This window comes from Exilibacterium tricleocarpae (assembly GCF_007004655.1).
Lineage (GTDB): Bacteria > Pseudomonadota > Gammaproteobacteria > Pseudomonadales > Cellvibrionaceae > Exilibacterium > Exilibacterium tricleocarpae.
The window spans coordinates 230,687-288,357 of record NZ_ML660089.1 but is presented as its reverse complement, the minus strand read 5'-3'; the positions used below and the strand labels follow the sequence as shown (position 1 = coordinate 288,357).

The 57,671-nt window shown below is 58.8% G+C and carries 49 protein-coding genes (2 of these 49 running past the window's edge); 8 read left to right on the top strand and 41 right to left on the bottom strand.

Features of this window, described 5'->3' with window-relative positions; translation table 11 throughout:
- On the bottom strand, nt 1-2,183 hold the 5' portion of the coding sequence (locus tag FKG94_RS05770; protein ID WP_142903249.1) for an EAL domain-containing protein. The gene continues 625 nt to the left of window position 1, outside the view; 2,183 of the gene's 2,808 nt are visible here — the first part of the coding sequence; its start codon is at nt 2,181-2,183; its stop codon lies off the left edge, out of view.
- Between the two features lie 340 nt (nt 2,184-2,523).
- Here FKG94_RS05770 and FKG94_RS05765 point away from each other — a divergent pair, with 340 nt between their 5' ends.
- On the top strand, nt 2,524-3,657 hold the full coding sequence (locus FKG94_RS05765) for a response regulator (RefSeq protein ID WP_142903248.1): 1,134 nt from the start codon (nt 2,524-2,526) through the stop codon (nt 3,655-3,657).
- An 86-nt stretch (nt 3,658-3,743) separates the two neighbouring features.
- Here FKG94_RS05765 and fliJ read toward each other — a convergent pair whose 3' ends face one another.
- The 13 genes from fliJ to fliS (FKG94_RS05700) all read right to left on the bottom strand — a co-directional run bounded on the left by fliJ (nt 3,744) and on the right by fliS (FKG94_RS05700) (nt 16,703).
- Nucleotides 3,744-4,184: a flagellar export protein FliJ gene (fliJ, locus tag FKG94_RS05760; RefSeq protein WP_142903247.1), complete on the bottom strand. Its 441-nt coding sequence runs from the start codon at nt 4,182-4,184 to the stop codon at nt 3,744-3,746.
- A 3-nt stretch (nt 4,185-4,187) separates the two neighbouring features.
- Nucleotides 4,188-5,570 (bottom strand): flagellar protein export ATPase FliI, encoded by a 1,383-nt coding sequence (gene fliI / locus FKG94_RS05755; protein ID WP_142903246.1) that lies wholly within the window; start codon nt 5,568-5,570, stop codon nt 4,188-4,190.
- Nucleotides 5,567-6,355 (bottom strand): flagellar assembly protein FliH, encoded by a 789-nt coding sequence (locus FKG94_RS05750; RefSeq protein WP_142903245.1) that lies wholly within the window; start codon nt 6,353-6,355, stop codon nt 5,567-5,569. The genes fliI and FKG94_RS05750 overlap by 4 nt, the downstream gene beginning before the upstream one ends.
- The gene (gene fliG, locus FKG94_RS05745; protein WP_142903244.1) at nt 6,356-7,387 is read right to left on the bottom strand and encodes a flagellar motor switch protein FliG; all 1,032 of its coding nucleotides are present in this window, start codon (nt 7,385-7,387) and stop codon (nt 6,356-6,358) included. It abuts the gene before it with no gap.
- Nucleotides 7,380-9,101 (bottom strand): flagellar basal-body MS-ring/collar protein FliF, encoded by a 1,722-nt coding sequence (fliF, locus tag FKG94_RS05740; RefSeq protein WP_142903243.1) that lies wholly within the window; start codon nt 9,099-9,101, stop codon nt 7,380-7,382. Before fliF ends, fliG begins: the two co-directional genes overlap by 8 nt.
- 35 nt (nt 9,102-9,136) lie before the next feature.
- Nucleotides 9,137-9,514: a flagellar hook-basal body complex protein FliE gene (gene fliE, locus FKG94_RS05735; RefSeq protein ID WP_142903242.1), complete on the bottom strand. Its 378-nt coding sequence runs from the start codon at nt 9,512-9,514 to the stop codon at nt 9,137-9,139.
- 439 nt (nt 9,515-9,953) lie between these two features.
- Complete coding sequence (locus FKG94_RS05730; RefSeq protein ID WP_142903241.1) at nt 9,954-10,133, bottom strand: PA3496 family putative envelope integrity protein; 180 nt, start codon at nt 10,131-10,133, stop codon at nt 9,954-9,956.
- A 187-nt stretch (nt 10,134-10,320) separates the two neighbouring features.
- Nucleotides 10,321-11,757 (bottom strand): sigma-54-dependent transcriptional regulator, encoded by a 1,437-nt coding sequence (locus tag FKG94_RS05725; RefSeq protein ID WP_142903240.1) that lies wholly within the window; start codon nt 11,755-11,757, stop codon nt 10,321-10,323.
- A gap of 34 nt (nt 11,758-11,791) precedes the next feature.
- Nucleotides 11,792-12,985 carry a sensor histidine kinase gene (locus FKG94_RS05720; protein ID WP_142903239.1) on the bottom strand — a complete coding sequence of 398 codons (1,194 nt, stop codon included), beginning with the start codon at nt 12,983-12,985 and terminating at the stop codon, nt 11,792-11,794.
- Nucleotides 12,986-13,237: 252 nt separating this feature from the next.
- Nucleotides 13,238-14,683: a sigma-54-dependent transcriptional regulator gene (locus tag FKG94_RS05715; RefSeq protein WP_142903238.1), complete on the bottom strand. Its 1,446-nt coding sequence runs from the start codon at nt 14,681-14,683 to the stop codon at nt 13,238-13,240.
- Between the two features lie 710 nt (nt 14,684-15,393).
- On the bottom strand, nt 15,394-15,657 hold the full coding sequence (locus tag FKG94_RS05710) for a hypothetical protein (RefSeq protein ID WP_142903237.1): 264 nt from the start codon (nt 15,655-15,657) through the stop codon (nt 15,394-15,396).
- Nucleotides 15,658-15,833: 176 nt separating this feature from the next.
- A complete protein-coding gene (gene fliS, locus FKG94_RS05705; protein WP_142903236.1) occupies nt 15,834-16,229 on the bottom strand; it encodes a flagellar export chaperone FliS in 396 nt (131 codons plus the stop codon).
- A gap of 96 nt (nt 16,230-16,325) precedes the next feature.
- Nucleotides 16,326-16,703: a flagellar export chaperone FliS gene (gene fliS / locus FKG94_RS05700; protein WP_142903235.1), complete on the bottom strand. Its 378-nt coding sequence runs from the start codon at nt 16,701-16,703 to the stop codon at nt 16,326-16,328.
- Nucleotides 16,704-17,198: 495 nt separating this feature from the next.
- Between fliS (FKG94_RS05700) and FKG94_RS05695 the strand changes: the two genes are divergently transcribed.
- Nucleotides 17,199-19,268, top strand: coding sequence for a motility associated factor glycosyltransferase family protein (locus tag FKG94_RS05695; protein WP_142903234.1), 2,070 nt, complete (start codon nt 17,199-17,201; stop codon nt 19,266-19,268).
- A gap of 21 nt (nt 19,269-19,289) precedes the next feature.
- On the opposite strand, the gene FKG94_RS05690 is transcribed toward FKG94_RS05695, so the two are convergent.
- From FKG94_RS05690 to FKG94_RS05625, 14 genes are all read right to left on the bottom strand, one after another.
- The gene (locus FKG94_RS05690; protein ID WP_142903233.1) at nt 19,290-20,279 is read right to left on the bottom strand and encodes a hypothetical protein; all 990 of its coding nucleotides are present in this window, start codon (nt 20,277-20,279) and stop codon (nt 19,290-19,292) included.
- The gene (locus FKG94_RS05685; RefSeq protein ID WP_142903232.1) at nt 20,260-20,808 is read right to left on the bottom strand and encodes a GNAT family N-acetyltransferase; all 549 of its coding nucleotides are present in this window, start codon (nt 20,806-20,808) and stop codon (nt 20,260-20,262) included. The genes FKG94_RS05690 and FKG94_RS05685 overlap by 20 nt, the downstream gene beginning before the upstream one ends.
- The gene (locus FKG94_RS05680) at nt 20,808-22,082 is read right to left on the bottom strand and encodes a DegT/DnrJ/EryC1/StrS family aminotransferase (RefSeq protein ID WP_142903231.1); all 1,275 of its coding nucleotides are present in this window, start codon (nt 22,080-22,082) and stop codon (nt 20,808-20,810) included. Before FKG94_RS05680 ends, FKG94_RS05685 begins: the two co-directional genes overlap by 1 nt.
- A complete protein-coding gene (locus FKG94_RS05675; RefSeq protein ID WP_179957501.1) occupies nt 22,083-23,072 on the bottom strand; it encodes a Gfo/Idh/MocA family protein in 990 nt (329 codons plus the stop codon). It lies immediately after the preceding gene.
- 10 nt (nt 23,073-23,082) lie between these two features.
- On the bottom strand, nt 23,083-24,138 hold the full coding sequence (pseI, locus tag FKG94_RS05670) for a pseudaminic acid synthase (RefSeq protein ID WP_142903229.1): 1,056 nt from the start codon (nt 24,136-24,138) through the stop codon (nt 23,083-23,085).
- 33 nt (nt 24,139-24,171) lie between these two features.
- A complete protein-coding gene (locus tag FKG94_RS05665; RefSeq protein ID WP_142903228.1) occupies nt 24,172-24,975 on the bottom strand; it encodes a class I SAM-dependent methyltransferase in 804 nt (267 codons plus the stop codon).
- 364 nt (nt 24,976-25,339) lie between these two features.
- Complete coding sequence (pseG, locus tag FKG94_RS05660) at nt 25,340-26,449, bottom strand: UDP-2,4-diacetamido-2,4,6-trideoxy-beta-L-altropyranose hydrolase (protein ID WP_142903227.1); 1,110 nt, start codon at nt 26,447-26,449, stop codon at nt 25,340-25,342.
- 9 nt (nt 26,450-26,458) lie between these two features.
- Complete coding sequence (gene pseF, locus FKG94_RS05655) at nt 26,459-27,193, bottom strand: pseudaminic acid cytidylyltransferase (protein ID WP_142903226.1); 735 nt, start codon at nt 27,191-27,193, stop codon at nt 26,459-26,461.
- Nucleotides 27,190-28,338, bottom strand: a complete 1,149-nt coding sequence (pseC, locus tag FKG94_RS05650; protein WP_142903225.1) for a UDP-4-amino-4,6-dideoxy-N-acetyl-beta-L-altrosamine transaminase — start codon at nt 28,336-28,338, stop codon at nt 27,190-27,192. The genes pseF and pseC overlap by 4 nt, the downstream gene beginning before the upstream one ends.
- Complete coding sequence (gene pseB / locus FKG94_RS05645; protein WP_142903224.1) at nt 28,335-29,333, bottom strand: UDP-N-acetylglucosamine 4,6-dehydratase (inverting); 999 nt, start codon at nt 29,331-29,333, stop codon at nt 28,335-28,337. Before pseB ends, pseC begins: the two co-directional genes overlap by 4 nt.
- A gap of 598 nt (nt 29,334-29,931) precedes the next feature.
- The gene (gene fliD / locus FKG94_RS05640) at nt 29,932-31,953 is read right to left on the bottom strand and encodes a flagellar filament capping protein FliD (protein WP_246124968.1); all 2,022 of its coding nucleotides are present in this window, start codon (nt 31,951-31,953) and stop codon (nt 29,932-29,934) included.
- A 108-nt stretch (nt 31,954-32,061) separates the two neighbouring features.
- On the bottom strand, nt 32,062-32,439 hold the full coding sequence (locus tag FKG94_RS05635) for a flagellar protein FlaG (RefSeq protein WP_142903222.1): 378 nt from the start codon (nt 32,437-32,439) through the stop codon (nt 32,062-32,064).
- Between the two features lie 68 nt (nt 32,440-32,507).
- A complete protein-coding gene (locus tag FKG94_RS05630; RefSeq protein WP_142903221.1) occupies nt 32,508-34,583 on the bottom strand; it encodes a flagellin N-terminal helical domain-containing protein in 2,076 nt (691 codons plus the stop codon).
- An 844-nt stretch (nt 34,584-35,427) separates the two neighbouring features.
- A complete protein-coding gene (locus FKG94_RS05625; RefSeq protein WP_142903220.1) occupies nt 35,428-37,578 on the bottom strand; it encodes a flagellin N-terminal helical domain-containing protein in 2,151 nt (716 codons plus the stop codon).
- Between the two features lie 418 nt (nt 37,579-37,996).
- On the opposite strand from FKG94_RS05625, the gene FKG94_RS05620 reads away from it, so the two are divergent.
- Nucleotides 37,997-38,308 (top strand): flagellar protein FliT, encoded by a 312-nt coding sequence (locus FKG94_RS05620; RefSeq protein ID WP_142903219.1) that lies wholly within the window; start codon nt 37,997-37,999, stop codon nt 38,306-38,308.
- 249 nt (nt 38,309-38,557) lie between these two features.
- Here FKG94_RS05620 and flgL read toward each other — a convergent pair whose 3' ends face one another.
- The 13 genes from flgL to FKG94_RS05555 form a co-directional block, all read right to left on the bottom strand.
- On the bottom strand, nt 38,558-40,156 hold the full coding sequence (gene flgL, locus FKG94_RS05615) for a flagellar hook-associated protein FlgL (RefSeq protein ID WP_142903218.1): 1,599 nt from the start codon (nt 40,154-40,156) through the stop codon (nt 38,558-38,560).
- A 23-nt stretch (nt 40,157-40,179) separates the two neighbouring features.
- On the bottom strand, nt 40,180-43,365 hold the full coding sequence (gene flgK, locus FKG94_RS05610; RefSeq protein ID WP_142903217.1) for a flagellar hook-associated protein FlgK: 3,186 nt from the start codon (nt 43,363-43,365) through the stop codon (nt 40,180-40,182).
- Nucleotides 43,355-44,620 (bottom strand): flagellar assembly peptidoglycan hydrolase FlgJ, encoded by a 1,266-nt coding sequence (flgJ, locus tag FKG94_RS05605; protein ID WP_142903216.1) that lies wholly within the window; start codon nt 44,618-44,620, stop codon nt 43,355-43,357. The genes flgK and flgJ overlap by 11 nt, the downstream gene beginning before the upstream one ends.
- Before the next feature lie 18 nt (nt 44,621-44,638).
- On the bottom strand, nt 44,639-45,748 hold the full coding sequence (locus FKG94_RS05600; RefSeq protein WP_246124979.1) for a flagellar basal body P-ring protein FlgI: 1,110 nt from the start codon (nt 45,746-45,748) through the stop codon (nt 44,639-44,641).
- Nucleotides 45,749-45,785: 37 nt separating this feature from the next.
- Nucleotides 45,786-46,502 carry a flagellar basal body L-ring protein FlgH gene (gene flgH, locus FKG94_RS05595; protein WP_281284213.1) on the bottom strand — a complete coding sequence of 239 codons (717 nt, stop codon included), beginning with the start codon at nt 46,500-46,502 and terminating at the stop codon, nt 45,786-45,788.
- 23 nt (nt 46,503-46,525) lie between these two features.
- Complete coding sequence (flgG, locus tag FKG94_RS05590; RefSeq protein WP_142903215.1) at nt 46,526-47,311, bottom strand: flagellar basal-body rod protein FlgG; 786 nt, start codon at nt 47,309-47,311, stop codon at nt 46,526-46,528.
- 173 nt (nt 47,312-47,484) lie between these two features.
- A complete protein-coding gene (gene flgF / locus FKG94_RS05585; protein ID WP_142903214.1) occupies nt 47,485-48,228 on the bottom strand; it encodes a flagellar basal-body rod protein FlgF in 744 nt (247 codons plus the stop codon).
- Between the two features lie 276 nt (nt 48,229-48,504).
- On the bottom strand, nt 48,505-50,982 hold the full coding sequence (locus FKG94_RS05580; protein WP_142903213.1) for a flagellar hook-basal body complex protein: 2,478 nt from the start codon (nt 50,980-50,982) through the stop codon (nt 48,505-48,507).
- 44 nt (nt 50,983-51,026) lie between these two features.
- Nucleotides 51,027-51,752 (bottom strand): flagellar hook assembly protein FlgD, encoded by a 726-nt coding sequence (locus FKG94_RS05575; RefSeq protein ID WP_142903212.1) that lies wholly within the window; start codon nt 51,750-51,752, stop codon nt 51,027-51,029.
- Between the two features lie 21 nt (nt 51,753-51,773).
- Complete coding sequence (gene flgC, locus FKG94_RS05570) at nt 51,774-52,217, bottom strand: flagellar basal body rod protein FlgC (protein WP_142903211.1); 444 nt, start codon at nt 52,215-52,217, stop codon at nt 51,774-51,776.
- A 23-nt stretch (nt 52,218-52,240) separates the two neighbouring features.
- Nucleotides 52,241-52,645 carry a flagellar basal body rod protein FlgB gene (gene flgB, locus FKG94_RS05565; RefSeq protein ID WP_142903210.1) on the bottom strand — a complete coding sequence of 135 codons (405 nt, stop codon included), beginning with the start codon at nt 52,643-52,645 and terminating at the stop codon, nt 52,241-52,243.
- Between the two features lie 385 nt (nt 52,646-53,030).
- Nucleotides 53,031-53,888, bottom strand: a complete 858-nt coding sequence (locus FKG94_RS05560; protein ID WP_142903209.1) for a CheR family methyltransferase — start codon at nt 53,886-53,888, stop codon at nt 53,031-53,033.
- Nucleotides 53,889-53,934: 46 nt separating this feature from the next.
- Entirely contained in the window at nt 53,935-54,885 is a 951-nt protein-coding gene (locus FKG94_RS05555; protein WP_142903208.1) for a chemotaxis protein CheV, read from the bottom strand.
- Between the two features lie 220 nt (nt 54,886-55,105).
- Here FKG94_RS05555 and flgA point away from each other — a divergent pair, with 220 nt between their 5' ends.
- The 5 genes from flgA to FKG94_RS05535 all read left to right on the top strand — a co-directional run.
- Nucleotides 55,106-55,813 carry a flagellar basal body P-ring formation chaperone FlgA gene (flgA, locus tag FKG94_RS05550; protein WP_142903207.1) on the top strand — a complete coding sequence of 236 codons (708 nt, stop codon included), beginning with the start codon at nt 55,106-55,108 and terminating at the stop codon, nt 55,811-55,813.
- Nucleotides 55,810-55,962 (top strand): hypothetical protein, encoded by a 153-nt coding sequence (locus FKG94_RS28680; RefSeq protein WP_179957500.1) that lies wholly within the window; start codon nt 55,810-55,812, stop codon nt 55,960-55,962. The genes flgA and FKG94_RS28680 overlap by 4 nt, the downstream gene beginning before the upstream one ends.
- Nucleotides 55,962-56,276, top strand: a complete 315-nt coding sequence (gene flgM / locus FKG94_RS05545; protein ID WP_142903206.1) for a flagellar biosynthesis anti-sigma factor FlgM — start codon at nt 55,962-55,964, stop codon at nt 56,274-56,276. Before FKG94_RS28680 ends, flgM begins: the two co-directional genes overlap by 1 nt.
- Before the next feature lie 114 nt (nt 56,277-56,390).
- A complete protein-coding gene (locus FKG94_RS05540) occupies nt 56,391-56,894 on the top strand; it encodes a flagella synthesis protein FlgN (RefSeq protein ID WP_142903205.1) in 504 nt (167 codons plus the stop codon).
- A gap of 43 nt (nt 56,895-56,937) precedes the next feature.
- Nucleotides 56,938-57,671: the 5' portion of a flagellar brake protein gene (locus FKG94_RS05535; RefSeq protein ID WP_142903204.1), read on the top strand. 16 nt of this gene lie beyond the right edge of the window; only the first 734 of its 750 coding nucleotides appear in the window; its start codon is at nt 56,938-56,940; its stop codon lies beyond the right edge, outside the window.

Sequence of the window (57,671 nt, the reverse complement as noted above, 5' to 3'; positions counted from 1 at the left end):
TCCGCCACTGGAATGAAAACATCAGGACCGATTTTCAAATCGTCATCTTGCGGCCAGCGGATAAGGGCCTCTGCACCTATCACACCACTACTGCGGCAATCGACCAGCGGTTGAAAATGCAATTGGAATCTACCGGCGCTCAAAAACTCCCGAATCCGGTGTTCTATCTGCAGCTTTCGCAATTTGCTTTTCTGCAGCTTTGCCGTGTAAAAACAGTGGCAATTACCACCGTCGGACTTTGCCTTCTTCAACGCCAGTCCGGCGGCTTTCAGTAACTCATCCGTGGCAACTTCAGCACTTTTTCGAGCGTCCCCGGCGCCCGTGTCGTTTTGCGTGTCGGTGCCTTCAGCGTTGTTTGCAGTACCAGGGCCTTTAGCTTCACTTTGAGCGGCAGAGCCCTTAACGATGTTTGGTATATCAGAGCCTTCAGCGACGTTTCGTGTATCAGAGCCTTCAGCGACGTTTCGTGTATCAGAGCCTTCAGCGACGTTTCGTGTATCAGAGCCCTCAGCGACGTTTCGTGCATCAGAGCCTTCAGCGACGTTTCGTGTATCAGAGCCTTCAGCGACGTTTCGTGTATCAGAGCCCTCAGCGACGTTTCGTGTATCAGAGCCCTCAGCGACGTTTCGTGTATCAGAGCCCTCAGCGACGTTTCGTGCATCAGAGCCTTCAGCGACGTTTCGTGTATCAGAGCCTTCAGCGACGTTTCGTGTATCAGAGCCTTCAGCGACGTTTCGTGTATCAGAGCCTTCAGCGACGTTTCGGGTATCAGAGCCTTCAGCGGCGTTTCGGGTATCAAAGCCCTCGGTCCCGAGGTTGATATCACCTTCTGCAGCGCTATCAAATATCGCCCCGGTGTCATCAAAGGTATTGTTCAAGGTGGCGATCCCGATGCTGCAGGTCGTATGGATTTCCTGCCCGTCAATAGTGATCGCCGCGGCCAGGGCGACGGCGATTCGCCCCGCCAGTAAGGCGATGTCGCCAACCGCATCCACGCAGGGCAACACCAGCGCGAACTCATCGCCGTTGATGCGCGCCAGCAGATCCTCCGGCCCGACCAGATCATCGATACGCCGCGCAATTTCCAGCAGCAAAGCGTCACCGGCACGCGGGCCTAGCGTGCCATTGACATCTTTGAAGTTATCCAAGTCGATCAACAGAAGAGCCAGGGCGGCACCGCCCGTGCTGGCACCTTCGACGGTGGTGACAAAGAAATCATGGAACATCCTGCGATTGGCCAGGCCTGTCAACTTGTCGTAGTTAGCCGAGCGCAGCAGCGGCTCCTCGGCCGCCGGCCGGTAGCGCCGATCCCTGAATACCACCACGGCACCGACCGCAATGCCATCGATGGCCCCAACGCCGGCACAGGTATAGGTCACGGGGATTTTCTCACCGTCCATGCACCAAAAGTCTGCCGCGAGGTCGCGGCTGAGGCCGCCCGCCGGACAACACAGTTCGGCTACGGCATGCTCCACGTCGTCTTCCAAACCGAAAAAGTCACTGATATGACGGCCGACCAACGGCACCTCGAAGGCACCCAGCAATTGCACAGCCCCGGCGTTGGCATAGCTGATCACGCCCGCCGGGTCGATACCAAGCACACCTTCATCGACGGCGCCCAGCAATAACTGTTGTTGCACATGGTGTTTATAGGCGAGGGAATAAGCGGCTTCCAATTCGCGATTACGGGCTTCCAGCGCCAAAAACACCTTGACCTTCGCCGCCAGCAGCGTTGGGTCCAACGGCTTGAACAAGCAATCCACCAGCCCTGAGTCCCCGGCGTCGATCAGATGATTGACGCCGGCGGTATCGGCAGTGATAACGATTACCGGGCTGTGACCGCCGGTGCAGGCATCGAGTACCGGCAGCGCCGCCGCCAAACCTTCACCGCCGGCCCGCTCCAGATCCAATACCGCCAGCGCCACACCGCCCCTGCGCATTCGTTCGCCGGCATCGGCGATCGACGTGCCGGTCAGGACGTCGACACCGAGGGTTTCCAGAACCTCAACTATGGCTGCGGCACACTCAGCATCATCGCTAACGACCAGCGCCGCACGGTTTTCCGCATCGGATCGCGCCGGTCGAAATTGGCGCAAGCTGCCGGCTTTAACTTGGAGGTGTGCCCGTTCCGGTGATGCGGCGGTAAAACCCGGGTAAAGCTTCCCTGTTTCCCCAACCGTCATAAACAACCTCTAATACATTGGTGCCTTATAACCACGGCGGCTATCAATTCACAGTACACGAACAGAGCCCCACTTATGGCCAAAAAAACCTCAGCCCTCCTTTGATACTAGTCCGCCACCCGCCACTATTCAAAACCCGCCCCAAGTATTTTCCTCCGCCGGCGCTGTCCTTCGACCGTTCACCCCCGCCGGCTGGCGGCGCCGGCATGATACTGATAAGTCTCATGACCAGCCTCGGCCCCGGCGGGCGAAAACCAGGGTTAGCAGCTACACTGTCCGTAGCCAATAAAGACAGCCGCAAGCACCGACCGGTAGGTATAAACGGGAGCCCTGAATCGCGATGAATGACGGTGAAGATCGAGGTTATTCGGTACTCGTTGTCGAGGACGACCGCAGCACCCGGATCATGTTGCAGGCGGAACTGGAAAAGTCCTTTGAAGTCATCTGCGCTGAGTCGGGTGAGACCTGTATCTCGATGTGCGAATCGGTGCGGCCCGACCTGGTATTACTGGATGTATCGATGCCCGGTATCGACGGCTACGAGACCTGCCGTAAACTGCGCGAAAACCACGCCCTTAATCATGTACCGATCGTTTTCCTATCGGCAAAGACAGACGTCGACGACAAACTCAAAGGTTACGATGCCGGCGGCGATCACTACATCGCCAAGCCCTGTGACTTCGACGAACTCAACATCATTATCGACAAGGCCATCCGCCAGCGAAAATCCTGGCAGGAGGAACTGTCCAACACCTTCAGCCTCGCCCGCACCGCCATGTCCAACAGTGGTGAGCTGGGCACCGTCGTACAATTTTACGAGGAGAGTTTCCAGTGCTGCGACCTGCATTCGCTGGCCTGCGCCCTGCTGTCGGCCTGTGAGGTTTACGGACTTGACTGCTGCACCCAGATTCGCGGCAGTCGGGAGATAGTCAGCCTCGCCACCGGTGGGCAGGCTTGCAAATCCATCGAAGAGGAACTGATGTGCGAATTGATCGGGAAAAAGCGCATTCTGGCATTCGGGCACCGAACCACATTCAATTTCGATAAGGTTTCGTTGTTGGTAAAGAATATGCCACTGGACGACAGCGACAAGGTCGGCCGTCTGAACGACCACGTCGCCTCACTACTGAACGGAGTGGAGGTGAGAACCCAGGTATTCGATTTTGAGATAGAAAAAGAGCAGCAAATATTGAGCAAAGTGCGCGAGGCGCTCGATGATATCGACGGCGCGCTGAAAAAAGTCGAGCGGGTATTCAGTACCCGAGACGCCAAAACGGCAGACATCATCGATCAACTCCTGACCCAGATGAACAGCGGGTTTTCCGACCTGGCCCTGACCGAGGAGCAGGAGGAGTTTTTTATCGGTCTGGTCAACAACAGCATGGATGAGATCACCGCCCTGTATGCCGCCAGCGGCGAAGTGGGCAGCTACTTCCAGCGTATATCCGAGCGCCTGTCGGCTATTACCCGCTAGTTACTCAATCCACATTGCAAGCGCCAAACGTTAGATTTAGCGCGTACCGGCTGGTCGGATACCTCGGCACTATCCGGGCTCGCCTGTTATGTTTCCCGCCCCAATGTGCGCGTCACGAGATCATCCAGGAGACGCTGTTCGCGCTGGTCCAGCTCGCGCGTCTCGGCGCGGCGCAGCCGCTCGAGCCACTGCGCCACAGCTTTTGTATAGTGGTGTTTCTGTTGCCAGATCTGTTGCAGCCCCTCGACATGGCGGCGCCGGCGCTGCACGGTGCTGAGCTGCGCGCTCTCGATATGGCAAAGTCGGTGGAGGAAATCCCGATCGGCAATTAACGCCTCCGCCCGCAGGCCCTGGCGACGGTCGTCGATACGCGCGGTGTAGTCGCGCCGGTACCGGTGTAGCTGCTCGAGCTGTTGCTCTTCTGTGCATAATTGGCGGCGCGCCTGCTCGAGATCGGACCCGGCAGTGCGCTCCTCCCGCTCGGCGAGTGTCAACACGATTTGCAAACGCTGCCAGGACCGCGCCACGGTTTATGCCTCCTCGGAACCCGGCGGTGGCCGGACCTGTGTCGCCGGCCCCGGCATGATGACGGTTTCGAGTTGGCGCAAGCCATCGGCAAAGGACACCGGGTGATCGAGGCCCTGGCGGATAAACGCCTTCAAATGGCTGATCCGCTCGAGCGCGGCGTCGGTGTCCGGATCGGCACCAGGGGTGTAGGCACCGATATTGATCAAGTCCCGGTTCTGTTCATAACGGGCCAGCAGCTGCTTGAAGCGCTGGGCATGGCCGAGGTGCGACTCGGCGACGACGTTGGGCATGGCCCGGCTGATGGACGCCTCAATATCGACGGCCGGGTAGATTCCCTCCTCCGCCAGCCGCCGCGACAACACCACATGTCCATCGAGAATGGCCCGCGCCGCATCGGCGATAGGGTCCTGCAAATCGTCCCCCTCGGTCAACACTGTGTAAAACGCGGTGATCGAGCCCTCTCCCGCGGCGGCATTGCCGGCCCGCTCCACCAACTGGGGAATTTTCGCGAACACCGACGGCGGGTAACCCTTGGTGGCCGGTGGTTCGCCGATTGCCAGCGAGACTTCCCGTTGCGCCTGGGCGTAGCGGGTCAGGGAATCCATCAACAGCAACACGTTTTTACCCGCGTCGCGAAAGTGTTCGGCAATGCGGGTCGCCAGTTGGGAGGCACGCAGGCGCATCAGCGGCGCGTCATCGGCGGGGGCGGCCACCACCACGGACCGACTCAGCCCCTGCGGCCCGAGAATGTGATCGATAAATTCTTTCACCTCGCGTCCGCGCTCGCCGACCAGCCCCACAATCACGATATCGGCGGTGGTAAAACGGGTCATCATGCCCATCAGCACACTCTTGCCCACACCGCTGCCTGCAAACAGCCCCAGGCGTTGACCGCGGCCGACCGTCAACAAGGTGTTAATTGCACGGATGCCGACATCCAGCGGCTCGCTGATGGGATGGCGGTGCAACGGGTTGATGCGCTCGGGGGCAAACTCCAGAAAGTTCTCGCCGGTAATCGGACCGCGCCCGTCCAGCGGTTCCCCAAGACCATCGATGACCCGCCCGAGCAGTCCGGCGCCGATTCGCATACCCCGCTGCCGGGCCACCGGCATCACCCGGGCCCCCGGCGACACGCCGTCAATGCGCTGAATCGGCATCAGAAAAACCTTCTCGCCGGCAAAACCCACCACCTCGGCCTCGATGCGGCGTTGGTCGGTGCTGATCACCTCGCACTGATGGCCGACGGATACATTGAGACCAACCGCCTCCAGGGTCATGCCTACCAACCGAGTCAGCCGCCCCTGCGCTTCGGACTCGACCGCGGCGATATGATCGGGTTGATAGCGCCGCAGGCGCTCCAGCAGGGTATGGCGAGGTTGGCTCATAACGGTTCTGCGCCTTTGTCGCCAGCCGCAGCCGACGGCACTGAGCCGCTATCGGCACTGAGCTGTTGGTCGAGAAACTGTGCCAGCAATAATGCCATTCTGGTTTCCACGGTGTCGTCCACCAGGCTGTCGCCGGTTTCCAGCCGGCACCCGCCCGGCAACAATTCAGTGTCACCGACAAAGCGCCAATCGCACTGCTGCTGCTCGGCAAACGCCTCTACCAGAGCCAGATCGTCGGGGTTCAAATGCACGGCAATATTGCGGGCGCCCACCGGCAGTGCGGCCAGGGCCTGCTTTACGGTAGCGAGAATATGGCTGGAGTCAGTCTGCAGTTCGCGCCTGACAACGGCCTCGGTCAATTGACATACCATCGAGGTCAACAGGTGTTCCAGGGCATCATCCTGGCTCTGCAAGGGGTCGAACAGAGCCTCGCACACGGCCTGCAACCGCTGCTGGCTGGCCAGCACTTCGGCCCGCGTCTGTTCGAGTCCTTGCTTGCGCCCCTGCTCGAGCCCCTGTGCCAAACCGTCTTTATAGCCTTGCTCGCGACCGTCGGACTCGGCCGCTGCGGTAATCTCCTGGAGCCGCTCGGCGGTGATCGGCGGCAACGGCTCGCCGGTCGCGTCTTCCACCACCTCCCCGGCCCGGGCCCGGCGTTCGCGGTCTTCCTTCTCGGCGCTGGCGAGAATATTGCCGCTGCCATCGATGTCCGGCAAGCGCCAGGGGCGGACATCTTCCAGCGCCTCGGCGGGAATACGATTGGCGTGGGGGTCGGCTGCGGTCATTTACAGCATTTGCTCGCCACCGCCACCCAGCATGATTTCGCCGGAGTCGGCCATGCGCCGGGCAATGGTGAGAATTTCTTTCTGCGCACCTTCCACTTCCGAAACCCGTACCGGGCCCTTGGCTTCGAGGTCGTCACGCAACAATTCGGCAGCGCGCTTGGACATGTTTTTGAAGACTTTTTCCTGCAGCTCCTCGTCGGCGCCCTTGAGTGCCACAATCAGCACCTCGGAGGAGACCTCGCGCAACAGGGCCTGAATGCCGCGGTCTTCCACTTCTTTGAGATTGTCGAAAACAAACATTAAATCCTGAATCTGGGTGCCCACGTCCTCGTCCACTTCCTTGATGGCATCCATCAGTTCCGCTTCCATTGAGCTGTCCAGGTTGTTCATGATTTCCGCAGCCACTTTATAGCCGCCCATAGACTTCGTTTGCGAGGCGGCGTTACCGGCGAACTGCTTCTCTAAAATATCATTGAGCTCCTGCAGCGCACTGGGCTGCACCGTATCGAGTGAGGCCACCCGCATCATAATATCGAGGCGCACTTTCTCGGGGAAATAGCTCATGATCTCGGCGGCTTGATCGGAATCGAGATAGGCGATGACGATGGCCTGTATCTGCGGGTGTTCATTGCGAATGACATCGGCCACCGAGCGGGCTTCCATCCATTTCAGGGTATCGAGGCCGGTGGTGTTGCCCCCGAGCAGAATACGGTCGATCAGACCGTTGGCCTTGTCCGACCCCAGCGCCGTTACCAGCATGTTGCGGATATAGTTGTCCGATCCCATACCCAGGCCGGTCAAGGTGCGCACTTCATCGAGGAAGTTTGACAGCACCACCTGCACTTGTTGCTGCTCGACGTTGTTGAGCTGCGACATGGCGGTGCCGATACGCTGGACCTCCTTCGGCCCCATGTGCTTGAGAACTTCAGCGGCATCGCCTTCGCCGAGCGACATCAGCAGGATCGCCGCCTGGTCGACCAGGGTCAGGTTCAGCTTGGGCTTGGGCTTGTCCTCGGCTGCTGCCTCACTCATCAGTGTTTATCCACCGTTTTATCACCTGCGCGACACGCCCCGGATCATCGGCAATCAAACCTTTGACCGCATTTAAATGCTGTTCGTAGCTCTCTTCGGGGCCCGGCAGCGCCAGGGCATCGCCGCCGGTCAGTGTCACGGTGTCATCGGAGAGAGAATCCAGGCCATCGACACCGGCCCCGGATGCCTCCAGTGCCGCCAGTTCGCGGGCCTCCTCCTCTGCCCGCGTCTTGACACCCGACGCGGCCAGGCTTTTTAATACCGGGCGGAACAGGCCCAGAAATAGTATCAGCACGATCAGTACGCCACCGATCGGTTTGATCGAGCGCAGCACCCACTCCTGTTGCCACAGCGGCAGTTCTTCGAACGCGACCTCGTCGTCGCGGCCGACAAACGGCGAGTTCAAAACATTGACACTGTCGCCGCGGATCGCGGAAAAACCTACCGCATCTCTTACCAGTATAGCCAAGCGCTCCAACTCGTCGTCGGTCCAGGCAGTGCGCACGGCTTCGCCCTCGGCACCCACATCGAGTTTATCGTCCACCACAACAGCCACCGTCAGCCGGCGCACCTTACCCATCTGGTGTTTGGTGTAACTGACCGTGCGATCGAGCTCAAAATTGCGCGTCGACTGCCGGCGGGTATTGCCGGCTGGATTCTGGGCCGGCTGGCCGTTGGCGGGATCGATTTGCTCCGGCGCCTGGCCATTGCCGCCCGGCTGGTTGGTCAGCGCTCCCGGAATGCCGGCCGCCTGTCCAGCGCCAAGTCGTTGTTCGTCGAGGGTCTGTTCGCTGCGCACGGCGGGCAGGTCGGGGTTGAAAATTTCCTCGGCCTGCTCGACCGCCGTGAAATCCACATCGGCGCTGACCTCCGCCCGGTAACGGCCGTCGCCCACCACCGGCGCCAAGATACTGTTGATACGCAGAATGATATCGTCCTCGAGTTTGCGTGTGTACTCGCGCTGTCTGGCCGCCATTAATAACTCTTGACTCTCATCGCCGGTGGACAGCAGATTGCCCTTTTGATCGACGACGGTGACGTTGTCGAGTTTCAGCTCCGGAATACTGGAGGCGACGAGGTTCGCCACCGCCCTGACCTGCGCCGGCTTGACACCGCGACCCGGGTAGAGTTCGAGAAAAACGCTGGCGGAGGGTTCGCGGGCGTCGCGCACAAACACCGAGCGCTTGGGTATGGCCAGGTGCACGCGGGCACTGCGCACGCTGTGAATGCTGGTAATGGTGCGGGCCAGTTCGCCTTCAAGACCGCGGCGAAAACGCGCCGTCTCCATAAACTGGCTGGTACCCAAAGGCTGCTCCCGATCCAACAGCTCAAAGCCCTGGGAGCGGTCGCCGGGAATGCCCACTTCGGCAAGCTTTAAGCGGGCGCTGTGAATATCGCCGGTGGCCACCAGCAATGCACCGGTGTTGGCATCGACCTTAAACTTGATACCGGCCTGCTCCAGGACGCTGACCACCTCACCGGAATCCAGGCGGTCGAGACTCCCGTAGAGGGGTCGATAATCCTCCCCGGTCACCAGCAGCGCCGACCAGACGCCAACGGCGATACTGACCGCCAGGCCAACCATCATCAAAAGCTGGCGCAACAGATTCAGACTGCTGAAACCTGTAAAGAGATCGGTGGCGGGATTTTCCTTCACACCTTCGCCACCGGTGCTGGCGGGAAAGGCACCCGCATCGGTCTCTGCCGTAGCCATGTTATTCGTTACGCCTTATCAGTTATGGGTTGCGTTTACACCGGCATGTTCATCACATCCCGATATGCCTCGAGCAGTTTGTTGCGCACCTGCACCATCGCTTGAAAAGACACGCCGGCTTTTTGCGAGGCGATCATGACTTCGGTGATATCCACCGTCGGGTCGCCCTGGGTGTAGGCCTTCGACAGTGCCCCGGACGCTTTCTGCACATCGTTGACTTTATCGATGGCCTGCTCCAGCAGGGCGCCGAAACTCTGCGTCTCGCGCGGCTGCTGCACGGCGACACCGGGCCGCACGCCGCTGTCAGCAACATCCTTGGGCGCGAGGTGCGCCGCCGGGGCAAACGCCTGGGTTTGCGATTTTAAACTGCGCATCTCCACCAGCAATCGATTGATATCTACCCGGTCTGTCATAACGAACCTCAAGCTCTCTTGCGCACAGGCAGGCTGTTGCCCGCAGTGGTGAAAAATCTGTCGGCGAACGACAGCGCCAGTGACAATAAATTGGCAAACGGCGACATTGTGTCGCGTGGTGATGAGGGCTGCATAAAATGGGCCAATAGTTGCCGCAGGGCAATGGCTTGCCGGCTGGGGAGCGGCACGGTGCGGGGAGGACCACGCAACTCTTAACTGGCACCGCTACCCGTCTGCAGCGATGCTGGAAAGGGAATAAAGGAGATCGCAGCGACGGCTCGTGGTGCCACTAACAGAGCAAGTGGCACCATTCTAAGGGGACAGGTAAAACCTGTCCCCGCACCGTGCTACCGGAGGATCAGACCTGGACAATACCGCACCACCTCGGGCGATTTGGAGGTCACGATTTAGAGTCAGAGTATAAATTACTTTTTAACTTTTACTCTGACTCTAAATCGAAATCGAATTCCCGGGTTTCTTTTCGCAATCGATATTCCTCCAGTTTATCCTCCAAACGGCGGCGGGAATCCAGGGGTTTAACAGTCGGTGATAAAATGATTTCGGCTTCTGCGAGGTCGTCGAGGTCAACCATCGGCTCCAGCGTGTCGGTGTTATTCATACCGAGACTCCTTAGCGATCGATAATCAAAGCGTTAGACCAGTCATTGACATGTCACTGAGTGTATAAATTAGGCCTTCTGAACCCGTCTCATTCGGGCCTGAAGGGGAAATATACCCGATCCCCGGGCCCGGTCAAGCCCTATAATCCGGTGTAGTGATGACAAAATAATGACAGCGGGCAGCCCTTTATACAGACAGCCCCAGGTCGCGCAGGCGGGCGATCTTGTAGCGCAGCGTGCGCGGGCTGATACCGAGCCGTTTGGCGGTGTTTTTCTTACTGCCGCGCTCCTGCCTCAGGGCGTCGACAATGATCTCGTATTCGCGCTGCTTGAGATCGCCACCGAGGCCGCTGCCGTCATCCGGGCAGTCGCCGGGATCGGCCATCCCGTGCCCCTCGACGGCAGCCGGTGCCGCAACCCGCGGTTGCAAGTCCAGCAAGCTCGGCTTGTCACTGTAGCTGATCTGTCCCTCGAGACCGAGATCGCCGGCGCCGATTTGGACGCCGGCCTGCAGGATCAGCGACCGCTGTATCACATTGTCCAGTTCGCGCACATTGCCGGGCCAGGGGTGCGCCAACAACGCCTGCACGGCATCGGGTCCGAGCGTTACGCCACTGCGGTGCTGCTTGTGTGCATGGCGCACCAGCAGGCGTTGGGCCAGCGGTAAAATATCGTCAACCCGATCCCGCAGCGGTGCCCACTGCAACGGCAGTACACTCAACCGGTAGTAAAGGTCTTCCCGGAAACTGCCCGCCGCTACGGCGTGACGCATTTCCCGGTTGGAGGTGGCGATGACCCGGACATCCAGTTGAATCGTCTTGCGCCCGCCCAGGCGCTCCACCTCGCGCTCCTGCAACACACGCAGCAGTTTGGCCTGTAAACCGATATCCATTTCTGAAATTTCATCCAGCAGCAGCGTACCGCCGTTGGCCTGCTCGAACTTTCCGGGCGCACTGCTGTAAGCGCCGGTATAGGCGCCCTTCTCATGGCCAAACAACATCGCCTCCAGCATATTTTCCGGTATCGCAGCGCAGTTGACGGCGACAAACGGTTTGTGGCTGCGGGCCGAACGGTTGTGCACGTAACGGGCCAAGACCTCTTTACCGGTACCGGACTCACCGATAATCAACACCGTTGAATCGGCTTGCGCAACGCGGTCCGCCAACTGCAGCAGTTGGCGACTGGACGCCGCCCTGGCGACCGGTTCGTCCTCGGCCAGACCGCGGCCATCGCCGGCGTAGCGCTTGACCGCATCGACCAGTACCAGGGGCTCAAACGGCTTGACCAGGTAATCCACGGCGCCCTCGCGCATCGCCTTTACCGACTGGCTGATACTGGCGTAGGCAGTTATCAGCAACACCGGCAGATGCGGGTATTTCACCTTGGCTTCGCGCAACAGGTCGTGCCCACTGATAGCCCCCATATTCACATCGGAGACAACCATCGCGATATCCGGATGCGACGCCAACTGCTTGAGGGCCTCCTCACCGCTGCCGGCATCGACGACCTGGTAACCGGCCAACTGTAAAGTGTCGCAGAGCGCTTCGCGCAAATTTAAATCGTCTTCGACCACCAGCACTTTGCTAAGGGGGGCTTCCTGTATCTTGAGGGCGGCAACGGCCATGAATAAAGTCTCCTATCGGCAAACGTCAAATACATCACTCCGCCAGGGGTAATGTCAGCATGGCACGGGTGCCCCGCTGCAACTGTGAGCGCAGTTCGAAACTGCCGCCGTGGGCGCGGGCGACAGTTTGCACGATGGCAAGCCCCAACCCTGTGCCCTGGGCCTTGGTGGTCACAAACAGGTCCTGCGCGGTTTTCAACAACTGCGGATCGATACCGGGGCCGCGATCTGTCACGCAGATAACAACCCGCTCGCCTTGCAGGGCGAACTGTATCGTCAATCGCGCGTCACTGCCCACGGCCTGGATCGCATTGTTGACCAGATTGAGCAAGGCGCCGATCAGGGCTTCGCGGTGACAGCGGATCGATCGGTCGGCGCCGTCGACACGCCACCGGCACACCGACCGGGAGGCGGCCATGGGTACTTCCATGGCTTCAGCCAAACCGCGCTGTAACGCGGCCAGGGTCAGCACATCGTTCAAAGGCAGCTCCCCTTTGACAAACAACAACATGTCCTGCACCTGACGCTCCATATGGTTGAGCCGCTGCACCAGCTTTTTGGCAAACACCCGCCGCTGGCGGCTGGCGATCTGGCCGCCGCTCAGGTGTCCGGCATACAACATGGCCGCCGACAACGGAGTGCGAATCTGGTGTGCCAGCGCCGATACCATTTTGCCCAGCGCCGACAGGCGTTCATGCCGGCTCAGCTCGGCCTGGAGCTGGCGGGTTTCGGTTTGGTCGGTCAGTAAAATGATCTGTCCGTCCCGGTGCAGCGAACGGGTGGCGATGCTGATGCGGCGGCCCGCGCGGGTGGAGACCTCGTGCCCGTCATCACTGCGCGGGGCAAAACACCGACTGATGACATCGCGCCACAGCAAGCCCTCCAGGGGTTCACCCAGCATTTCGTAAGCGGCGGGGTTGGCTTCGGTGATGTAGCCTTTGGCATCGATCACGATCACCCCGCCGGGCAGCACGTTGAGCAGGCTTTCCAAGCGGTGGGCGAGGCGTTCCTTTTCCGCCAGTTCATCGAGTCGCTGCTCGGCAACGGTGTTGAGTTCCTGGGTCAATTCGGCAACGCGGTCTTCAAGCAGATGATAGGACGCCGCCAATTGCTGCGACATTTCGTTAAACAATTGAAACGCTGAGCTGAGCTGTTTGCTGTCGGGGTGAGGCACTGGCGCGCCGCTGTCCTGTTCAAACTCCGCTTGTTGCCGGGCAACCTGGGGCATAGGCCTCCACTCCTCGGGTTTGGTAAGCTTCGCTGTCAGGGGACCGACAGCAAACATGTCTTAACCAAAGCAGTGCAAGGGTAATGCCAAATAAAATAGTCGTTTTAAATCAAGAAGATGGCGAGGCTAACAGATGGCAGGGAGGGCGTGGAGTCAAAGAGTTGGCGCGGGAAAAACCTACCTTTCCCCGTTTACGGCGACACCTTATCGTACACGATCAGCGCTGGAGACTGCGGCTTGCGAACGGTGAACTCACCCTCTCTGCAAACCGTACTTACGCATTTTTTCCACCAGCGTGGTGCGGCGGATCGTCAGGCGGTCGGCGGCCCTGGCGACAATCCCGCCGCAGTCGTCCAGCGCCTGCTGAATCAGGTTGCGCTCCAAATGTGTAAGGTACTCCTTCAAGTCGATACCGTGCTCCGGCAGCAGCGTTTTATCGTTCATATTCGCCACCGATGTCTGGCTCACCGACGGCTGACCGTTGTCTTCAAATTCTTCTTCCTTGATCTCCACATGCCGGTATTTTTCCGGCAGGTCCTGCACGCCGATAACACCGAAGGGATGCATAATCGCCATGCGCTCCACCAGGTTTGCCAGCTCTCTGACATTACCCGACCACTCGTGTTGGCACAGCGACATAATGGCAGTGGAGTTAAACCGGATCGATCCGCGATTTTCACTTTCCATGCGCGCCACCAGTTCATGCAGCAGCACCGGGATGTCCTCAGAGCGCTCGCGCAGCGAAGGCATTTCAATGGGAAAAACATTGAGTCGGTAGTACAGGTCTTCGCGAAATTGATTGCCGACAATCATGGTTTCCAGGTCGCGGTGGGTGGCGGCAATAATACGCACATCGACCGCACAGGTTCTGTTGCCGCCGACTCGCTCGAAACAACGTTCCTGCAGGACCCGCAAAATCTTCACCTGCATATTCAGCGGCATATCGCCGATCTCGTCGAGAAACAGCGTACCGCCCTCGGCCAGCTCGAAGCGTCCGGCGCGGGAACTGATGGCGCCGGTAAACGCACCTTTTTCATGGCCGAACAATTCGCTCTCCAGCAACTCGGCCGGTATCGCCCCGCAGTTGACCGGCACGAAGGGCCCGTCGCGCCGATCCGAATTGTAGTGCAGGTTGCGCGCCACCACCTCTTTCCCGGTACCGGACTCGCCGCTGATCAGCACGGTGACGTCCTTATCGGCCACCTGCGCCATCATTTCACGCACCACCTGAATCTGCCGGCTGGTGCCGACCAGGCTGCGGAACAAGTGTACGGGGCGCTTTGATTGCTGGCGCTGGCGGGCCGCCTGGGCTTCGCGATAGCGCTGTGCCCGGTGCAGGGTGTCGAGCAAGTGGTTGTAGGTCGGCGGCGAATGCAGGCGGGCGATCACCATACGCCGCAAAATTATCTCGCAGTCGTCGGGCAGGTCCTCGTGCTCGCCGACCAGGATCACCGGCACGCCCTCATCCCAGCGATGGATATCCTGTAAGCGCTCGCGTAGCGGGCGCGCCTTGTGGCACATACCCAGCACCACCGCGACATAGGCTTCGGAGTTGTCCGCCAGGTCTCCGACCACGGCCGGCCAGCTGTCGCAAACCGCTGTCACTGCGGGTTCGCCGAGAAAGGCTAGAATAACGCGCAAATCGTGCCGGCGCTGCTGATCGTCGTCGACTACTAACACTTTAAGTTCACGCCACATGCGATAAATGACCTTGCTTACTTCGAGTTTGTATTTTTACTAACTTCTAATAACTTCACCCACAACCCGGTCATTAGCGACAACCTTTTTAATTCGTTTTTTCATTCGCTTTGCATCCGGCTCATAATCGCGAACAAGCACTCTTTTACTTTTTACAGTGCTTCGAATCAGGTTTTTTGCGCTGCTTATTGGCTGGTCTATCGACAAGTTTGGTCGACGGTTTTTTGACGACGGTTTCCAACGACCAGCCGAGTCAAATAGATGACAACCGCAACTTCAGTAATAGTCGAGACCAAACCACCGGTCAAATAAATGGCATAACGATAGTATATGAAATGGCGCGGTAATCCAATGTTAAATTAGACGAAATCGGCATAGAAATAACGTTATCAATCACTCACTTACCTGGCATTGATCATTAATCGACCAGACAGTCAAACCAGTGAAATCTTATGAGTATAAAACAGACAAAAATCGTGAATTACGCGCCGCACTGTGCCCCTACCTGTTGCCGGGCCGATTGTATCGGCTCCAGGAATTCGACCACTTCTGCAAGCGCCTGCGCGTCGTTGTCGAGATTGGACAACCGGGTTCGCATATCGCCGGGGCTACCCAACTACTTTCATTTGGTACTTTAGAAAAGAAGTGCCAATTGACCGGTCAACTGTTGCCGCCGGCATCAGGAGTAGCGCCGGTGAATGGGACAGGCTTTAAGAAGAGCGGCCGGTGTCGACAAGCGCATTGACTTCACTGCGGCAGGTTTCCACCACGCGACCGTATAGGCCCAGTATCTCGCGCAGTTCATGCAGCAGGTGACGCCGATCTCTGTGGGGGTCTGTGGCGGCGGACTCCAGGCAGGCGGCTAACCTCAAGTCCACCCGCTTGATATCGTGCCAATCGCGTTGCTGCAACGCGGTGTGCAGTTGCCGTTTGGATCGCTGCAGTGCCAACTGGGTAATGGGAATGACTGCCATGTTTCCGCCTCGCAACAAACTGATTGATACAGTTGGCGTAGCGGCAGCAGCGGCAAAAGCTTTAGCCTGACATTTAATAAAGCGGGGTTAACTGAGATGCGGATAAACACGCAAAAAAACACAGCCACCCCTGCGCCGGCAGGGGTGAAGAGGAAGATTCGCCAGCTGTCGGCAGCTCAGCCTACCGCCCTGACCGGCCCGGTATCGGCAATGCCGTCCCAGCCCTGCTTGACCTCGGCCAGCAAACGACTGGCTTCATCCAGTACCGCCATCGGATCGTCGACATTGTCCTCCTGCAGGCGTGCGGCAACATACTCATAGACTGCATTCAGGTTAACGGCCACCTCACCGCCCTTTTCCATATCCAGGCTGGCACGCAGACCATTGACAATGGCGATGGTGCGATTGACCAACTCCTGGGCCTCGTGCAGATTGCCGGCGCAAAAACTCGTCTTGGCCTGCTGCAAGCGCTCCAGGGCGCCGTCGAGCAAGAGGGCGATAACCTCGTAGGGTGAAATCGAATCGGCCTGTTGCTGCAAGTGCGCTGCGGCCTGTGTTGCTGCGATAGACATAGATACTTCCTCTTTCAGTGTGACTGGTCAGCGGCTAACAATTGCCGCTTCGCAGACTGGCTATGAGGAAGATGCATGAATGGTGCCAAACAAGTATCAGCCAATCTGCCTCCAGGCCGAATAGACTTCGGCAAGCAGGCCGGCAACTTCATCCAGCTTCGCCTCATCATTGGCGCGGTGGCCCTCCCACAGACAGCGGGCCAGGTAGTCATACAGCGAGTCGAGGTTGTAGGCGATATCACCCCCCTGGTCAAAATCCAGGTTTTCACGCAGTGCAATGATAATATTAATCGCATCGGAAACTTTTTTCGCCTTCACATCATACTGTTTTTGCCGCATCGCCCCTTTGGCCTGGGCAACGCGCTCGAGCGCGCCCTCATACAACATCCTGATCAGGCGGTGCGGATCGGCGGCAGCAACCTGCCCCTGGTAGTGGACATTGGCGTAGCTTTTCAATGCGGCCTTTGCATTCACCTGACGATCTCCTGATTACTGTGGACTATTGAACCTGGTATCGCTATCGGCGCGGCAGAGGGAATCTTTAGGGAAAGAGTCACGGGTGGAGTGATGGTCAATGGCATGGAGTGTGCTTTACTCATCAGTAAGGTGGTGGGCATTGTCAATATTGTGCCGGTCGATTCAGTCCACCTCGGCTAATAGAGTTAATGCTGATCAAAAATACCAATGGTAGGCCCTTGCCTGGATAAGAGGAGGCGAGACTGTCTGCCGCAGGGATGCGGCAGACAAGCCCCCAGGGGTGGAGCGGGAAACGGCGAAGCGCCGCTTCGCCCCGCGAAACGCCCAAAGCCTCTGGCTTTGGGCCGGGTCCGCTTGCGGGGGTTCACGGCGTGTCTCGACCCCCTGCTATCCGGGCAAGGAGCGGGTCGGTTGGCACACTGTCAAACACCGTGAAAGACCCAAACCACTAACAAAAAGTAAACCAAGGCAACCGCTAAAGCAGAGTCCCCCATGACAGAAACCGCTCAGACCACAGCCAACCTAGACACCCTGGTCCGCAAGCTGGAAATGCAAAAGAAACAACTGGAACTGGAGGTGCGGTTCAACAACAATATGGCCTTGTTCAAGGCCGTTGCCCCTGCCATCTACAATCAATACAGCAATTATCAACCCGAGGAGCTGCGGCTGTCCTACGATAAAGACGGCCATGTCAATCTGGTCAATTACAAACTCGACAACAAACCCGTCTACGCCTACGACCCCGAGGCCTTTTGCACCGAGCAGGTGGACAACTACCTGAAAAATCCCGGCGCCTCCTGTATCAGCTTTCAAAAAGCCCAAATTATGAACGAGGAACATATTCACGTTCACCTGATCAATCACCTGATCGAGCGCTATGAAAACATCGGGCCGCCGCCCAGACTCAATCCCAAGGTACCGGTCGGCATGATGCTGCTGACCGGCTGCGGCCTGGGCTATCATATCGCCGAGTTGGTGAAACATATGGATATTCACAACCTGTGCATCTTCGATCCCCATAAAGACTCTTTTTACGCCTCTCTCCATGTTATCGACTGGACGCCGATCATCGAGTATTTTTACCGCGAAGGCAGAATGCTAAAGCTCTATATCGGTATGACCGCCTTCGACGCCATGGCCGACCTGAAACTGCTGACCGATAAAATCGGTCTGCACAACCTCGTTTATACGTTTATGTACCGCCACTTCAACAGCAAGTATGAGGCGGAATTTATCGACAAATACAAAAAGGAATTTCATCTCAATGCCTGCGGCACCGGCTTCTTCGACGACGAACAGGTGAGTTTCGCTCACACGATTGCAAGCCTCAACAACAAGGTCAAGTTGTTCAGACCACAGCCTGCCGGCGATGCCCTGCCACCGGTTTTTGTGATCGGCAACGGCCCGTCGCTGGACGGTTTCCTGGACACCATTCGCGCCCATCGCGACAGCGCCATTTTAATATCCTGCGGCACCGCCTTGGGTTCCCTGTGCAAAGCGGGTATCAAACCCGACTTCCATATTGAAATGGAACGCAATATCAATATTAGGGACTGGATACTGCAAGGCACCACCGCGGAGTTTCGCGCCGGCATTATGTTGCTGGCGCTCAATACCGGAGCGCCCGGGGTCCTCGAGCTGTTTGACGAAACAGCGCTGGCCAAAAAACCCAACGATCTGGGCGAAGCGATTATCGACCGGGAAATCGGCAAAAAGGCCATACCCAGTCTGCAACTGTGCAACCCCACCGTCACCAACGCCGGCCTGTCTTACGCCATCGGCCTAGGTTTCAGCGATATTTACCTGCTGGGTGTGGACCTCGGGATGAGCGAGAATATGCACCACTCGAAACTCAGCCTCTATTACGATCTGGAAAAGAAGACCAAGAAAACGGGACATACACCGCTGGACAACAAAAATATTCAGTACCAGGTGAAAGGTAACTTCTGCGACACGGTCACCAGCAATCCGATTTTCGATGCCTCCCGGGTCAATATGGAACTGCTGTTGAGCTGCCGGCCCCAGGTCAAATGCTACAACCCCAACAATGGTGCCTTTATCGAGGGTGCGATTACAGTCAAGCCCGAAGCCCTGCAAATTCCCGGCGAGTCCGTCGACAAGCAGGCTGTTGTGGCGCGCTTGAAACAGCAACACTTTGTCACACCGCAGGTGCCGGAGCTGACCGACGACTATGTTAAAGACCACTACCTGAAAGCATTTTTTGATATTCGCAAAGAATTAAACCTAAAAAAGAACATCGAGGACCCCTTCGAACTCCACCGGGAACTCAATCGCGTCTACCTGCGGGTGAAAAACCTGCGCGACACCGAACCGGTAACTACGATGTTGCTGCGCGGCAGCCTGCACGGTTACTTCACCCTGATCCACAAACACTGCCTGTTTTGCCCGACACCGGCGGCCTTCAAAAAGGCCTACCAGATCGGTCGCCAGGCATATATGCGCTTTTTGAAACAGGCTTATCGGTTTATGCGGGAGACGCCGTTGAAGTTGGATAACACCACGGACAAAGTCGTGGTGCAACTCAATGACGGCGACAATTGACGAACGCCGGTGAACGCGTGGCTATTGAAACAACCGCACAATGCCCCGGTGCGGCAACACCATCGGCGGGGCGTCCGCCGGCAGGCTGGAAAACACTTTTTTTCCGGCAGCCAGCGCCACCACCATAGCCTTGGTCTGACACCCCACCACCCAATCGCTCCAGGCACAGTCCTGCGCCAGGCTGGCAGTGCCGCTGCGCTGAACCTGTATGCCAGCGGGGCAGTTAGCTAATACTGCAGCGTATTTGTCCGGCGTTTCTTTCGGGTGCAGGCGCAGGCGCAGGCTGTAGTTGTGGCTGTAGTTGTGGCTGTAGTTGTGGTTGTGGTTGTGGCTGTGGTTGTGGCTGTGGTTGTGGCAGTTGTTTTGACCGTCGTTGTGACCGCACCTGTCGCTCGCTTCGCGCAGATAGCGAATAAACTGTTCCAGCGCCTCGTATTCGTTGTAACCATTGCCATCAGCGGGTTCGCCGACATAGAGAATCTTGCAGGTCTCATCCATTGGCGCCAGGGTAGCGGCCTGCAGATCAACGGCGGCTGCAAACTCGCCAATCTCCGTCACCTGATCTTGAAGATAGTGACTGTCGACCCGTTGCACCGGGGGGAAACCGGGAATGGCCCGGGCGATTTTTTCCGCATAGCGATCAACCACCAGGATGTTGTCGGGGTAGACAGGCCGGTCATCCACTAAAAAGCGCTCGCGAAAATGCACCCAGTGGTCCAGCATACTGGTTACCGGTACAGTCAATCGGCGGGCCTCACGGATGACACGGCGCTCCCAGTCAGCCGCTCCGCTGGTGGAGGTCAGCACGCCGTCATAACCACACAAATCGACACTCGCCCGTTCCACCTTCGACACCGACCCCAGGGTTGTCGCAAAGATCGAAACCGCCGGGCCCGCCAGCAAAAAATCACAGCCCTGCCACGGAAAACAATGCGCCAGCCAGGCCGCCAGTTCGGCAGCGCCGCCGGCATCGTGGCTGACCACCAGGGTTTTACCCGGCGAACTCATCACACAACAATCCGAATTCCACGGCGTCGACGTAGCGGCCATCCAAATACAGGGCCTGGCGCCGGGTCCCCTCTTCACACATACCCAGCTTTTCCGCCAGGCGGCGCATACCCGTATTGGAAGCCGCAGTTGCACAGTAAATCCGATGCAGGTTCAACTGGCGAAAACCGTGGCGCAATAACAGCCTTGCCGCTTCCTCGGCGTAGCCCTGCCCCCAGTAGGAGCGTGCGCCGAACAAAAAAGCGATCTCGGCTGAGCGATTGATCCAGTGCATGGCCTGCAGGCTGAGATTGCCGATATGGCAATGGTCGCCTTTGTGGTAGACCGCCCACACGACCTGATTGCGATCGCCCTGCAGGCTGTCGATAAACGCCGCCGCCGATGCCCTGGAGGCCGGATAGATGCCGTGGCTGTTAAACGCACAGATTGCTTGATCGTTCAGCCAGTGGGGATAAGCGCCTTCGAGTTCCTCTCGCGTCAGCCCTTTGACACCGATCCGCTGCGTCTCGTAAATGTAGTGATTTTTCGTCATTACAGTTGCTCTCTACAGGCCCAGACTTTTTCAAAAGCGGTGGCGATACTATCGATATCACGCTCATCAAATGCATACTGGCATAACAGCAAACCGAGAAATTGACGATCGTCCAGCGACTCCGCCACCGGGCAGATACCGTCGTCGTAGCTGACGCTGCTGGCAGCACCGTTGATAACCCAGGGAAAGTGCCGGCTGCCGTAGGCGATACGTTTTCTATACATCGGGTAGCGATGCAAAGTGACATAGCGATCCGTCAGTGCCGGCACCCCTTCGGCGCGCAACGCCGCCAGTATTCGCTCCCGACTGGCGCCGACAACCGGCAGATCCAACGTCATACCGTAAAGGTAATAGGCATGAGTGGAGCCCGGCAGCGGTTCGGGTACCCGCAATCCCGGCAACGACCGCAAGCGGGCACTGAGACACCCGGCCAGGCGCTGGCGCGCCGTCACCATCGCATCCAGCTTCCTCAGTTGTTCAGCGCCGATGGCGGCCTCGATTTCACCCAGGCGAAAATTAAATCCGATCATATTGACCAGGTTGGTTTCACCCTTGTGCTCCACCACGGCTTCGGCGTGGTTGCGAATCAACCGCATGCGTTCGGCCAACTCGCCGTCATCGGTCACACAGATACCGCCCTCACCCGTGTGGATATGTTTGTGGTAATTGAGACTGAAACCACCGATATCGCCCAGGGTTCCCACCAGCCGCTCGCCGTAACGCACACCCGGCGCCTGGGCGGCATCTTCTATCACCTTCAGATTGTGAGCGGCGGCGATCGCCACAATCTCATCGAGTCTGGCCGCACCGCCAAAGATACTGGGTACTACAATCGCCCGGGTGCGCGGCGAAATATTTGCCTCAATCGAAGCCGGGTCGAGGTTAAAAGTGTCCGCTTCTATATCGGCGAACACCGGAATACCGTTCCAGACCAGTATCGCCGTGGCGGAGGCACTCATGGTCCAGGGACTGACGATCACCTCATCCCCCGGTTCTATGCCTGTCGCACCCACGGCGCAAATCAGCCCGGAGGTCAGGGAATTGACCGCGACCGCATGTTCCACACCGAAGTACTCGCAACATCGCGCCTCGAATGTCTGTACCCGCGGACCACCGTAAAAATCCGGGCACCAGGCACCGATGTAACCCGACAGTTTGCCGGAACGAATGACCTCCAGTGCGGCGGTTTCCTCCTCCGGACCAAAGGGGTTATAGGACAACAATTGCCGGTCAAATGTTTTGTCGCCGCCAAACAGCGCCAATTCGTTTTTCATCTAGCCCTCAGCCTCATTGCGCAGTTGCTCCACCACCCGCAAAGTCTCGAGTGCCGCGGCGGCGTTGTCGTAACGGCCATCCCGGTGCTGCAGCCGTTTGTGGATGGCGTCCGCCACATGGTATTGATAGTTCAACAGGTCGGTCGGGCAATCCAGGGCATCTTTTTGCAGCGCCGTATAGCCCTTGAACCAGGGGCTCTCCCCGCCGAAACGATAGTCGATATTCATACCGCCGTTGCGGTAGCGAAAGGTGCCGCGGGTGCCGAACACTTCCATTTCATTACAGGAGTAGTCGGCAGCATCAACGGAAAAAAAACAAATACGCAGCGCCGGCCATTGCAGGTAGAAATCGGCACAGGTATCGGCACGGGCGCCGCCCGACGATGCGCCGGGCAACAGCCCGCAGTCCACCACCGGACCAAACAGCAGCATCAGCAGGTCGATAAAATGAGAGGCGTTGTTCGCCAGGCCGTTGCAATACCACACCACGCCCTTGTGACAACGCCCCAGGGCGCCGGACTCGATACGTTGTCGCAACTCGTGCACCCCGGGTTCGCAGCGGCGCATATAATTTACCATCAACGTCACCTGTTTTTGCCCGGCCAGCGCCAGCATATGCTCGCCCTCAGCGACAGAGGTCGCCAGGGGCTTTTCGCATAAAACCAGTCGCACCGGATATTCCAGGATCATCTCCAACACCGCGCCATGATGCTCGGTGGGAACCGCCAGCGCCACCACATCCACGCGGTGCTTTCGGAACAGGTGCGCCAGGTCGGCGTAGGCCGGCGCACCGTAGGTGGACTCGAATTGCGAGCGGGCGCCGGCGTCGGGGTCCACCGCCGCCGCCAGGTGAAAAGCGTTGTGCACATGAAACGCCCTGGCGTGGGTAGTAATCCTGCCGCCGCCGCCGAGATCGTATTTGAGGCCAATGCCGCCAAGTCCTACCACGGCGGCGTTCAGTGGAGTCGTTGCGACGGGTTCCACAGTCATCAGCGCACCGTTATTCCAAATGCTGCCATTGCAGCGCCGTGCCGGCGTCGAGATCGACCCGGACCCGCTGGCCCAGTACCTCATCCAGGTGTTTCGGGGCCAGCCCCAGACCGGGGCGGATCACGCGCACGTTGGCGTGGGACAAGCGCTCGCCGGCCCGTACCGCCGCAGCGATATAGAGCGAGCGGCGATAGTTGCGCATTTTCACCTCGTCGCCGGCGGCGCCGTAAGAGACCTGTCCCAGGGCCTGATGAGCCCGCTCCGTTTCCACAACCAGTTGTCGCAGCTCGGGGGGTTCCAGGGAGAAGCCGGCATCCACCCCGCCGTCGGCGCGCCTGAGGGTAAAGTGTTTTTCAATCACCGGCGCGCCCAAAGCCACGCTGGCCACCGCCACGCCCACGCCCATGGTGTGGTCGGACAGTCCCACGTGGCACTGAAACAATGCCCGCATATGGGGAATCGTCAAAATGTTGGTAGTGCCCGGCGCGGCGGGATAAGTACTGGTGCATTTGAGCAAAATAAGTTGTTCGCAGCCGGCCTCCCGCAGTGCCGTCACCGACGTCTCGAGTTCCGCCACAGACGCCATGCCGGTCGACATAATAATCGGCTTGCCGGTGGCCGCCACACACTTGAGCAGCGGGATATCCGTGTTTTCAAACGAGGCAATTTTGTAAAACGGCACCTCGAGACGCTCGAGAAACTCAACCGCCGATGCGTCGAAGGGCGTACTGAAACCGATGATACCGCGCTGCCGGCAGCGTTCGAACAAGGGCGCGTGCCATTCCCAGGGGGTATAAGCTTCGCGGTAGAGTTCGTGCAACGATCTGCCCCGCCAGAGACCGGCCGGGTCGTCCACCACAAACTCCCCGGCACTGCAGTCGATAGTCATGGTATCGGCGGTGTAGGTCTGCAGCTTCAGCGCGTGGGCACCGGCCGCCGCCGCGGCATCGACCAGGGCCAGGGCGCGCTCGAGCGACTGATTGTGATTGCCCGACATCTCGGCAATGATAAACGGCTTGTGGCCGGTGCCTATGGTTTTGTCGGCTAGCGCGATACTTTGGAGCATGGGTGCTGTCATTGTCTAAACCAGTGGCGTTGTCTAAGAGACCGGCGCTTGCCTTTTTTTAAATACAAACAGTTTTACCGGACCGAAGTCACCGCAATCGATGCGGCCGGACAAGCGCGCCGCCATTTCGTTGATAGGGCTCAGGTAACTGGGTTGTTCGCCGCTTTCCTCGGCGATCAAGGCGTTGATGATACGCGAGGCCAGGTAGTAAAAACCGCCGAAACGCACCTCCTCCACCAGTTCGAAGTGAGCCGCGGCCGCCGCTTGCATTCGGGTCTCGTCGAGGTAGAGGTTGTGCCAGCGCACGGCGATTTCGTCCAGTCCCACCTGCCGGCGCGCGCCGTTGAGATTGGCCAGGCCCTGCTCGGTGTTTTCACACATCAGGTAGAGTCCGCCGGGTTTGACGATCCGCGCCATCTCGTCAATCGCCGTCGCCTGCTCTTGGCGGCTGGTCAGGTTGATCAGACAGCGGTCGGTGATTACCCGGTCAAACTGTTCCGCCGGCAACCCCGTTGCCATCACGTCGCCCTGCTGAAAGCGGATATTGTCGCGCAGCCGCGGCGGCAGCGCCTCGCGGGCGCGCTGTGCCTGTTGGATCATCGCCTCGGAATAGTCGACCCCGGTAATCGACAGCTCGTGCCGATCGAAATATTTAAAGCAGGAATAGCCGTTGCCGCAGCCGATATCGGCAATCGCCTGGCCGTCGTCGAGAAAGCGGCTGATGGCCTCGATCTCGAGCTGCTTGGCGTACTTATCCGGCACCGTCGCCGCAAAATCGGTGCCGTGTTGCTGTGCCTGTTGATCCCAAAATCGACGAATTTCACCGGTATCGCTCATCACTTTTTAACTCCTGCTTTTCAACGCTGTTTTTGCTGCTCTTCTTTTCGGCTCTTTCATTGCGATTCTGTCTTGTAAGCACTCCGACCGATAAAGCTTTTACTTGAGACGGATTTCAGTGTTCTTAGCCAGACCGGTCTCGACCCGGGAACCCCCTTCGGGACACGCCGTTAATACATCCATGTAGGCTCTACGCCAGCATCCCTGCTGGCGAAGGCCCCGAAGGGGGTTCCCGGGTCGAGACCTCAGTGCCACCGAAGTAGCAATAGTTTTTTAGTCGAGGCACAGGCTACTTCTTTCTAACTCTTTGTTTCTAAGTCTCCATGCTTAACTCCCTGTTCCTGTCTCTATGCCCTTAAATATGTCAGCCAACTTCAACCGCCGCCATTGTCTGTGCGACACGCCCGGCACCGCCGCCATCACAAATATCCAGGGCCGCCGCGGCTATGCGCCGGTAACGGGACCAATCCGCAACCGTCGCGGCGAGGTGTTTTGCCGCCGGCGCCAAGTCGGCGCCGGGATCGTCGAACACACCGATCACCGCGCCGCTGGCGGCGAGGTGATCGGCCAGAAACTTCTGGTTGGCCGCCGTCACCAACAGCAATGCGGGCAACCCCATACAGCAACGCTCCCAGGTCGAGGAGCCGGCGGCGCCGATGGCCAGTTCACACTGCAACATCAACTGCGCCATATCGCGCACTCCGACCAGTAACTGCACCGGGATGTCGGCGTTATCGATTAAGGCTTTTACCGCGGCGTAATGCGGCGAGTTGTCGGCCAGTACCACCACCGGCTGCCAGCGTTGCGCATCGAGGCGCGGCAGCAGCGCCGCCAGCAATCTGCCGGTGATATTGCCGGCGTCCACCCCGCCCAGAGAAATCAGGATTTTCCCGCCGCCGGGCGGCTGCCGGCGCCGGGCCTTGGCGGCCTCGTGCAGATATTCGAATTTCGGGCGCAGCAAGGCGTACTCAGGTCCGAGCAGCAGCTCGGTGGTGGTTCTGTCGAATCGCGGCCGGTAACTGCCCGCCTGTCTGCCGTAGGTCTGGTCGAGCAACAGGTCACAGTCGTAGTCGCGGTTGGCGAGATCATCGATCACCAGTATTTTCGCCACCCAGGCGGCCATGGGCCTGTGCCAGTCAGCGTCGATGGCATAGTGATCGACCACCAGCCAGTCCAGGCTCGGCCACACCCGCAGCCATTCCAGGCACTCGCCCCTGTCGCGCGCCGGCGTCACACCGAGCCACCGCCGGTAGTCGCCGGTGCCGGCACCGTCGCTATCGACCGGTGCCAGCAGACCCAGTTCGCAGCCCGCCTCCAACACCAGTTGATGCGCCGAGCCGGGAAAGTCGCGACACAAAAAATAGCACCGCACTTTTCGCGCGATCAGCGCCTGCGCCAGCGCCAGACAGCGCATCAGATGCCCGTTGCCGATATGCAGGCCGGAGTCGACCCGAAAACCAATGTGCATGGACATAGCGAACGATCAACCCCGACTCTCTGCCCGCTGTCGGGCGGTCTGTTGTGACTGCCCGTGCAGATGCTGCAGCGCATAAAGTTTTTCAGCCATCGCCCAGTCCTCCGGAGTATCGATGTCCTGCACCCGATCGCGGGGCACTACCACGCCGACGGCGCGGGGCGAGAATATATCCATCTCTTCGAGATAGGCCGCGCGGGTGCCCCAATAGAACTGTCCGGCGTCGTGGTAAGCCTCCGGCAGGTCCTGGGAACGGCTGTAAATATGCTGCGGGTACAGCGGCCTGATACGGCCGTTAGCGTCGCGGGTTATGGCACGTTGGACAGGAAAGGGAAAGCTGGTGATGGAAAACGCAAAGGCGGCACCGGACTCGTGCAGCATTGCCAAGCCGCGCTGTAAATCCTCCACCTGCAACAGCGGTGCAGTTGCATACAGACAACAGGCGATATCGATATCGACGCCGTCCTGTTCGAGCCGCTCCACCGCATGTTTGATCACGGCGTTGGTGGCACAGTGGTCATCGGACAGGTACGGCGGTCGCACAAACGGCACTTCGGCACCCGCGGCCAGGGCGACCGCGCTGATCTCGCGGCAGTCGGTGGAGACGACAACCCGATCAAACAGGCCCGAGTTGATGGCCAGCTCTATCGAATAGGTAATGATAGGTTTACCGCAAAACGCTTTGATATTTTTCCCCGCAATACGCTTGCTGCCGCCGCGTGCGGGAATGATTGCCACCTTCACAGCAGCGCCTCGCGCAGGCAGGCGACGACCTGGTCCTGCTGGTCCGCCGTCAGCGCCGGATAGAGCGGCAAGGTCAGGGCGCCGCCGTAATAGGCCTCGGCATTGATAAAATCGCCCAACCCAAACCCGAAGCGCTGGTAGTCCGGCTGCAGGTGGATCGGAATATAGTGCACATTGACACCGATTCCCCGTTGCCGCAGGTAGTTGAAAACGTTGAGTCGATGGGTGCTGTCCGCCAGTGCTATGGGGTAGATATGCCAGGCCGGGCGGGTCTGCGGCGGCGCCGACGGCAACTGCAACGGCAGCGACTGCAGCAGCACCGCATAACGGTTTGCCAACTCGCAGCGCCGCTCGATCCAGGCCGGTAACCTGTCCAGCTGTGCCAGACCCAGGGCCGCCTGGATATCGGTCATGCGGTAGTTGTAGCCGAGCATCTGCTGCTCGTAATACCAGTCACCCTGGGCCGGGCGGTTAAAGTCGGCGGGGTCGCGGGTAATACCGTGACTGCACAGCTTGCGCATGGCGGCGGCCAGCCGCGGGTCGTTGCAAACCGCCATACCGCCTTCGCCGGTGGTCAGGGTTTTGACCGGATGGAAACTGAATACGGTGATATCGCTGTGCCGGCACGCGCCGACGGCACAGTCGCCGTAACGGCTGCCGAGGGCGTGGGCGGCATCTTCGAGAATGCGAAAACCAAAGGTTTCGGCCAGCGCCGCCAGCGCCGGCATATCACAGGGCACGCCGGCAAAGTGCACGGGTACCACGACTTTCGGTAACCGCCCTGCGCGCCTGGCCCGGTGGAGCTTGTCCTCCAGCGCCGCCACGCTGATAGTGCGGGTGGCGGGATCGATATCGACAAAATCGACCCGCGCCCCGCAATAGCGGGCACAGTTGGCCGAGGCGACAAATGAAAGGGGACTGGTCCAGAGCCAGTCGCCCGCCCCCAGCCCCAGGGCGCGACAGGCGAGATGTAACGCCGCGGTGCCGCTGGAGGCGGCGACACCGTACTCGGCACCGCAATAGGCGGCGAGATGTTGTTCAAAGCGGGGCACCGCCGGCCCCTGGGTCAACCAATCGGAGCGCAGCACCGCCACCACCGCGGCGATATCGGCCTCGTCGATCGTCTGGCGTCCGTAGGGAATCATATATCAGCCTGGGCATGCAGCGCCCTGATGTCCTCGATGTCGAGAAAGTGGGGGTTGTCGCCGGAGTTATAACTGAAGCCCTGCGGCACCGGCTCACCGCCTTCCTCCAGGGCGTTGATTTCGTAGCGCACCGTACCCCGAAACATTTGAATCGTCGGCGTAATCACATAGTGGTCGGGAAACGCCAGAGTCAGGTGGGAATCGTCGCGGGGGCACATGGTTTCGTGGAGCTTTTCGCCGGGCCGGATACCGGTGACGGCAGTGGGTATCCCCGGCGCCACCGCCTCGGCCAAGTCCGTGATGCGCACCGAGGGTATCTTGGGTACGAATATCTCCCCGCCCTTCATGCGCGAGAAGTTCTTCAACACAAAGTCCACCCCCCGCTGCAGGGTGATCCAAAAGCGGGTCATCTTGGCGTCGGTGATAGGGATTTGCTCACACCCCTCGGCCACCAGCTTTTTGAAAAAAGGCACTACCGATCCGCGCGAACCGACCACGTTGCCGTAGCGAACCACGGCAAACTGGGTGTGTCCGGCCGCCATATTGTTGGCGGCGACAAACAGTTTGTCGGACGCCAATTTTGTGGCGCCGTACAGGTTTACCGGACACGCCGCCTTGTCGGTGGACAGGGCAATCACTTTCTGGACGCCGGCGGCCAGCGCCGCGCGGATCACATTTTCGGCGCCGTTGATATTGGTGCGGATACACTCGGTGGGGTTGTACTCCGCCGCCGGTACCTGCTTTAGCGCGGCGGCGTGAATGATATAGTCGACCCCGTTACAGGCCTGCATAATGCGCTCTTTATCCCTGACATCCCCGATAAAATAGCGCATTTCCGGTGTGTTGAACTGCTGCTGCATTTCGTATTGCTTGAGTTCGTCGCGGGAAAAAATAATCACTTTGCGGGGCTGGTAGCGCTCCAGCAGAGTCCTGGTGTACTGGCGGCCAAAGGAGCCGGTGCCACCGGTGATAAGGATTACTTTATCGTCAAACATCCCGAACTCCGCATAGATTGACTGCCAAAATCTCGACGCTATGGAGTGCCTTTAACGGCCTCCATCGGGGTTTCAGCACAATCCATGCCATGCGGGTTACGGACTTTTTTGCGAGTTGTCAGCGCAGTGCAAGGTCAGACCAAAATTGGAGCAAAAAGCCGTAGTCCGGGTAGCACGGAGCGGGGTCAGAACAAAAAGCGGGCCTCTAGTGCTTCGACCAATAAAGATTTTCACCCAAAGCGGCTTTTGGTGTTCTTAGCTAACACGGCCTCGATTAAATGTACTGAGGGTAGGTCTGGCTCTGGCTGAAGCCTTCAGAAACGCTCGACAGCAGGGATGCTGTCGGGACCACCAGCAGTAGGCGCCTTAAGCGAAAGTAGGCGCTTTAGGCGAGTCCCCAGGGGTGGAGCGGGAAACAGCGAAGCGCTGCTTCGCCCCGCGGAACGCCCAAAGCCTCTGGCTTTGGGCTGGACCCGCTTGCGGGGGTTCATCGAGGGGACGCCTAGTCCGTGTTTCTGGAGGCTTCAGCCAGAGCCAGACCGATCGATTAGCACATGGTTGCCTAAGAAAGTGTCATTCCCATTAGAGACTCTTAACCTTAATTCCCATTATTAGCATTCAGCAGACTCTCCAACGTGCTCTCCAAAAACGACGCGCTGTCCTGCAGGCTGCGCACGATACTCTCCATCGCGATAAACTGTGCCGTCAGGCGTTCCTGCAACGCCTCGATACGGCGGTCGAGGGTGCGCTGGTCTTCATCGAGACCCTCAATATCGCGATTGATATTGACCTCGCGCGTGTCGATAACACCGGCGCCGGCCAGGAAATTATCGACCAGGCGCGACAACTCGTCGCCAAAGCCGCGGGAGAAATCGACCGTGGCGCTGGTAGCGCCGGGTCTGACCGTTAAGCTGAGTCCGCTCGGATCGGTATTGAGCGCCGGCAACAGGATATTGCCGAAACCGAAACCGGCGACGCCGTCGATGGTGCCCGCCACATCGACACCGCCGGTGGTCGCGGCGGTGGTGGTCAACCCCAGGTCCGTTGCCAGATCGGTATCGGCCGCAGAGATGGAAACGTTGGATTTGGAACCAAAGGCCCGCGAAGTAATGACGAAGTGGTCGGTGTCGAAGACAACGTCCACTTCCGCGCCGTCCGCCTGCAGGGTGGTGTCGGCGTTGATCTGCGACTGTATTTCGGCGGCCAGGGCGTCGGCGTCGGCGTAGACGCCGGTGGACAGGGTCACCAGTTCCGAGGCAGTGCCGTCGACGGTGATATTGAAGCTGTAACTTTTGCCGGTGGTATCGAGCGGAAAACCCGCCGCCACGGCGTCGCCGGTCAAAAAGCCCTTGGCAGCGTCGGCGGTGATCACCACATCGTAGTTGCCCGGTGTCGTTAAATCGCTGAAACTGTTGACGATGATAAGGTCCGAAGAAGAGGCCGTGGCCGGCGCAAACAGACCTTTTACCAGATCGTAGTTGGTGGCAACGGCCTCGCTGAATTCTGCTTCGTTGATACTCAGAGTTCCATCGAGTTCCGTGCGAATACCGACATTGGTCAGGCTGGTAAAATCCGCGGCCAGGCCGGGAATGGGATTGGCAATCAGCGCGCGAATCTCCGCCGGTATGGATTTCGCCAGCGGGTCGTTGCGCAGGCTGCCGAAATTGTCCTGTTCCGCATCGAAGCCGATCAAGGGCTCGATCGCCTCTAAAAAGCCGTTATAAGCGTCGATAAAATCACGGACGACCGTCTCGCCCGCCGACTTGTCTTCAAAGATGCTGACATTGATAATTTCGCCCGGCGCCGCCTTGCCGAGGGTAAACGCAAAACCGTCTACCAGGTCGTCGACGATATTGCTCTCGCGGTTGACCGTCAGGCCGTTGACGGTGATTTCCGCATCGGCGCCGGCCTGGTTTTGGCTGAGCTGTTGGCCGGCTTCGTTAAACGCAAACCGCGACAGATCGCTGGCGTCGGTGTCGGAGGGACTGCCGCCGTCCTCCGCCACCACGATTTCGAGCTGGTTTTTCGCACCTGAGGGCGCAGTAACCAGCAACTGATAAGTACCGCCGTCCTGGATCACGCTGGCCTGGACACCGAAGTCCGCGGCGTTGATGGCATTGGCCAGCCCGCTCAGGGAATTATTGCTGTCATCGATGGTGATGGTCTGGGCGTTTTTGCTGGCGTCGACGCTGAAGGTGGTCAGCCCCCCGTCCCACTCACCGAAGCGAAACGTCAGGGTACCCTTGCCCACCGCGTCGGTGGGATCGCTAAACGTGGTAGAGGACAGGGACTGGGCACTGGCGATGGCCGTCACCTCAAACGCGTAGTCCCCGGGCAGGGTGTCGGCATCGAGGGTGCTGGGTACCAGCGCGTCACTGTCGGTAAAGGAGGCACTTTTCGAATTGAAGGTTTCGCTGTCGGCAACCAGCCGAGCGGCGTCTTGCAGCGTCGATAAGGCACTGCGCAACAAACCGTAGTCGGATATTTGGGCTTCGAATTTTTCGCGCTTGCCGTCGAGCCGTTCCTGGGCGGGCGCTTTTTCAACCTCGACCAGTTGCTCGACCAGCGCCAGGGTATCGATTCCCGATCCGGCACCCAGTGCGTTGACGATGTTCTGCATGACGACGACCTCCCGGCAGCTACAGGGACTGCTGATGTAAAAAAACATGCCCCGGGGGACACGCCTTTTTACTCCCCTTATCGCTCCAACCGGAGGATACCAATCAGCTTATCCGTGGGCATTAACCAAATGAATCGGTTCATTATTTTTCAAGTTCCGTGCCAAACGCAGGAAAATATCCTCCGGAATCTGACGAATTAAATCTCCCGATTCACGATCAACCACACGGATCACCGTACGGCCCGAGTCGTCATCGACGCTGAACAGCAGATCGCGGCTAACCTTTTGTACATACCGGTTTATATCCGCAACCGCCTCATTGAGGTCTAACTTCACATCCTCTGCCGGCCTGCTGACAGGCTGGCTCTGGCTCGGTACCGGCAACTCCTTGCCGCCCTGCGCCTTGCCGGTGTCGATAGACCCCTTCGATGAAGCAGGCCTGGCGGTCGCTTGCGCCAGTAACTGTGTCGGTCTCACTTCATTCATTGGGTAAACCTCTCACTCCCGGTTGGGGACCGAAGCCCCGCAACCTCAGGAGAAGACTATCTCGGCCGCTACTGAAGTAGCGACAATACCTGCTGCGGCCGGGCATTGGCCTGGGCCAGAATCGCCGAGGACGCCTGCTGCAGCACCTGCGCCCGACTCAAGGCCGCGGTTTCCGCGGCAAAGTCGGCATCGAGAATCCGCGAGCGCGCCGCCGAGCTGTTCTCCGACACGTTGGAGAGGTTGGAGATAGTGAAGTCGAGTCGGTTGTTGATCGCACCCAAGTCCGAACGGATACTGTTGATGGTGCCGAGGGCATTATCGATCACATCGATCGCCTTTTGCGCATTGGCCTGGCTGTCGACACTGATCGACGCCACCGAGGTACCGAAGGAGGCGCCGCCGAGCGTATTGGCTTCCACCAGGCCCAGCCGCGCGGCGTCGGTGTTATCACCCAGTTCGATGCTGATCGGATTGCCGGTGGTGCTGGTCAGTTTCAAACCGGCCTGGACAGCCAGTGAGATGGTCCCGCCCGATGCCAGCGTAGTTGTCGATGTAGTAAAAGCACCGCCGCTGGCGATAAAGACCCGGGTGAAATCCTGAATACCGGTAGTGGTACCGACCAGCGTGTTGGCAGCGGTCGAGGCGGTACCCAGGTTAATAGCACCCTGGTCGGACTCCAGCAGCAACCGGGTACCGAGCACCCGCGCTGTGACACCGGTCTGATCCGTGGCGTCGTTGAACGCCGCCGCCAGCGTGGCACTGTCGGTGATGGTGGCACCACCCAGGTCAATATTGAGGCCGTTGATGTTGATATTGTCCCGGGTACCGTCAATCTCGCTGAACAACACACCGGTCAAGTCGACGGTTACCTGCGCAAAGGCATTGGCGGTGACGCCGGTCTGCTCGCTGACATTATTGATCGCGGCAATCTTGCCCACCAGGCTGTCGGTATCGTCGTTGTCAATAGCCACGCCATTGATCGACAGCTCGCCTACCTGCAACGACTCATTGGCGCCATTAGAGTTCTGCACCAGCCCCACCCCGGTAATGACGCCGGCGGAGGTCGACTCGCGAAAACCCAGGTTCTGCAGGTCTGCGAGCGTACCGGTGGAACCCCGTTCAATGGTAATCGGGTCGCCGCTATCGGAATTGAGAATAATCCTGGCCCGGTCGGTGGTATCGCCGATGCCGGTCACACTGTTGGCATCGGTCAGGGCGATTTGCTGCGCATCTTGCGCTGCCAGACTCAACTGTCCGTTATCATCGATCGCTGCCCTGACAATGCCGTTGGTATCGGCATTGATCTTATCGGCCAGGTCCTGCAGCGATTCGGTCTCACCGGCGATAATAAACGTCTGGGCGTTGCCGACATTGTCGGTGACCGCGATGGTGACCGTCTGGGTGGCCGACAGCACGCCGGTGCCCACCGATGAACCGTTGAGTTCCACCAGTGAAGAGGCAGTGACGCCATTGATATTGGTATCGATGTTATCCAGCAAGTCCTGCAAGGTGTTGGTGGAATCGAACGCGCCCACCGCCTGGCCGTTGATCAACACATCGTTCTCATTCAACGCGATGGCAGTCAGGTTGGCGGCGATCTCTCCGCCGATAACATCGGCGCTCTGGGAGCCGAGCCCCAGGGTCTGGGAATCCACCGCCTGCACCTCAAAGCCGATGGTCTGATTGGCCTGGGCACCGATCTGCAGATCGACCTGACCCAATTGGCCGTCGAGCAGCGCCTGGCCGTTAAAGCTGGTGGTCTCGGCGATCCGGTCCAGTTCCGCAATCAACTGCTGCACCTCCGCATCGAGGGTGGCGCGGCCGGCATCGTCGAAAATGCCGTTGGCTGACTGAATCGCCAGCTCCCGCATCCGTTGCAGAATGTTGGTACTTTCAGCGAGCGCACCCTCGGCGGTCTGGATCAGTGAAATACCGTCGTTGGCATTGCGCACCGCCTGGTTGAGGCCGCGTATCTGCGAGGTGAGGCGGTTGGAGATGGCCAGACCGGCAGCATCATCCGCCGCCTTGTTGATGCGCTTGCCTGAAGACAGGCGCTCCGAGGCACGGTCAAGCTCCGCACCTGAACTCACAAGCTGGCGCTGTGCATTCAGCGAAGGCACGTTGGTATTGATAAATAACGGCATATCTTCCTCCTAACAAACTGTTAGTCGTTAGTTAATTCTCGTTCGCCAGACACAGCCAGCTCGAAATTTGGGGCCATTGCCCGCACGGGCCGCAGCGCTCCTTGGGGATAACTATCGACCGGCGCGGAGATTACTTTAGGGGGATATACGCTTGTGCAGGGGCCGGAGCCGTGTCTCGGCTCGCCCTTAAGATGTTGAAACTGTTGTATAAATTTTTTTGTTGGGGGTTTTGCTCTCTATTGATAACTTTATTTTATATAGCTGTCGGCCAGTCACCGCTGCGGCGGGTGCTGCAGTAGGGTCTAGCGAGAATGGCACTTATTTAAATAAATATGTGCCAACCGATCGGTCTGACTCTGGCTGAAGCCTTCAGAAACACGTCGTAAACCCATCCATGGGGACTTCCCGACAGCATCCCTGCTGTCGAGAGTTTCTGAAGGCTTCAGCCAGAGCCAGACCTACCTTCAGTGCGCTCAATCGAGATCGATGCGATTGGAACGAGGATCGACAAACTGCTGCAAATACTTTTAATAAGGTACCAACTAATATCTTGACCAGAAAACATTTTCACCTCGATGGCACTGAGGTCTCGATCTGGGCACAGCCCTTCGGGACCTTCGCCAGCAGGGATGCTGGCGCAGAGCCTACAGGGGTGAAGCGGGCATCAGCGAAGCACTGCTTCGCCCCGCGGAACGACCGAAATCTATGATTTCGGGCCGGGCCCGCTTGCGGGTATTCACGGCGTGTCCCGAAGGGCTGTGCCCAGATCGAGACCGTGCCAGCTAAGAAGATCAAAACCCATATTGGGTGAAAATCTTTATTGGTCGAAGCACTAGGTCCGACTCTAATTATTAAGCAACTGCAATACCTGCTGCGTCTGCGCATTGGCCTGGGCCAACATCGCCTGCGACGCCTGCTGCAACACCTGTGCCCGCGACAGTTGCGCCGTCTCAGCGGCAAAGTCCGCATCGAGGATACGGGAGCGGGCCGCGGCGGTATTTTCCGACACGTTCATCAGGTTGGAGATGGTGAAATCCAACCGATTGTTAACCGCACCCAACTGTGACCTGACATCGTTGATGGTATCCAGAGCGCGGTCGACGACAGCGAGGGCGCGCTGGGCATTGCCCGCGGTATCGACACTGACCGACTTGAGCGCCGTGCCGAAAGAACCGCCGGCAACCGTATTGGCCTCCACCAGGCCCAGGCGGGCAACATCGGCATTGTCACCGAGTTCGATACTGATCGGGTTGCCGTTGGTGCTGGAAAGCTTCAGCCCCGCCTGCACCGCCACCCCGGTGGTACCACCCGAAGACAGCGTGGTAGTCGAGGTGGTAAAAGTGCCGCCGCTGGCGACAAAGACCCGGGTAATATCCTGCAGTCCCGTGGTGGTGCCGACCAGGGTGTTGGCCGCGGTCGAGGCCGCCGCTATATTGATGGCGCCCTGATCGGACTCCAGCACCAGCCGCGTACCCAGCACCCGCGCCGTAACGCCGGTCTGATCGGTGGCGTCGTTGATCGCCGAGGCCAGGGTTGAGCTGTCAGTGATGGTGGAGCCGGCCAGATCGATATTCAAGCCGTTGATATTGACATTGTCGCGGGTGGCGGTAATGGTGCTGAACAGTACGCCGGTCAAGTCCAGCGTCGCCTGCGCAAAGGCGTTGGCGGTGACGCCGGTCTGGTCACTGGCCCGGTTGATGGCATCGATTTTTCCAATCAGGCTGTCGGTATTGTCATTGTCAATCACGACGTCGTTGATCGTCAGTTCACCGACCAATAGCGCCTCATTGGCGCCGTTGGAATTCTGCACCAGACCGACACCGTTGACGACACCGGCCGTTTCGTTTTCCCGGAAGCCCAGGTTATTCAGATCGGCCAGGGTGCCGGTGGCGCCGCGCTCAATGGTAATCGGATCATTGTGTTCGGAGCGCAACACGACCTGCCCCTCGGCGGTATCCGACTGCGCGGTGCCGCCGGTGTCGAGTAAATCCAGGCCCGTAGCCTGTTCGACAATGGTGGCGGCGGCATCGGACGACGTGCCGGCCGCATCGATGGCGGTTACCAGCACCGTAGAGCCGGCGTCGTTGGAGATCACCAACTGGCCGCTGTCGTCCCGGCTGGCACTGACCACACCGCCGGTCACCGTATTGATCTTCTCGATCAGTTCGTCCATGCTCTCGGTGTCGGTGATATTGAAAATGTTGTTGCCACTGCCGTCGGCCGACTGTACGGTAATTCTCAACGTATTGCCGTTTTCCAGCACACCGTCACCAACGGTGCCGCCCTCCAGGGACGTAAAGCCCGATGCCTCGACGCCGAGCACATTCTCGTTGATGTTGTCGATCAAATCCTGGAAGGTATCGATGGAACCGGTAAAGTCACCGATACTCTGGCCGTTGATGAGTATATCGCCGTCGTCCAGCGCCAGGGTCGACAGGCTGGCGGTTACCTCGGCACCCAGTAAATCCACCGACGTGGACCCCATACCCAGGGTGCGGGCGTCCATTGCCTGAATCGAAATCTCGATGGTTTCATTGGCATTGGAGCCGACCTGCAGCTCCACCTCGCCGAGACTGCCGTCGAGCAGTTTCTGCCCGTTAAACGTCGTGGTATCGGAAATCCGATCCAACTCGGCAATCAACTGTTGCACCTCCGCGTCCAGCGTCGCCCGGTTCTCATCGTTGTAGATGCCGTTGGCGGATTGAATCGCCAGCTCGCGTATACGCTGCAAAATATTGGTGGTTTCATCCAGCGCACCCTCGGCGGTCTGGATCAGGGAAATACCGTCGCTGGCATTTCGAATCGCCTGGTTGAGACCGCGAATCTGCGACGTCATTCGATTGGTGATGGCCAGGCCGGCGGCGTCGTCCGCGGCCGTGTTGATACGCTTACCGGAAGACAAGCGCTCCATAGCGGTCATCATATCATCACCGGACTTCACCAACTGACGCTGGGCGTTGAGTGAAGCCACATTGGTGTTAATTACTAATGGCATAACTTATCTCCTGTTACTGCCAAACCTGGCCAGTACAACTGTTGCATCGACACGGCGACTGTGACTGCTGTGGCGTCGGGCCGCGGCTTACCTGGGTTAAAGCAACCAGTGTGCCAGGTAAACAAGATATCCTTAGCCCTTTGTTTTTATTGGTATTTTTTTCTAAATTCAGCCCTGGTTTGAAAACCTGCCGGAAAAAAAATAACCGCTGGGGCAAAAGCGGCAAGCGGGGGTGCAAAAACTTGCCGCTTTTGCCGGGCTGCCGTATCAGGTGTTTGCCGGGTACTATCCCCCGATAAAACAGCGGATGTGTTCCGCGCTTTATTCCGCTATGCTTACAAACGATTTACCGCGCAACTGATCGCACTGTTGATTGCACTTTTCACTGCTCTCTTTAATAAGTACAGGAAGCATCACTTTGTCCGACAGCCAACGCCAGCAGATTGCCAAAGCCGTCAGCCTGAGCCGGGCCATGCTGAAAGCGGCACAACGGGAGCAGTGGGAAGACTTCAGTGAACTGGACCGGGCGCGCGGCAAATTATTTGAGGCCGCACTGGCACCGGCCATCCCCGCTGCAATCCACGAATTCGCCATTCAGTCCGTACAACAGATACAGGCGTTGGATGCCCGTATTCTACCCTTGGCCGAGGCCGGTAAAGCGGTGATGGGTACCAGCCTGGCGGCGCTGCGCAAAGGGAAAAAAGCCTCGGCTTTATATGCGCCGAAATAGTCGGGGGTCAGATAATTCTGCTTAACCAAAGCGGCAAGTAAACTAAAAGACCAGGGACGTGTCGGTGCAGGGTGTTTTTCAGCCCCACACCTGAATCTCATCCCAGAAGTGGGGCGTAGTAGCAAGCAGTACACGGCGGCAGAAGTCCCATTATCGGAAGGCTTAAAAATACCCTGTACCGGCGCCGCCCGTGTCGGGTGGCACTCCCCTGCTCATAGCCCCGGACACCCAGGCTCCATCAACCAAAACCTACAACCGGCTAAACAAAGTCAACTGACTGACCCGCAAAAAACTCGCCTGCGCCGCCTCCAGTATCAACGTCTGTGCGGACAGGCGGCTGGCGGCTTCAGCGTAATCCAGGTCCTGTAAGTCGGAGAGTATCTCCCGACTCACCAGCTCCGTATCCAGGTGCAGTTCGCGGGTGCTTTCGATGGTATTGGCGCGGGCCCCCAACTGCGAGGTGACCTCGAGGATATTGGTTTGCGCGCTGGCCAGATTGGCCAGCGTCGAGGCCACCACGCTCGACACCAGGTCGGCGCCGTCCTGCGAGCCGTCGTAGCGTCGCATGGCATCGCTAAAACGCGCCAGCGTAGTCAGCAGGCCCTGGTTATCGGCCGACTCCACAAACAACTGATCGCCATGGGTCGCCAGCTGCCCGTCCACCGCGCTGGTGCCTGCCAAGGTTGCGAGCCCGGTAACGGCATCGACATTCGCGTCGCCGCCACTGATCGAAAAATTAATCCCCGCCGGCATCTGCAAACCGCCGGCATCGGCTGTCATACCCAGGTTGGCCAGCTTCGCCGCATTGCCATTAGCGGCGCTGTTCAAGTTAGCGGCGAGATCAGCGACACTGGTGAGATTGGCATCGAGCACCAGCGTTTCGGTACGGCCGGCAACCGTGATATCGAAGGTGCTGTTGATCGCCGAAAAATCGACCGGAAAGGCTACCACCGTATCGGCGCCAAACGCGCGTGTCGCCGCCGTGGCCGCCGTGCCGGAGACCGGACTGCCGACCACGCGAAAAGAGACGCCGCGGTAGACCAAATCCTCCCCGGACACATAAGGTCGATTGGCCTCGATCACTTTTCCCGTAGAACGCTCGGTAACCGTAAAATTCTTATCCGGCGGCGTTAGCGCGGTGTCGGCATTGAACGAAATGACGATATCCTCCGGATAAAAGTCGTCATAGGCAAGTTGGTCAACCACCTGACCCAGGGTGATCTGCACCGGCGGGTCCGAACGATTGGCCGGACTCGCCTGCGTTTTCACCGTATTGGCGGCGGCGGGTATATCCAGAAAAATCCGCTTGCCCGAATCACTGGCGGCGAGATCGGTGTTATTGGAAATCTGGATAAACATCTGGCCGTCGTCGCCCTGGTAGGAAAACCCCGTCAGCGCATCGCCGGTAAACGCCGGCGTGCGGCTCTTATAGCCGGAGAAAATATAATCGCCGTTGGCATTGCGGGTATTGACCAGATTGAACAGCTCATCCAGGCGCGCATCCACCTCACTGGACAGCGCCAAATATTCATTCTCCGTAAGGCTCGCCGTGTTACCGGCCTGCACGGCAATCTCCTGAATGCGCTGGATCAAGTTGTTGACACTGCTGAGCGTGGACTCCTCCAGGCGCAGATTGTTTTCCGCAATATCGATATTCTTGCCAAACTGGGCCACGCGGGCAATATTCTGGTTCAGTTGCAAAATTTTCGTTGCCGCCACCGGATCATCGGACGGCGTCAGCACCCGCTTGCCGGTGGACAACTGCTCCTGGGTTTTGGCAATGGCCGCGTTGGCCCGGCCGATACTGTTATCGGCGATACCAAATATCTGTAAGGTTGAGATGCGCATGGTGTTCCGGACTAGCCGCCCCGTTAAAAGCTGTTAATCAGCCGGTCGAACAATTCCCGGGCCACAGAGATGGCGCGGGCGTTAGCGGCGTAAATCTGCTCGAAGCGAATCAGGTTGGCCGCCTCTTCATCCAGGTTGACGCCGGAAATCGAGTTGCGCAGGTCGGTAGTTTGTTGCAGCACCTGCTGGGCCGCCTCGGTGTTGATCTGCACCTCATTGGTTCTGATACCCACTTCCTCGACCAGTTTGCCGTAACCGTCGGCAAAGCTCGATACACCGCCGATGGTTTTGGCCTGCTCCAGACCGACCAACTGTATGGCATTGCGGTTGTCGAGCGCAGCGTCCCGGTTGAAATCCAGTGTAAAGGTGTCACCTGCCTGGGGCGTACCGCTGATACCTGCCCGGATGCCCAGGTAGGCGGGCACGGCAAAGTCCGCAGCACTACTGTCGCCAAAGATCAGGCTGTTGGGCGGTAAAGTGGCGAAAGAAAAGTTATCGCTCAAGCTAACATCGAGTCGGCCGCCAACGACTATGGTGGACTCTATGCTGTTGCCGGCACCGGTCAAAGTAACATTGGGGTTGCCGGTGCCATCGCTCACATCGAGCGTCTCGCCGGCCGCGGCGGTTAACGCCACCTGCAAATCGTCACCGGTGGTGGAAAACACGCGCAACTGCGGGCGCCCGGTCACGCTATCCACCGCGCTGATCGCATAGATTCCCGCCGTCTGCAGATTCTCATTGGCATTGATTCGCTCGGCCACATAGTCGTTGAACGCCACCGGGTCCACGGCGGGATCGGGCACCTCGGTGCTGAGCACAGGCGACAAGGTCGCGCTGTCGACCGTGTACTCCAGCAGGTCCTCACCATTGAGATTGAGTTGCAGCGGCGCAGTGCGCGTCACCTGTAAATTGGACAGCTCAATGGTATTGCGGGCGTTGGCGCTGACACCGGTGAGGTTATTGAGGCCATTGGCGATCTGCTTGGCACTGGCGTTGCGCGGGATGACCAGACTCTGGGTCGAGGTGACACCGGTAATCGGATCAGTGCGGGTGATATTGACCACTTCGGTCGGATAACCGTTGATTGCGACACCGGCACCGCTAAGGCCATCGACATCGCCGACAGTGGTGAAAGACGTGCCCTCGATATCGAAACCCAACAGGCTGTTGGCCTGCCCCGCCGGCGCCGCATTGGCACCGCCATCCGGATCGTTGTCGTAGTTTTGCAGGGTGATATCGCCCGAGCCGGGAGTTACCAGGCGCAACGCCAGCGTGCCGTTGTCGGCAATATAGGCGCTGACGCCGGTGCCGGTCAGATCGTTATTGATAGCTGCCACCAGCGCGGCGTTGTCGGCAATGGCCGGCGCGTTGACAGTGACAGTAAAAGTACCGTCATTGGCGCCGCCCAGGGTGTTGCTGACCACCACGTCGAAAGCGAATTGATTAGTCGCCGCGCTGAAGTCGGTGACGCCAAAAGCCGGCGCCGCCGCCGGCGGCGCGGCCGGATTCAACGACGCCTGGCGCACCGCCGCCCTGCCCGCCGGCAGGCCCAGGTTAACGCCGTTCGCCTCAATGGCAGTCTGGCCGACATCGTCACTAAACAACTGGTTTTCAATACCGGCAATATACTGCTGATTGCGAATCGGCGGATTTAACTGCACCGGCTTGCCGGGGTCGGTATTGTCCAGTACCTCGTAAGTGGTGGCCGTGGTAAATCTGACCAACAGCGGCGGGCGCATCTCGCCGGGTGTGGCAAACAGCGGCAGCGGATTGCCGTCCGCGTCATCCAGACGCAACAGCTCGCCGGCGCTGATCGTAGCGCTGCCGGTGTTGCCGATGGCGGCGTCGGTCAGCAACGGGCTGCCAAACGCGATATCCTCGGGGTTGACCAAGGCGGCCGCTATATCGCGCGCGCCATAGCGGGTCGGTTGAATCAGAAAGCGGTCCCCGCCCTGGAAAGTACCGGCCAACAAATTCAAGCGCATACCCTCAAACTCCAGGGTGGCGGGCAGGCTCGCCGGCACCAGGCCGCTTAACACTTCGCGCCCGTCACTCAGGCGGTGCACGCGAAACAGGTTGGTGCCGGGTTCGATACTCAGCTCGTAATTGCTCGACGACACCACCGGCGCGTCGACAATCTCCAGGCTTAACACCTGGTCGGCCGGCGGCGCATTACCGCCGTTGCCCTGCACCCGTTCCAGCGCGGCATTCTGCCCGTTGATATCGGTAAAAAACGGACCGCCGAAGCTGCCGTTCAGATCGATACCCTGGCGGTGCTGCGTATTGAAGGCGTCGGCCAGCACTATGGCGATACGCCCCAGGTCGTTGAACGCCGGGTCCAGCACCTGCTCGCGAAAATCAATCAGGCCGCCGATCTCGCCGCCGTCCAGCAAGTCGGTGATCACTTGATTACCGAGGGGGTCGCGGTAGGCAATATCGCGGTTGACGGTATTTTGCTGCCCATCGACCAGGGCGATGCGCCGGGCTTCGTTGCCGATCACCAGGGGCTGCCCCGATCCCACCAGCACATTGATCTTGCCGCCGCCCTCATCGAAGGTTTGGATATTGACCAGTTCCGCCAACTGCCGCAGTGCTTCGTCGCGCTGGTCGAGCAGGTCGTTCGGGAGATTGTTGTTGCCCGTGCCCTCGGCGTCAGAGATGCGCCGATTCAAATCGGCTATGGCGCTCGACAGGGCATTGACCTTGGTGACGGCAACGGAAAGCTGCTGGTTCAGGCCATCGTTGAGTGTATCGAGCCGCTCGTAAAGGGTGGTAAAACGGTTGGAGAGATTTTGCGCTTCGCTGACAATCAGTTGCCGGGCGGGAATCGAGGTCGGATCATCGGTGCCGTTTTGCAGGGCGGCAAAAAACGATTGCAGTCCCTCCGACAGGCCCGTGGCGGGATCGGACAACAGTGTGTCCAGCTGCCGGATATTGTCGTTGAAAGCGTTGAGCTGGCTGGACAGGGTCGTGTCCAGGCGCAATTGGTCGGTGACAAACTGGTCGGTGATACGTTCGATACCGACGGTGTTGGCGCCGTTGCCGATAAAGCCCGAGCCCGAAAATGAACCCTGGGCGCTGGTGACCAGTGTGCGCTGGCGACTGAACCCGGGCGTATCCGCATTGGCGATGTTGTGGCCGGAGGTACGCAGAGCCTGCTGGCTGATGCGCAGCCCGGTAACACTGACGCCGAGAAAATCACTGGCCATGATCACCGCCTCCATCCGGTTCGCGGGGCTGGGATTCGCGGCCCAGAGGTTCGCGGCGTAAAGGTTCACTGCGCAGAGATTCACCGCGCAGGGATTCACCGCGTAGAGGTTCACCGCGCAGAGATTCACCGCGCAGGGATTCACCGCGTAGAGGTCCGCTGTGCAAAATTCGCAGCACCTTATCGGCATAGGCCGGGTCCGTGGCGTAGCCGGCGTCCTGTAACGCGCGCACAAACTTGTCGGCATCGGCGGTTACACTGAGCGCCTGTCGATAGCGGGCGTTGCCGGACAGAAACGCGACATAATCGTCAAAACTGTCTTGTATATCGCCGTACTGGCGAAACGCTGCGGTTTCCCTGCTGGCAACACCTTGCCGATACTCCAGCGTGGGCACCCGTATCGCGTCTCCACGCCAGCGGGTATCGGCCTTGATATTAAACAGGTTGTGGCTGCTGTGCCCATTACCGTCGTGAATCACATGCCGGCCCCAGCCGGTTTCGAGCGCCGCCTGGGCAATCAACACGCCGGCGTCCACGCCCAGTTTAGCGGCGGCCCGGCGGGCATGGGGATATACCTGCGCCACAAAACCGTCGCGGTCTGCCGCAATCGACTGCTTGTCACCAAGGCTGACGCGGCGCACAGGCGCGACAGCGGGTGATGACGGCGGTGTCGATGCGGGCGGTGACGACACCGCGGGTGATAACAGTGGCGACGCTGGTGACGACGGCGTTGATACTGGCTTTGGCGATGGCTGTGACGAAGCCGGTAACGATGATGATGCCGGCGGTGACGGCACCGGTGATAATGGCGGCGGTGATGCCGGTAACGATGACGATGCCGGCAATACCGGCGCCGGGCGTAACTGTTGTTGCAGAGGACCGGCCACCTGCGTGTCGGCATCGTCGCCATAGGTCCGCAAAAGCTGCCGGTAAAGCGACTCGGCCAGGCCAAGACGCGAGCCCTTGCCAATATGCAACGCCAACTGCGAATCGAGCATATCCCGATGCAGTTGCACGGCCGAGCTGTTGAGCGGGTTGTCCTGTTCAAACACGGCGTTGGCCGCACGCATGGACTTCATCATCATATGTAAAAACATCGATTCAAATTGCCCGGCCAGTTCCCGCATGGCCCGCTCGCGTTTTTCCCCGTCCATCTGTTTCAGGTGCTGCAAGCTGTTGAGATCGGTATAGACGTCCTGCGCCTGCAACCCGGCGAGGCGGGTTTGCGAGGCGGCGAGGTTGTGGCTGGCAAGCATGTCCGATCACTCCCGCGTCTATATCACCATGAGTTCGGCTTTCAACGCACCCGCCTGGCGCAGGGCCTCGAGTATCGCCATCAGATCGCCGGGGGCGGCTCCCACCTGGTTGACCGCGCGCACGATTTCATCGAGGGTGGGGCCCGGCGCCAGTTTAAACATCGGGTTGATCGCCTCCTCGGCAGCGACTTCGGTTCTCGGCACCACCACAGTGGCGCCGTCCGCCAGGGCACCCGGTTGACTGACGTCGATGCTTTCGGAAACCGTCACCGTCAAACTGCCATGGGTAACCGCCACTGGCGCCACCCGCACATGTTGACCGACCACTATGGTGCCGGTACGCGAGTTGATCACCACCCGCGCCGGCGCCATGCCCGGCTCCACTTCGAGGTTTTCCAGCAACGATAGATAATTGACGCGATGGGCCGGGTTTACCGGCGCATCAACAGTTACCGACATGGCGTCGAGCGGCCGTGCGACATCCGGCCCCAGGGTTTGATTGATGACATCGGCGACGCGCCGGGCGGTGGTGAAATCGGCGCGGTGCAGATTCAACACGATGGGTTTGCCGTCGGCAAACCCATTCGCCACGGCCCGCTCCACCATGGCGCCCCCCGGTATGCGCCCGACACTGGGCACATTGACCGTCACTTTGGAACCGTCGGCACCGGCGGCACCAAAACCGCCCACCACCAGGTTGCCCTGGGCCATCGCATAAATATTGCCGTCGAGCCCCTTCAGCGGCGTCATCAACAAACTGCCGCCGCGCAGGCTCTTGGCGTTACCCAGGGAAGACACCGTGATATCGAGGGTTTGGCCGGGTTTGGCAAACGGCGGCAGGTCCGCGTGTACCGCCACTGCCGCCACGTTTTTCAACTGGACCCGCGCATCCTCCGGAATCGCGATATCGAACTGTTTCAGCATGCTGATAAAACTTTGCAGGGTAAACGGCGTCTGGGTGGTTTGGTCGCCGGTGCCGTCGAGTCCCACCACCAATCCATAACCGATCAGTTGGTTGGTTCTCACTCCCGCCACACCGGCGATATCTTTAATGCGCTCGGCTGCGGCCGGTACCGGACTCCAGCTCAAACCGAACACCAGGTAGAGACAAAGTAAACGCCGCATCATTCGCACCATGTTTGCAAAAACCCTGTAAGCACCCTACTCAAAACGGCCAATAGGGGCTGTTAAAGAACCGACCGATCCAACCCATTTTCTGGGAGTCCGCCAAGGCGCCCGTACCGCTGTAGGAAATGCGCGCATTGGCAAGACGGGTGGACGATACCGAATTGGTGGTACTGACATCCTCCGGTCGCACGATGCCGCTGATGCGGATATACTCATCGCCGCGATTCAACGTCAGCCACTTTTCGCCGCGCACCACCAGATTGCCATTGGGCAGCACATCGGCCACGGTGACGGTGATACTGCCCTGCAGGCTGTTGCTTTGGTCTGCGCCCGCCTCGCCGGTAAACTCCCGCTCCTGGTTGAGGTCGGTGAGCAGACTCAGGTTTTTAAAGCTCGGCGTAGTACCGAGCAGGCGGCCCTGGCTGCCATCGCTCTCGTCAATGCTGACAGCGTTTTCTTTTTCGATGGAGATGGTCGAGCTCTTGGTCGACGTGGTTCTCTCATCCAGGGTGACCGTCAGAATATCGCCGATACGGCTGGCCTTGCGATCATTGAACAGCGCCAGACCGAAATGTTCGCGATAGAGCGAACCGTCAGTGCTCGGCGGCGGCATCTGCGAGGGCCCCAGCACCGGCGCATAGCCCGGGTCGCCCGGTGCCGCCGGCTGCTGAATCACACAACCGGAGAGCAGCAACAGCATTCCAACAGTAGCTACACCGACGGAGGCAGGTTGGTGCGGGAACAGGTTTCTCATGACAGTTAACCGCCGCTTGTCAATTAAAGGTTCTGCGTCACAAACTGCAGCATCTGGTCGGCCGTGGACACCACTTTTGAATTCAGTTCGTAGGTGCGCTGGGTGGTGATCATATTGACCATCTCCTCGACAATATCCACATTGGAGTTTTCCAACGCCCCTTGCTGGATTTGCCCGAGCCCTTCCTGGCCCGGCGTGCCCAATTGCGGATCACCGCTTGAGGCGGTCTCTAAAAACAGATTGCCGCCGATGGCCTGCAGGCCGCCGGGGTTGACGAAGTCTACCAATTGCAGGTCGCCGATCTGCTGGGGATCAGGTGTCCCCTGAACAAAGGCGTTAATCACGCCGTCGGTGCCGATGGTAATGCGATTGGTGTTTTCCGGCACAGTGACTGCCGGCTGTAACAACAGTCCACTGGCATTGGCCAACTGGCCGTCGGAATTGAGGTGAAGCTGACCGTCGCGGGTGTAGGCAAAGGTGCCGTCGGGCTGCAGTATCTGCAAAAAGCCGCGGCCGTCGATAGCCACATCCAGGGCCTGCTCCGTGACCTGCAGGCTGCCTTCGGTAAATTGTTTCTGAGTGCCGACCACGCGCACACCGGTGCCCAACTGCAGGCCCGAGGGCAACTGCGTTTCGCGGGTGGTCTGGGCGCCGGGTTGGCGCTGAATCTGGTAGAGCAGGTCTTCAAATACTGCCCGATCGCGCTTGAAACCGATAGTGGCAGCATTGGCGAGATTGTTTGAAATCGTCGTCAGTTGGGCATCCTGGGCGGCCAGCCCGGTTTTACTGACGTATAGTGCTGCGTGCATACTGCCACCTCATCTTGCGAGTTTCTGACCAGAGCTCTTTCGCAATGAAATTCTCCGACGGCACTTTCCTGAAGGCGTTTTACCGGAGAGCGTTTTTTAAGGCTCTTTCATCGCCGCTCGACCTTTAAGGTCGTTCTTGACACCGCCCTTTCAAGCTATTTTTAAGACCGTCCCTAGGAGAGTTGCAATAGTCGTGCCGAAGCTTCCGAATTCTCTTTTGCCGTTTGCATCAATTTGACCTGGGTTTCGTACTGGCGCGACAGCGTGAGAATACTGGTGAACTCGTTAATGGGATTGACATTGCTGCCTTCCAGAAAGCCCGACACCACACGCACATTGTCGGCAGCCGGCGCGGCAGCACCCTCGCGCATCCGCAGCAGGCCGTCTTCAAACTTTTCCAGTTCGCCGGGGTCCGGGTTGACAAGACGCAGGCGCTCGGCTTCCACCAGTACATCCGGCCCCTGGCCTTTTACCAGTACTGTGATGGTGCCGTCGATGGCGATCTCCACTTTTTCCTGGGCCGGCAATGCAATCGGTCCGCCATTGCCCAACACCGGCAATCCGCTGCCGGTGCGCAGGATACCGGCACTGTCGATATAGAGGTTGCCGGCGCGGGTGTAAGTTTCGCCACCGTCCGGGGCCTGTACGGCAATAAACCCGTCGCCCTCGACGGCGACATCCAGTTCCCGTCCCGTGTGTATCAAAGGGCCGATGGAAAAATCCGTCGCCGGACGCTCTGTCAGCGCGTAGGCGCGGGTGGGGTGACCGTCGCCGTAAAACACGGGTTGGCTGCGCGCCTGGGCAAAATCGGCGCGAAAACCGTGGGTGTTGGCATTGGCGAGATTGTTGGCGTGACTGGTCTGAGCCAGCATGTTGTGCTTGGCGCCGGTCATGGCGATGTATAAAGCCTTGTCCATAACAACTCCGGTGGAGGGTGGGGACGCCTGGAATGGCGCTGCCTTAAGCAAAAGTGTGCGAATTGACCGGTTTACCGCTGGGTGGGGCTTTCAGAAACACGTCGTAAACCCTTCCTTGGGGACTTCCCGACAGCATCCCTGCTGTCGAGAGTTTCTGAAAGCCCCACCCAGCGGTAATCCTACCTCCGATATTCTTAACTGAGATCGATAGGGATAGTGTGGATGTTGATAAACTACGCAAATTCGCTTAAGGCAGTGCCATTCGGGACGCCTGCATTACCTCAGGTTAATGATCGTCTGGGTAGTCTGATCCGCGGTCTCAATGGTTTTCGCACTGGCCTGGAAGTTGCGCTGGGCGATAATCAAATTGACCAGTTGCTGGGACAGATCGACATTCGACTCCTCCAGTGCACCCGATTGAATCGCCCCGAGTGCAGCGGTACCCGGAGCACTGATATTGGGAACACCCGAATCGAAGTTCTCCGCCCACATGGTGTCGCCAATCTGTTGTAAACCCTGTTCATTGGGGAAGTCGGCCAGACCTATCTGGGCGATGATCTGCGCTTCACCGTTACTGAAACGCGCAAACACAACCCCCGAGTCATCGATACTAATACCCGACAACTGCCCGGTCGTAAAACCGTCCTGGTCGACACTGTCGACGGAAAAGTCGTCACCAAACTGGGTGGACCCGGTCAGGTCGATCTGAAAGTTCGAGCTGGTGGACGGCGTGGGAATCGGCAAAGTCCCCCCCGACAGCACGTTCTGCGGACCCAAGGCGCCGGTGGGCCGGCCGTCGGCATCGAGCGGTTCCCAGTTGGATATCAGCATATCGTCGGTTAAGGTCCGATTCAGTGTGCCGTCCTGGTTGAAGTGCACATTGAAAGACGCCAGTGTGGGTGTTGTCTCGCCGGGCAGCGGATCACCGACATTCTGGCCGTCGATAAGCACATTCATCAACCACTGGTTCGGCGACGTCGTGGGGTCGTCGGGATCGTATGCCTGTTTGACAAAATACTGCGTCATCACATGCGGGTTGCCGAGGCTGTCAAAGATAGTCAGCGACGTGGCGTGATTATAGGTCGACTGATCCGACGGATCGAACTGGTTGATTACAGCGGGCTGAATATTGGCCAGAAAGTTGGCGTTGAATAAAACCCCCAAGGGCGTGATATTGGCAACCGAGTAACCCTCATCCATCACAATATCAATGCTGCCACCGGTGACAACCGCATTACCCGTGGCGGCACTCAGGTTTTGGACACCCGGGCTTACCACGGTTGACAAACCGTCGGCCCCCGGGTCTGCTTCCAGCACCTCCGTGGTGGCCACACCACTGCCGGACACTTCGATACTGTCACCGTCGTCGGTGCTGCTGATGGTAAACGTCAAATTGTCGCCGACCGCCGAGGTAACCGTCAGATCGCCGCTGGCGGCATCAAAGCTTGCCGAAATACCCGGCAGTGTGGAGGTGGTGAGCGCATTGATTTCCGCCTCCAGTTCCAGCAGCGAATTACTGCTCAGGTCGACCCCGTTGAGGTTGATCACCAGATTGCCGTTTTGGTTGACATAGCCCGTATCGGTCGGATTCGCCGGCACGCTGACCTGGCCGCGCAACACCGCGGTGGTGCTGGCGGTAGCCGAGATACCCGCCAGCGCATTGAGCTCCGAGGCGGTCTGCGCGGCGCTGCCGAACTGCTGGCTCGTGTAAGTCACTGTGTTGCCGTCGGGGCCGGTAAAATCCAGCGACGTCGCTTGATAACCGTTGTTTGCCGCCGGCGTGCCCGAACTGTCGGTCGGATCACCCGCCAAACCGATGACCCCGGTGTTGAGGCCGCTGGTAACCGACACTGTCGAGGCCTCACCGTCCTGCAGCGCCTGCAAGTCGATATGGAATTGGCCGCCGCCATCATTAACCACGCTGGCGACCACATCGATGGGCGACTGGGCGCCACTCAAGGGCGCAAACAGCTGTGCGTTGATGGCCGCGGCGACGGCATTGGCATCGGCGAGAGTGTTCAAACTCGCCGGCGCGCCGTTATTGAAATCCAGCGCCACTGAGACAGTGCCGTTATTGCCCGAAGCGCCACTCAGGGCAACGTCGAATGTGATGGCATTGGCGGTAAAGTCAAAACCTGCCGCCACCGGCACACTGGTCCCCTCGACCCGAGTGGTGACAGGCGTCTGCAAGCCCGTCTGGGCATCGCCGATCGTCGAGCCGTCGGTGGCAAAGGTCGAGCCGACACTTTGCAGCACGGATTCGCGCGAATCGAGCAGCAGTGCAGACTCGACCAGGGTGGTCTGGCGCGGCGCCTGATTGCCGGAATCGATACGCAGATCGTCCAGAATGCCGCCGACATTACCGGCCGCATCGGCGGTGAAGCCCTGCAGCCGCGCGCCCACGCTGTTCACCACAAAACCATCCTCATCGAGGCCGAAGGTGCCGGCGCGGGTGTAGTTGCGATCACCGTCATTGCTGACGACGAAAAAACCGGTGCCGCTGACAGCCAGGTCCAATTCATTCTCGGTGAACGAAATATTGCCCTGGGTAAACTGCTGAGCCACATCCTGAATGCGCACGCCGCTGCCGATTAGATTGCCGCCGCCGCCGAGAATCGTGGAGGCGTAAACATCGCCAAATTCGGCGCGCGAGGCCTTGAAGCCGGTGGTGGAGGCATTGGCGATGTTATTACCCGTAATCCTCAAGTCCGAGGACGCGGCGCGAATGCCACTGAGCGCGGTATTGAAAGGCATAGAACTCTCCTACTGCTTCGCCCGACAGGACCCATCGAGGCGGTTCAATTAAACTGCTTTACGTCGTCCAGACTCACGGTGCCCAGCCCGGCCAGGTTGAGACTGATACCGCCGTCGGCCGCCAGTGTCACGCTGTTGACATTGGCACTGAGCGCGGTATCGAGACGGGTGTTTTCCCCGTCGATAGCGGCGTTGACTTCAAAACGGTATTTACCGGGCGGCAGTGCCGCGGGCAGGTCCGCCTCGGCAATAGCGGCCGTCCAGTCGACGATTTCACCGTTTATTTCCAGGTTCAAACCATCCCAGCGCATCAGTTTCTCGCCCGCGGTTTGAAAACCGAGCGGCATGGTCTGCAGCAATTCTCCAGCTTCTGAATAAACATCAACGCGCATCTGTGTGGTACTGGCCGGCAGCGCAAAGCTACCGGAGACAATACCGTGAGCTTCCAGGATCGCTGTTTCGGAAGCGACCGTCACCGAGCGTCCCACCAGCGAGGACGCCTGCAGTGCCTGATTGGAGAGAAAATGCGCGCTGAAAGAATCAAAACTGTTATTGAGACGGTCGATGCCCTCCACCGAGCTGAACTGGGCCAACTGCGCGATGAAATCACCGTTGTCCTGGGGACTCAGCGGGTCCTGATTCTCCAGTTGCGTGATCATAAGCTCCAGAAACGCACTCTGGCCGAGCTGATTATCCGCGGACGCCGGTTGGGTTTTTTCCCGTATCGACAGACCGTTCAGAGTACCGCCGGTTGCGCTGATATCCGTCATATTGCTAACCCCGCTCCCCCACTATTCGCCCAGGCTCAAAACCCGCTGCATCATCTGCTTGGCCGAGTTCATCACTTCCACGTTCATCTGAAAAGAACGCGATGCCGAGATCATATTGGTCATCTCTTCCACCACATTCACGTTGGGATAAAACACATATCCCTCCTCGTCGGCCTGCGGATGTGCGGGTTCGTAGCGACGTTGCAGGGGCGCGTCACTCTCGACGATACCCAGCACCCTGACCCCGGCACTGGCGGGATCGGCAAGGTTGGTATGCGGATCGAAGCCGCCCTCCAACACCGCCTTTTGCACGGCGGCAAACACCGGGTGGCGACCGCGATAGACCGCCTCGGTGCTGGAGCTGGCCGACTGCGCATTGGCCAGGTTACTGGCTGTCGTGTTCAGGCGAACGCTCTGCGCACTCATGCCGGAACCGGCAATATCGAAAATGGAACCTAGCGACATGGAATCAGCCTCCGCCCGCGCGATTATAATTGACCGCGAATAGCGGTTTTCAACCCTTTAAACGTGCCGTTCAAAAACCGAAAACTGGCCTGGTAAGCCAGGGCATTTTTCATAAACTCGGCGTGTTCTACCTGCTCTTCCACTGTATTGCCATCGACGGCGGGCTGCTGCGGGGTGCGGTAGAGCAACTCGCGATCGCCGGCCTGCAGTAAACTGCGCTGGTGACCGGCATGGGTGGTGGTCACCGGCAGTCCGGTGGGATGTCCTTGCATACGCGCTTTGACCAGGCTGTGGAAATCGATATCGCGGGCCCGGAAATTGGGTGTATCGGTATTGGCCAGATTGTTGGCCAGTACTGCCGCCCGCCGGCTGCGCAACTGCAGGGCGATACCGTGAATACCCAAAGCTTTTTCAAAATTGATGGACATTTGATTCTCCCGCCGGGCCGGACTCGAGGACGGTAGCCCGACACTGTGACTGCACTGACACCGGATTCGTACCTGGGTCTCATCCTCAATCTCGATACAGCAAGGCTTGTGCCAATACAAAGAGAGTCTTTAACTTTTTGATTTTCTTATATTTTATTATTAAACGACGATAGGTATCGGGAGGCTGGCCGGAAAGCGGCAATATCTTTCCTCTGCGGACGGCAAAGAATCAGGGACCGTTTCACAATTGGCACAATTCAGTACCGCGGCAGTGGCCAGGCAATCGTAAAAAACCGCCAGAAAACCTGCACAGGGGGCCGCTGAAAAGCGTTGAATTAGAGGTTGGGACTCAGAGTAACCACCGGCGCCGGGGCAACCATCTCACTTACAAGGCGCGGTATAAAATCCCCGGCTTGCAATGCACCATCTCAAACAGGTCGGCGACACCAGCCAAACCCTCCGATGCGCCCAGAAACAGTAAACCACCGGGTTTTAACGCACAGTGAAGGCGTCTCAGGATATCCCGCTTCAGATCACCGGAAAAGTAAATCAGCACGTTGCGACAGAAAATAACATCGAATTTTCCGAGCACGGCATAGGAGTCCATGAGATTCAATGTGCGAAACTCCACCCGGTTGCGCACCGCGGGTTTGACCCGCCACCTATCGCCCTCACAGCGATCGAAAAAAACGTTCAAGCGCTCCGGAACCAAGCCGCGCTGCACCGACGAACTGTCGTATTCCCCACACCGCGCCGCGATCAGGGAACTGGTTGACAGGTCAGTGGCAACGATCTTTACCTCCCGCGGGCCGGCGCCCGGCTTGCTGTACCGATGCTCCTCGACAGCGATGCTGATGGAGTAAGGCTCCTGACCCGAGGCACAGGCGGCACACCACATGCGGATAGCGCCGGCACTGGCTCCATCTTGCTGCAACTGATCGAACAACACGTTTTTGAGATATTCAAACGGATAGACATCGCGAAACCAGAAGGTTTCATTGGTGGTCATGGCATCGATCACCTGGTCGCGCAGTTGTGAATGGCGCGGCTGCTTCATCTGATCAACCAGAGCCTTCAACGACTCCAAATTGTTGTCAGAAAGAATCCCGCGCACGCGCGTGGTAACCAGGTATTGTTTGTTCTCCCCCAGAGAGATGCCGCAGGCATCTTGGAGAAACTGACGAAAATATTCGAAATCCCCCTGCTGCAGGCGATCCTGTCGCGCTGAAACGTCGTTAGCCATATTATCTATTCAATCCCTAATGCTACCGGTAAGGGCGCCTGGCCTCTCACTCGCTCTCCGACAGGCTCCCCTCATTGACAGTCTTTAGACGATCATTAATGCGTTTAGCAAGATCATCGGGGTGAAACTTGGCCACAAAGTCATCGGCGCCCACTTTTTTGACCATGGCCTCGTTGAACACGCCGCTCAGGGAGGTGTGCAGCACAATATGCAGGTCTTTGAGTTGCGGGTGCGTACGCACTTCGGCGGTAAACGTGTAGCCGTCCATTTCCGGCATCTCGATATCGGAAATCACCAGCGCCAACTCCTGGCAGGGTTCCTTACCCTCCTCGATCATCTCGTGTAAATAGTCGAGGGCTTGCCGCCCGTCGCACTTGAGGATGGTCTGCAGCCCCATCGACTCGATAACCCGCTTTATCTGCTTGCGGGCAATCGCCGAGTCGTCGACGATCAATACGTTACGTTTTTGCGCCTGCGCGGTGACTTCTTCGTCGATCACTCCATCACTGACGACATGATCCGGGGGCGACACCTCCGCCAGGATTTTCTCGACATCGATAATCTCCACCAAGTTACCCTCTACCTCGGTCACGGCGGTGAGATAGTTCTCCTTGCCGGCGCCTCGGGGTGGCGGATGAATGTCCTCCCAGTTCATATTGACGATGCGCTCCACCGTGCTGACCAAAAAGCCCTGGGTGGATCGGTTGTACTCTGTAATGATGATAAAGCAGCTCTCAAGAGCGTCGAGTGGCGCATTGCCGGTCGCCTGGCTCATATCCATAACGGAAATAGTGCCGCCGCGGATATGGGCAACCCCCCTGACCACCGGGTTACACTTGGGCAGTTCGTTCAACACCGGACACTGCAACACTTCTTTAACTTTAAAAACGTTGATGCCGTAAAGCTGCTTTGAACCCAGGCGAAACAACAGCAGTTCCAGGCGGTTTTGCCCTACCAACTGGGTGCGTTGGTTAACACTGTCCATCAAACCGGCCATGCCTTGTCTCCTTCATTACCGGCTCTCCCTCACGGGTGCCACGCCGGGCGTATCACTGATTGTGGGCACACTCTTTGCTTGCAACAATGTTGCAGGAACCTAAGTTCGAACACGACAAATAGTGTCAAGGTTGTGAACGACCACGGCGATAGCGGTTGGCAAGAGTCGTCATGGCAGTTGTCAAACCCGTCGTTTATATAGATAGAGCATAGGACAAGATATGGTAAAGCGTGCTGTTTATGTCTCCCTGGCGTTACTCGGTGCCGTCCGGCCGTGCGCAGCTTTCGAAATCGAGAGTCTCGACGCTATTCGCAACCAGGTGCAGGCACATTTAACTCAGCAGTATGCGAGCGATGTCGATGGGCCGATGATCGAGGCCGTCAAAATTCAGGTCAGCAAACTCGATCCGCGTCTGAAACTGCGTCGATGTGACAATTCCTTGACGCTGGAAACTTCAGACACCGGCGAACGCGGTGGCAATATCACCGTCGCCGCCGCCTGCGATGAAACCTGGCGCATCTTCGTACCCGCCCGCGTCGATACCCTGCTGAGGGTGGCAGTGGCCAATCGCAGCCTGGCCCGCGGTGAGTTGGTGCAAGCCGGTGATATCTCGCTGTCATCGCGCAACACCGCCACCTTGGGCGCGGGCTATGTCGGCGATCCGGATCGTATCGTGGGTAAGGTGTTGAAACGCAATCTCAACCAGGGTGGCGTGTTCCGCATCTCCAGCCTGCAGGCTCCCAGAGTCATCAGAAAAGGGGATGCACTGCGGGTGGAGGCCAACAGCGGTCGCCTGCGGATAGTGGCGCCGGGGATCGCCCTGGCCGACGGCCAGGTGGGCCAGCAAATACGGGTTAAAAACACCGATTCGCAGCGTATTATCAAAGCACGGGTGGTGGCTGCGGGGCGGGTGGAGGTGGTGCTGTGAACACCGCGACCCACCCCACGCCGGCGCCGCTGCACGACCATCTGTTGAAAAGTCGTATTTTTACTAAAGATTTACCCGCCCCGGCCGACTCTCCCTACAAGGGACTCAGGACCCGGACGGATAGACCCGAACAGGGGGATGGCAACTAATGGTTATCAATTCAAACAACGGTATCAACCCGCCCGGCGCCGAGGCCAACCGCGGCAAAACAGGCGCCGCCGGCAACAGCACCGCAACCGCTAAAAGCGGCGCTCAAGCGACCGGCGGCAAAGATCGGGAAGATGTCGTATTGAGCCGCGAGGCCCAGGCGCTGGCCCGCCTGGAAGCCAGGATTCAAACGACCGCCGATGTCGACACCGACAAGGTTGACGCCATCAAGGCGGCGATTGCCGGCGGCCGCTTTGAGGTAAATGCCGAACGTATTGCCGAGCGCTTGCTGCAGCAGGACGATTTACTGGGCTGAGTCAAAGGACCGGTTCACTGAGTTGAAGACCGGTGCCCCGCCCCTGAAATCCCCCCTGCCGCCCGTGCGTGCAGCGACACCCGTCCAATCGACTGAGTTATAAATGGAGAAACTGTGTCTACATCCCCCCCCTCAATCAATCCGCGCCGAATTCAACAGCTCATGAGCGCCGACAGCCGCGCCTGCACCGCGCTGCTGGCGCTGTTGAAGCAGGAACAGGCGGCCCTCAAGGGTCGCGATCAGAGCCGCCTGGAAACGCTGTTGGCCGATAAGCAGACCTACACGACGGCCCTCGAGGAGGGTGCACGCCAGCGCCAGTTGCTACTGCAGGAGGCCGGTCTGGACACGACCGCGGCAGCCTGGCGGACACTGTTGGAGTCCCTGGACCGACGCTATCCGGGCATCGGACTGAGCAGCGCCTGGTCGGCGCTGGCGGCGTTGTTCGAAGACTGTCAGAAACACAACAACATCAACGGTAAAATGATTGCCCGCGGCCAGCAGACCATGAGTCGGCTGTTGAATCTGCTGCGCGGCCAAACCGCGGCACCGGGACTGTACGACCGCGCCGGCAGCACCAGCGGCAAGGGTCCGGGCACCCACAACGTGGTCAAAGCTTAAATCGACGGATCTCTGTGCGGCAGACAAGGCATTGGGTAAGACTATGAATACAGAAGACGGCGGCGAACAGATTACCAATGTCCAGGATATCTATCGCACCCTGAAATCTCTGCAGCTTGCGCGCAGCCAACTGACGGTAAAAATCAACGGCGACCGCCAGAGCTACGCCAGTATGGTGATGCATGTCGATCTGCAACGGCGCCGGTTCACTATCGACGAACTGGTTGCCGGCGACGCCAACCGGCGCGTTGCCGCCGGCCAGCCGTTTACCATCATCGCTTTTTATGAAGGCGTGAAGGTCATACTGAAAGGGAAAAGCGCTGGCGGCGGCCGGGGGCAGACGCTACTCGATACCATCAATATCAACTTTCCGGCCTACATCTACCATAAACAGCGCCGGCAGGCCTTTCGCGCCCCGCTGGCAGCGGACACACCCTCCGGTATTCGGCTGCTGTCGGGCCGGCGACACACCGCCCTGCACGGGCGCATTATCGATCTGTCGACTACCGGCGTCGGCTGTGAATTCACCAAGCCGGCGCGCCTCGATATCGACAAGCACGAGCACTTCGACCGCTGCACGATAAACATCGGCGATGAGTTCGAACTGCACTGCCACCTGATCGCCAGATCACCCGGCTATCAGCGTCTGCTGGACCGCTACACCTGCGGCTTCGCCTTCACGTTGCTCGATCGGCATCAACAAAAAGCGCTCGACCGCTATGTACTGGCCATCCAAAGGCGCGCCCGCAAAGCGCGCTCACAACGGCGGGCTGTTAT

What these genes read in the sequence shown, in the direction of transcription:
- FKG94_RS05765 (WP_142903248.1), top strand. Translation starts at nt 2,524, where the DNA reads ATGAATGACGGTGAAGATCGAGGTTATTCGGTACTCGTTGTCGAGGAC.
- fliI (WP_142903246.1), bottom strand. Translation starts at nt 5,570, where the DNA reads ATGAGCCAACCTCGCCATACCCTGCTGGAGCGCCTGCGGCGCTATCAA.
- FKG94_RS05750 (WP_142903245.1), bottom strand. Translation starts at nt 6,355, where the DNA reads ATGACCGCAGCCGACCCCCACGCCAATCGTATTCCCGCCGAGGCGCTG.
- fliG (WP_142903244.1), bottom strand. Translation starts at nt 7,387, where the DNA reads ATGAGTGAGGCAGCAGCCGAGGACAAGCCCAAGCCCAAGCTGAACCTG.
- fliF (WP_142903243.1), bottom strand. Translation starts at nt 9,101, where the DNA reads ATGGCTACGGCAGAGACCGATGCGGGTGCCTTTCCCGCCAGCACCGGT.
- fliE (WP_142903242.1), bottom strand. Translation starts at nt 9,514, where the DNA reads ATGACAGACCGGGTAGATATCAATCGATTGCTGGTGGAGATGCGCAGT.
- FKG94_RS05730 (WP_142903241.1), bottom strand. Translation starts at nt 10,133, where the DNA reads ATGAATAACACCGACACGCTGGAGCCGATGGTTGACCTCGACGACCTC.
- FKG94_RS05725 (WP_142903240.1), bottom strand. Translation starts at nt 11,757, where the DNA reads ATGGCCGTTGCCGCCCTCAAGATACAGGAAGCCCCCCTTAGCAAAGTG.
- FKG94_RS05720 (WP_142903239.1), bottom strand. Translation starts at nt 12,985, where the DNA reads ATGCCCCAGGTTGCCCGGCAACAAGCGGAGTTTGAACAGGACAGCGGC.
- FKG94_RS05715 (WP_142903238.1), bottom strand. Translation starts at nt 14,683, where the DNA reads ATGTGGCGTGAACTTAAAGTGTTAGTAGTCGACGACGATCAGCAGCGC.
- FKG94_RS05710 (WP_142903237.1), bottom strand. Translation starts at nt 15,657, where the DNA reads ATGGCAGTCATTCCCATTACCCAGTTGGCACTGCAGCGATCCAAACGG.
- fliS (WP_142903236.1), bottom strand. Translation starts at nt 16,229, where the DNA reads ATGTCTATCGCAGCAACACAGGCCGCAGCGCACTTGCAGCAACAGGCC.
- FKG94_RS05695 (WP_142903234.1), top strand. Translation starts at nt 17,199, where the DNA reads ATGACAGAAACCGCTCAGACCACAGCCAACCTAGACACCCTGGTCCGC.
- FKG94_RS05685 (WP_142903232.1), bottom strand. Translation starts at nt 20,808, where the DNA reads ATGACGAAAAATCACTACATTTACGAGACGCAGCGGATCGGTGTCAAA.
- FKG94_RS05680 (WP_142903231.1), bottom strand. Translation starts at nt 22,082, where the DNA reads ATGAAAAACGAATTGGCGCTGTTTGGCGGCGACAAAACATTTGACCGG.
- FKG94_RS05675 (WP_179957501.1), bottom strand. Translation starts at nt 23,072, where the DNA reads ATGACTGTGGAACCCGTCGCAACGACTCCACTGAACGCCGCCGTGGTA.
- pseI (WP_142903229.1), bottom strand. Translation starts at nt 24,138, where the DNA reads ATGCTCCAAAGTATCGCGCTAGCCGACAAAACCATAGGCACCGGCCAC.
- FKG94_RS05665 (WP_142903228.1), bottom strand. Translation starts at nt 24,975, where the DNA reads ATGAGCGATACCGGTGAAATTCGTCGATTTTGGGATCAACAGGCACAG.
- pseG (WP_142903227.1), bottom strand. Translation starts at nt 26,449, where the DNA reads ATGTCCATGCACATTGGTTTTCGGGTCGACTCCGGCCTGCATATCGGC.
- pseC (WP_142903225.1), bottom strand. Translation starts at nt 28,338, where the DNA reads ATGATTCCCTACGGACGCCAGACGATCGACGAGGCCGATATCGCCGCG.
- pseB (WP_142903224.1), bottom strand. Translation starts at nt 29,333, where the DNA reads ATGTTTGACGATAAAGTAATCCTTATCACCGGTGGCACCGGCTCCTTT.
- fliD (WP_246124968.1), bottom strand. Translation starts at nt 31,953, where the DNA reads ATGCAGAACATCGTCAACGCACTGGGTGCCGGATCGGGAATCGATACC.
- FKG94_RS05635 (WP_142903222.1), bottom strand. Translation starts at nt 32,439, where the DNA reads ATGAATGAAGTGAGACCGACACAGTTACTGGCGCAAGCGACCGCCAGG.
- FKG94_RS05630 (WP_142903221.1), bottom strand. Translation starts at nt 34,583, where the DNA reads ATGCCGTTATTTATCAATACCAACGTGCCTTCGCTGAATGCACAGCGC.
- FKG94_RS05625 (WP_142903220.1), bottom strand. Translation starts at nt 37,578, where the DNA reads ATGCCATTAGTAATTAACACCAATGTGGCTTCACTCAACGCCCAGCGT.
- flgL (WP_142903218.1), bottom strand. Translation starts at nt 40,156, where the DNA reads ATGCGCATCTCAACCTTACAGATATTTGGTATCGCCGATAACAGTATC.
- flgK (WP_142903217.1), bottom strand. Translation starts at nt 43,365, where the DNA reads ATGGCCAGTGATTTTCTCGGCGTCAGTGTTACCGGGCTGCGCATCAGC.
- flgJ (WP_142903216.1), bottom strand. Translation starts at nt 44,620, where the DNA reads ATGCTTGCCAGCCACAACCTCGCCGCCTCGCAAACCCGCCTCGCCGGG.
- FKG94_RS05600 (WP_246124979.1), bottom strand. Translation starts at nt 45,748, where the DNA reads ATGATGCGGCGTTTACTTTGTCTCTACCTGGTGTTCGGTTTGAGCTGG.
- flgH (WP_281284213.1), bottom strand. Translation starts at nt 46,502, where the DNA reads ATGAGAAACCTGTTCCCGCACCAACCTGCCTCCGTCGGTGTAGCTACT.
- flgG (WP_142903215.1), bottom strand. Translation starts at nt 47,311, where the DNA reads ATGCACGCAGCACTATACGTCAGTAAAACCGGGCTGGCCGCCCAGGAT.
- flgF (WP_142903214.1), bottom strand. Translation starts at nt 48,228, where the DNA reads ATGGACAAGGCTTTATACATCGCCATGACCGGCGCCAAGCACAACATG.
- FKG94_RS05580 (WP_142903213.1), bottom strand. Translation starts at nt 50,982, where the DNA reads ATGCCTTTCAATACCGCGCTCAGTGGCATTCGCGCCGCGTCCTCGGAC.
- FKG94_RS05575 (WP_142903212.1), bottom strand. Translation starts at nt 51,752, where the DNA reads ATGACGGATATCAGCGCAACCGGCGGTACTCTGAACGGTCTGTCGATA.
- flgC (WP_142903211.1), bottom strand. Translation starts at nt 52,217, where the DNA reads ATGTCGCTAGGTTCCATTTTCGATATTGCCGGTTCCGGCATGAGTGCG.
- flgB (WP_142903210.1), bottom strand. Translation starts at nt 52,645, where the DNA reads ATGTCCATCAATTTTGAAAAAGCTTTGGGTATTCACGGTATCGCCCTG.
- FKG94_RS05560 (WP_142903209.1), bottom strand. Translation starts at nt 53,888, where the DNA reads ATGGCTAACGACGTTTCAGCGCGACAGGATCGCCTGCAGCAGGGGGAT.
- FKG94_RS05555 (WP_142903208.1), bottom strand. Translation starts at nt 54,885, where the DNA reads ATGGCCGGTTTGATGGACAGTGTTAACCAACGCACCCAGTTGGTAGGG.
- flgA (WP_142903207.1), top strand. Translation starts at nt 55,106, where the DNA reads ATGGTAAAGCGTGCTGTTTATGTCTCCCTGGCGTTACTCGGTGCCGTC.
- flgM (WP_142903206.1), top strand. Translation starts at nt 55,962, where the DNA reads ATGGTTATCAATTCAAACAACGGTATCAACCCGCCCGGCGCCGAGGCC.